Source organism: uncultured Sneathiella sp., assembly GCF_963973085.1.
Taxonomy (GTDB): Bacteria; Pseudomonadota; Alphaproteobacteria; order Sneathiellales; family Sneathiellaceae; genus Sneathiella.
In genome coordinates this window covers 1-40,419 of record NZ_CAXAXA010000011.1, presented here as the reverse complement: position 1 = coordinate 40,419, position 40,419 = coordinate 1, and the positions used below count along the sequence as shown (strand labels likewise).

The 40,419-nt window shown below is 52.6% G+C and carries 36 protein-coding genes and 2 pseudogenes; 28 read left to right on the top strand and 10 right to left on the bottom strand.

The features are described 5' to 3' along the window. The 3 genes from AACZ19_RS18045 to AACZ19_RS18035 form a co-directional block, all read right to left on the bottom strand. Positions 1–204: transposase (locus AACZ19_RS18045; protein WP_339635912.1), on the bottom strand; the 204-nt coding region annotated here is incomplete at its 3' end. A gap of 120 nt (positions 205–324) precedes the next feature. Then, on the bottom strand, positions 325–1,617 hold the full coding sequence (locus tag AACZ19_RS18040) for a TRAP transporter large permease (RefSeq protein WP_339635910.1): 1,293 nt from the start codon (positions 1,615–1,617) through the stop codon (positions 325–327). Between the two features lies 1 nt (position 1,618). Next, complete coding sequence (locus AACZ19_RS18035) at positions 1,619–2,161, bottom strand: TRAP transporter small permease (protein WP_339635909.1); 543 nt, start codon at positions 2,159–2,161, stop codon at positions 1,619–1,621. A gap of 366 nt (positions 2,162–2,527) precedes the next feature. On the opposite strand from AACZ19_RS18035, the gene AACZ19_RS18030 reads away from it, so the two are divergent. The 5 genes from AACZ19_RS18030 (at position 2,528) to AACZ19_RS18010 (ending at position 7,584) form a co-directional block, all read left to right on the top strand. Then, positions 2,528–3,694 (top strand): CoA transferase, encoded by a 1,167-nt coding sequence (locus AACZ19_RS18030; protein ID WP_339635908.1) that lies wholly within the window; start codon positions 2,528–2,530, stop codon positions 3,692–3,694. Beyond that, positions 3,609–4,562 (top strand): SDR family oxidoreductase, encoded by a 954-nt coding sequence (locus AACZ19_RS18025; protein WP_339635907.1) that lies wholly within the window; start codon positions 3,609–3,611, stop codon positions 4,560–4,562. The genes AACZ19_RS18030 and AACZ19_RS18025 overlap by 86 nt, the downstream gene beginning before the upstream one ends. A 69-nt stretch (positions 4,563–4,631) precedes the next feature. Continuing rightward, on the top strand, positions 4,632–5,393 hold the full coding sequence (locus tag AACZ19_RS18020) for an enoyl-CoA hydratase/isomerase family protein (protein ID WP_339635906.1): 762 nt from the start codon (positions 4,632–4,634) through the stop codon (positions 5,391–5,393). Positions 5,394–5,447: 54 nt separating this feature from the next. Beyond that, positions 5,448–6,230 (top strand): enoyl-CoA hydratase-related protein, encoded by a 783-nt coding sequence (locus AACZ19_RS18015; RefSeq protein ID WP_339635904.1) that lies wholly within the window; start codon positions 5,448–5,450, stop codon positions 6,228–6,230. 193 nt (positions 6,231–6,423) lie between these two features. After that, the gene (locus tag AACZ19_RS18010) at positions 6,424–7,584 is read left to right on the top strand and encodes an acyl-CoA dehydrogenase family protein (protein WP_339635903.1); all 1,161 of its coding nucleotides are present in this window, start codon (positions 6,424–6,426) and stop codon (positions 7,582–7,584) included. A 356-nt stretch (positions 7,585–7,940) separates the two neighbouring features. Here the strand turns inward: AACZ19_RS18010 and AACZ19_RS18005 are convergent, their stop codons facing one another. Then, a complete protein-coding gene (locus AACZ19_RS18005) occupies positions 7,941–8,639 on the bottom strand; it encodes a TetR/AcrR family transcriptional regulator (RefSeq protein WP_339635902.1) in 699 nt (232 codons plus the stop codon). Positions 8,640–8,759: 120 nt separating this feature from the next. Further along, positions 8,760–9,539, bottom strand: a complete 780-nt coding sequence (locus AACZ19_RS18000; RefSeq protein ID WP_339635901.1) for an enoyl-CoA hydratase-related protein — start codon at positions 9,537–9,539, stop codon at positions 8,760–8,762. Between the two features lie 258 nt (positions 9,540–9,797). Here AACZ19_RS18000 and AACZ19_RS17995 point away from each other — a divergent pair, with 258 nt between their 5' ends. The 3 genes from AACZ19_RS17995 to dctP (AACZ19_RS17985) all read left to right on the top strand — a co-directional run bounded on the left by AACZ19_RS17995 (position 9,798) and on the right by dctP (AACZ19_RS17985) (position 13,026). After that, entirely contained in the window at positions 9,798–10,580 is a 783-nt protein-coding gene (locus AACZ19_RS17995; protein ID WP_339635900.1) for an SDR family oxidoreductase, read from the top strand. Between the two features lie 33 nt (positions 10,581–10,613). Continuing rightward, the gene (locus AACZ19_RS17990) at positions 10,614–11,717 is read left to right on the top strand and encodes a CaiB/BaiF CoA-transferase family protein (RefSeq protein WP_339635899.1); all 1,104 of its coding nucleotides are present in this window, start codon (positions 10,614–10,616) and stop codon (positions 11,715–11,717) included. A gap of 229 nt (positions 11,718–11,946) precedes the next feature. Next, complete coding sequence (dctP, locus tag AACZ19_RS17985) at positions 11,947–13,026, top strand: TRAP transporter substrate-binding protein DctP (protein ID WP_339635898.1); 1,080 nt, start codon at positions 11,947–11,949, stop codon at positions 13,024–13,026. Between the two features lie 183 nt (positions 13,027–13,209). Here the strand turns inward: dctP (AACZ19_RS17985) and AACZ19_RS17980 are convergent. The 4 genes and pseudogenes from AACZ19_RS17980 to AACZ19_RS17965 form a co-directional block, all read right to left on the bottom strand. Then, positions 13,210–14,232, bottom strand: a pseudogene (locus AACZ19_RS17980) (acyl-CoA dehydrogenase family protein); the annotation flags it as partial. A 17-nt stretch (positions 14,233–14,249) separates the two neighbouring features. After that, positions 14,250–14,696: pseudogene (locus tag AACZ19_RS17975) on the bottom strand (IS5 family transposase); the annotation flags it as partial. Between the two features lie 77 nt (positions 14,697–14,773). Next, the gene (locus AACZ19_RS17970) at positions 14,774–15,193 is read right to left on the bottom strand and encodes an OB-fold domain-containing protein (protein ID WP_339635897.1); all 420 of its coding nucleotides are present in this window, start codon (positions 15,191–15,193) and stop codon (positions 14,774–14,776) included. Further along, positions 15,190–16,383: a thiolase family protein gene (locus AACZ19_RS17965; protein WP_339635896.1), complete on the bottom strand. Its 1,194-nt coding sequence runs from the start codon at positions 16,381–16,383 to the stop codon at positions 15,190–15,192. The genes AACZ19_RS17970 and AACZ19_RS17965 overlap by 4 nt, the downstream gene beginning before the upstream one ends. 257 nt (positions 16,384–16,640) lie before the next feature. Between AACZ19_RS17965 and AACZ19_RS17960 the strand changes: the two genes are divergently transcribed. The 14 genes from AACZ19_RS17960 to AACZ19_RS17895 all read left to right on the top strand — a co-directional run bounded on the left by AACZ19_RS17960 (position 16,641) and on the right by AACZ19_RS17895 (position 32,466). After that, a complete protein-coding gene (locus tag AACZ19_RS17960) occupies positions 16,641–17,309 on the top strand; it encodes a TetR/AcrR family transcriptional regulator (RefSeq protein WP_339635895.1) in 669 nt (222 codons plus the stop codon). A gap of 221 nt (positions 17,310–17,530) precedes the next feature. Further along, positions 17,531–19,693 (top strand): acetate--CoA ligase family protein, encoded by a 2,163-nt coding sequence (locus tag AACZ19_RS17955; RefSeq protein WP_339635894.1) that lies wholly within the window; start codon positions 17,531–17,533, stop codon positions 19,691–19,693. Between the two features lie 10 nt (positions 19,694–19,703). Next, a complete protein-coding gene (locus AACZ19_RS17950; protein ID WP_339635893.1) occupies positions 19,704–20,174 on the top strand; it encodes a MaoC/PaaZ C-terminal domain-containing protein in 471 nt (156 codons plus the stop codon). A gap of 2 nt (positions 20,175–20,176) precedes the next feature. Next, entirely contained in the window at positions 20,177–21,328 is a 1,152-nt protein-coding gene (locus AACZ19_RS17945; RefSeq protein WP_339635892.1) for an acyl-CoA dehydrogenase family protein, read from the top strand. 63 nt (positions 21,329–21,391) lie between these two features. Beyond that, positions 21,392–22,534: a CaiB/BaiF CoA-transferase family protein gene (locus AACZ19_RS17940; protein ID WP_339635891.1), complete on the top strand. Its 1,143-nt coding sequence runs from the start codon at positions 21,392–21,394 to the stop codon at positions 22,532–22,534. 22 nt (positions 22,535–22,556) lie between these two features. After that, positions 22,557–24,026: a hypothetical protein gene (locus AACZ19_RS17935; RefSeq protein ID WP_339635890.1), complete on the top strand. Its 1,470-nt coding sequence runs from the start codon at positions 22,557–22,559 to the stop codon at positions 24,024–24,026. 15 nt (positions 24,027–24,041) lie between these two features. Continuing rightward, the gene (locus AACZ19_RS17930; RefSeq protein ID WP_339635889.1) at positions 24,042–24,812 is read left to right on the top strand and encodes an enoyl-CoA hydratase-related protein; all 771 of its coding nucleotides are present in this window, start codon (positions 24,042–24,044) and stop codon (positions 24,810–24,812) included. 137 nt (positions 24,813–24,949) lie between these two features. Then, on the top strand, positions 24,950–25,816 hold the full coding sequence (locus AACZ19_RS17925; protein ID WP_339635888.1) for a MaoC/PaaZ C-terminal domain-containing protein: 867 nt from the start codon (positions 24,950–24,952) through the stop codon (positions 25,814–25,816). Positions 25,817–25,862: 46 nt separating this feature from the next. Further along, complete coding sequence (locus AACZ19_RS17920) at positions 25,863–27,062, top strand: CoA transferase (protein ID WP_339635887.1); 1,200 nt, start codon at positions 25,863–25,865, stop codon at positions 27,060–27,062. A 54-nt stretch (positions 27,063–27,116) separates the two neighbouring features. Continuing rightward, positions 27,117–27,902, top strand: a complete 786-nt coding sequence (locus AACZ19_RS17915) for an SDR family oxidoreductase (protein WP_339635886.1) — start codon at positions 27,117–27,119, stop codon at positions 27,900–27,902. A gap of 197 nt (positions 27,903–28,099) precedes the next feature. Next, a complete protein-coding gene (gene dctP / locus AACZ19_RS17910; protein WP_339635885.1) occupies positions 28,100–29,176 on the top strand; it encodes a TRAP transporter substrate-binding protein DctP in 1,077 nt (358 codons plus the stop codon). 110 nt (positions 29,177–29,286) lie between these two features. Further along, positions 29,287–29,832, top strand: coding sequence for a TRAP transporter small permease (locus AACZ19_RS17905; RefSeq protein WP_339635884.1), 546 nt, complete (start codon positions 29,287–29,289; stop codon positions 29,830–29,832). Positions 29,833–29,862: 30 nt separating this feature from the next. Further along, positions 29,863–31,164 carry a TRAP transporter large permease gene (locus AACZ19_RS17900; RefSeq protein ID WP_339635883.1) on the top strand — a complete coding sequence of 434 codons (1,302 nt, stop codon included), beginning with the start codon at positions 29,863–29,865 and terminating at the stop codon, positions 31,162–31,164. A 150-nt stretch (positions 31,165–31,314) separates the two neighbouring features. After that, entirely contained in the window at positions 31,315–32,466 is a 1,152-nt protein-coding gene (locus tag AACZ19_RS17895) for an acyl-CoA dehydrogenase family protein (protein WP_339635882.1), read from the top strand. A gap of 23 nt (positions 32,467–32,489) precedes the next feature. On the opposite strand, the gene AACZ19_RS17890 is transcribed toward AACZ19_RS17895, so the two are convergent. Beyond that, entirely contained in the window at positions 32,490–33,149 is a 660-nt protein-coding gene (locus AACZ19_RS17890) for a TetR/AcrR family transcriptional regulator (protein WP_339635881.1), read from the bottom strand. 590 nt (positions 33,150–33,739) lie between these two features. On the opposite strand from AACZ19_RS17890, the gene AACZ19_RS17885 reads away from it, so the two are divergent. From AACZ19_RS17885 to AACZ19_RS17860, 6 genes are read left to right on the top strand one after another with little or no spacing between them, the layout of a single operon-like run. Further along, positions 33,740–34,516 (top strand): SDR family oxidoreductase, encoded by a 777-nt coding sequence (locus AACZ19_RS17885; RefSeq protein WP_339635880.1) that lies wholly within the window; start codon positions 33,740–33,742, stop codon positions 34,514–34,516. Between the two features lie 5 nt (positions 34,517–34,521). Then, complete coding sequence (locus AACZ19_RS17880; protein WP_339635879.1) at positions 34,522–36,153, top strand: AMP-binding protein; 1,632 nt, start codon at positions 34,522–34,524, stop codon at positions 36,151–36,153. Then, positions 36,150–36,899, top strand: coding sequence for an enoyl-CoA hydratase/isomerase family protein (locus tag AACZ19_RS17875; protein ID WP_339635878.1), 750 nt, complete (start codon positions 36,150–36,152; stop codon positions 36,897–36,899). The genes AACZ19_RS17880 and AACZ19_RS17875 overlap by 4 nt, the downstream gene beginning before the upstream one ends. Before the next feature lie 32 nt (positions 36,900–36,931). Then, a complete protein-coding gene (locus tag AACZ19_RS17870) occupies positions 36,932–37,678 on the top strand; it encodes an SDR family NAD(P)-dependent oxidoreductase (RefSeq protein WP_339635877.1) in 747 nt (248 codons plus the stop codon). Positions 37,679–37,681: 3 nt separating this feature from the next. Next, positions 37,682–38,845, top strand: a complete 1,164-nt coding sequence (locus AACZ19_RS17865) for an acyl-CoA dehydrogenase family protein (RefSeq protein ID WP_339635876.1) — start codon at positions 37,682–37,684, stop codon at positions 38,843–38,845. 27 nt (positions 38,846–38,872) lie between these two features. Beyond that, the gene (locus AACZ19_RS17860; RefSeq protein ID WP_339635875.1) at positions 38,873–39,694 is read left to right on the top strand and encodes an enoyl-CoA hydratase-related protein; all 822 of its coding nucleotides are present in this window, start codon (positions 38,873–38,875) and stop codon (positions 39,692–39,694) included. The last annotated feature ends 725 nt before the right edge of the window (positions 39,695–40,419 follow it).

Sequence of the window (40,419 nt, the reverse complement as noted above, 5' to 3'; positions counted from 1 at the left end):
CTCAGCCTCAGACAGACCTTCCGCCTTACCGCCGCTGGAAAACACCCCGGACAATCCTTCCACAGCCTGTTTTTTCCACATACTCACCTGGTTTGGATGCACCCTGTGCTTCGCCGCAATTTCTTGAATTGTCCGATCTCCACGTAACGCCTCAAGCGCAACCTTGGCCTTAAACTGATCCAAAAACTTCCGTCGTTTCGTCATTTTTGCATCCCTTCGTCCCGTTGGGATACACCTTAACAAACTGTCCGAATTTATGGGACCACTTCAGACGTTGTAGATGGCGTCAGCGAAGCAACTCCGTCAATACCAAATGAATGCTGCTTATTTGACCAGATAAAGCGCTATTATGGGGAAAGCGGTTAGCAAGGCAACGACCATCAGCTCGATAAGCACAAATGGCATAACTCCCTTGAAAATTCTCATAAGCGTAATATCCGGCGCAATGGAGTTCATGACAAAAATATTAAGGCCCAACGGCGGCGTAATTAAAGCGATTTCGGCCATTACGACGATATAAATTCCGAACCATATTGGGTCTATTCCATAGTGCAGGATGATCGGATAGATAAAGGGCACTGTCAGGATCAACATAGCGAAAACGTCAAGCGCACATCCCAAAATCAAATATAGTATGGTGATGACAATGATGAATTGATAGGGGCCCAGATTCATGGCCTGAACAAAATCAATCATATTCTGGGTGATGCCGGTTACCGCAATAAATCGGGTGACGATATAACCGGACAGGATGATTGTGAACAGCATTGCGCTGGTGGTGATGGTTTCCGTTAGCGCCTCCCGCATTGCGCCCCATGTCAGTTTTCGTGAAATCAAACCATAAAAAATTACGCCAACAACTGCGATACCGGAGGCTTCCGTCGGTGTGAAGACACCCAAATAAATGCCGCCGATAATAAGTGTGAAGAGGGCAAGGATGGGCAAGGCTTCGATCAGAGAAAGCGCCGTTTCCTTTGCGGCGGGCCTTGGAATTGGCGGAGCTTTTTCAGGGTTGAGTGTTGCAATAATAATGATCAGGGCGCTGAAAAGGACGACGGTCAGCAGACCGGGGACGATGCCCGCAATAAAAAGATCGCCAATAGAGTTTTCCGTTAGAACGCCGTAAAAAATTAGAATGAGGCTCGGTGGTATGAGAATACCTAAAGTGCCGGCTGCAGACAATGCGCCAGCTCCCAGTTCCTGGTCGTAGCCATATCGCTTTAGTTCCGGCATAACGATACGGCCCATCGTCAGGACAGTTGCGGTACTTGATCCAGAAATAGCGCCAAAGCCGGCGCAGCCGAAAACAGAGGCAATTGCGAGCCCACCGGGGAACCGGCCCAGCGTGTTGGCGGTTGCTCTGAATAACCCGGCGGCAATTCCGGTATGATTAGCGATATTTCCCATTAACATGAACATCGGAACAGCAATGAGTACAAAATTCGTACCTTCATGAAAGTAAACAAGGGTGGACTGGCTAAGCGCCTGTTGAACGCCCATGACCATGACGATCCCGCCAATGCCGACAGTACCAAGGGCGAAAGCAATGGGTACGCCGGCAAAAATCAGCACAATCATGATAGCGAGACCGAGATAGCCTATGACAATATGCTCCATTTTACTCTACTCCGGTTTCTTCAATGACATCTGGCCGCTGGCGCTCCGCAGTTTTCGATGCAGGCATCAGTTTCAGAAGTGTTGTAACAACCAATTGGACGCATAATAGTGAAAAGACGATCAGCATGATGAACTGGAACGGCCATATGGGAATGTTGAGTTCTTCCGTTGCGTCCGAAATCATAATTGAAAAGTGATAGTCATCGAATGACTGACGCGCGAGTGCGCCGAACAGGATTATTCCGCAGAACATGGAGAGAACCTCTATGCCGAGTTGCATCCATCTCGGCATCATGTCGAAAAACAGATCCATACGGATATGCTTTTGCGTTAATGTCGTGAAGTTGAGGCCTAATGTGAATACCAGGAGTAGAAGAAACTGGCTTGCTTCGACTGCACCCAGGATAGGTTGATTGACAAAATAGCGCATCGTGACGTCAGCCGCAATCACCAGGGCGAGGGCTGGCAGGGCAACAAATGAGGCGAAAAGATGGATCAAATTTATTAACCATCTCAGCGCGTTGGCGAATTTTTCAACAATCATGTCGTTACCAGGGCGCTATCAAGTGAATAGCCACCGAGAAGCCGGTTCGTCATTGTTCCCTCCCTATGTTCCCTGCCATAATGGCCAATTCCTTTCGCACATTAGTTATTGTTACTGTTTAAAGCGTTGGGAATTTAAATATCCTGTCTTACGTACTGGCTCTCCATTTTTTTGTGCGATGGACCTGACGACTATATGTTAGTTTACACTATTGTCTAGATGGTTGACATTATACATACCATACAGATAGTATCTTATTATGCAAGATGAGAAACATGTTGCCGATGGCATAAAATATAAATAACCGCCATCCGCCATATGTGTTCCGGACATATCGCTATTTATGGCCAAGAATTGGGAGGCCCAATGTTGCCGCTTGAAGGAATACGAGTACTTGACTTTACCCAGATGGTCGCCGGCGCGCTTTCGACCATGTTGCTGGGCGATCTGGGGGCTGATGTCATCAAGATCGAACCGCCAGAGGGAGATGCCATGCGGCGCACGGGCAACACCGCCGTCGAGGGATTGGTGGAGAGCGAGGCTTCTCTCAGCTTAAGTCGCAACAAGCGAAGTATTATCCTCGATTTGAAGAGTGCTGCTGGTAAGCAGGCTGCACTGGATCTGGCCGCCCAGGCGGATATTGTTGTCGAAAATTTCCGCCCGGGTACCATGGATAAACTCGGGTTAGGATATGATGAATTGAGTAAGCGCAATCCGCGCCTTGTTTTCTGCGCTGTTGCGGGATTTCGGCCAGACAGCAGATATGCCAAGAGACCCGCTCTCGATCAGGTTATTCAGGCTCTCTCCGGACTGATGCAACTCAATGGCTCAGAGGAATCGGGTCCGATGCGTACCGGCTTTCCTTTCGTCGATGTTTTCTCACCTACGCTTGCTACCATAGGCATTATGGCGGCGCTGCGTCGTCGTGACCTGACGGGGGAGGGAGGGCGAGTGGACATGTCCATGATGGATGCCGCTATTTTTGGTATGATCCCGCGCGAAGGCTACTATTTTATGACAGGCGAAACGCCTGCCCGTATGGGCAACAAACATTATCAGGTCGTGCCTTGCGAAAGCTATTCCACAGCAGATGACCGGCAAATTCAGATCATAGCGCATCAGGAAAAATTCTGGCACACGCTCACCGATGCGTTGGCTGACCCGGAACTGGCTGCTGATCCCCGTTTTTCAACGAATGCTTTGCGCGTTGAAAACAGAGATGTTGTTGACGAATGGGTCGGGAGGCTCATTCGCTCGCGGCCCATGGTTGAGTGGCTGGAGTGTTTCGAAAAAGCCGGTGTTTTATTTGCGCCTGTGCGAACATTGGACGAAGTATTCAGCGATCCGGAGGTACGTGATCATATGGTGATTGGGGTTGAACATCCCCAGCTCGGTACGATCAATTTGCTCGCTAACCCAATAAATATTTCAGGTTGTGACACACTTTATGAACTCCCTCCACCCATGCTCGGTGAGCATACCCGCGATGTTATCGACAAGGATGGGAAGGTGCTGCCTGGTGCCTGGCGTTAAAACCGATAGTACGAGGTATCATCCAATTTTAAGCTCATTCACTTCAACGAAAACAAATCAGGAAATTAAGGACATGGATATAAAACTCAATAACAAAAGTGTCATCGTCACGGGTGGTGCTTCGAATATTGGACGTAGCATTAGCTTGGCCTTTGCTGCTGAAGGTGCCCATCTGACCATTGCTGATCTGGACGAGGAGCAGGCGGGCAAGGTTGCCACACAAGCACTTGAGCTGGGGGCTGCTTCCGCGCACCCCATAAAAGCCGACGTCGCCAACTGGGATAGCGTGCAGGCAATGGTGGTTGAGGTGGAAAAGCGGCACGGCAAGGTGGATGTTTTGGTAAATAATGTGGGCTGGACGCGGGATGCCGTCTTTACGGAGAAGACGCGAGAGGAATGGCAACGTGAAATCGACCTTAATTTGTGGGGCACGATTAACTGCACACGTGCGGTGCTTGACGGCATGATCAAGGGCGGTGGGGGCTCTGTGGTCAGCATCGGCTCGGATGCTGGTCGTATGGGTGAATTCCGTGAGGCTGTCTACGGCGCATGCAAGGCGGGCGTTATCGCTCTGATGAAATCGTTGGCTCGGGAAAATGGCCGCTTTGGTGTTCGCTTTAACGTTGTGTGCCCCGGAACGACAATGCCGGATTCAGCGGAAGAAGTGAGTGAAAATAGCATCTGGATCAATGAGATGAAGGAATGGAATACGCCGGAAATGCGGGAGCGTATTTCGAAAGCATATCCGCTGCGCCGCATCGGCAGGCCGGACGATATTGCCTCCGCTGTATTATTCATGGCCTCCGATGCTTCTAGTTTTGTTACGGGTCAGACGTTGAGCGTCAGCGGCGGCTATACGATGATGTAGGCATGGTCAAAGTTTCGTGGGTGCCTCGCGGGGGACCCATTCCTCTTTTCGCGGATCGAAGGGTAATTTATGTTTGATTTTTCTGTGAAAGACCGAGTCGCGACGGTCTCAATGCGCAACGAGCCAGTTAACGCGCTGACACTTGCTTTCGTCGAGCAATTGGAGCTGTTGGTGGACGATCTGGAGACGCGCGACGACTGGAACGTCGTAATTATTCGCAGCGATCTCAAGATATTTTCGGCAGGCGGTGATTTAGCGGGAATGTTGTCCTGGATGAGCGCTGCGGACGCCGACAAGCGAGTGGCGGCTTATGCACACCGCGTTCAGCAACTTATGGCGCGGTTTGAAAACCTTCCGGGAGTCACCATTGCTTTTGTTGAGGGAGCCGCGTTGGGCGGTGGATTGGAACTTGCGCTTTCCTGTGACCTGAGGATTGCCACGGCAAAGGCGAAATTTGGTCTGCCGGAGCTCAAAGTGGGATTGCTTCCAGCCGCAGGCGGTACGCAGCGGCTGACGCGACAATGCGGTCGCGGGGTGGCAACACGAATAATGCTGGTGGGGGACATTCTTTCCGCAGCGGAAGCGGTCCACGTTAATTTGGTTGAAATGCTGTGGGAAAATGATCAGGCTGAAGCAGAACTGGCGGTAATTGCAGGACGTATTGCTGCAATGCCACGGGAAGCCCTTGGTATTGTCAAAGGCTGTATTGCAGGGCAGGACGCGGCCGATACTGACGGTTTCGCGCTGGAAATCATCGGGATTGAGAAGCTGGTCGCAGGCGGCGAGGCAAAAAAGCGTATTGCCCGCTTTATGCAACGGCCAGACGCCTGACGGAACGGGTAAAATGATTGGATATTGGTGCAAATTTCAGCGTGAGGACATGTAATGACGGATAAAAGCATTCTGCTTGAAAAAAACAATAAATCGGGTGTTGCCATACTGACATTGAACAGACCCGATCAGTTTAATGCGTTTAACCGGGAAATGGTCAATCTGTGGGCTGATACGCTGATCGATATCACGTCGGATAAAAATATTCGCGCGATGGTCCTGACAGGAGCGGGAAAGGCCTTTTGTGCCGGCGGCGACATGGATGAGCTGGATAGCTTTCTCACAATGAATATGTCTGAGCGTAAGTCATTTCTTTTTGACAATGTCTATCGGGTGATGCGCCAGGTCCATAGTATGGACATCCCGATAATTGCCGCTCTCAATGGCACCGCACGCGGTGCCGGGCTTGATATGGCGCTGATGTGTGATATCCGTATCGCGGATCGTTCTGCGGTTTTTGCGGAATCATATATTGCCATGGGCCTTATGGCTGGCGACGGCGGTTCCTATTTCCTGCCACGTCTTGTCGGGCTTTCCAAGGCATTGGAATTGCTTTGGACGGGCGATGCTATAAGTGGTGAAGAGGCCGCGCAAATCGGCATGATATCGCGTGCAGTCGAGGATGGGCAGGCACTTGCCGAAGCGGTGAAGCTTGCTGAACGTATTGCGAAACAACCCACAGAAGCAGTTCGGATGATGAAACGTGCGGCCGTTCAAAGTTTTTCAACAACGTTGGATTCTCATCTCGACATGATTTCGTCCCATATGGCCATTCTCGAAGATAGCTCGGCATTCAAGGAGCGGGTAGGCGCATTCCAGGCGCGGCGCCGGAAGTAATCCTTGAATTGACAAACTATCTGGATAGAATGTAAAATAGATTTCAAGCTAGTCCATACGGATGTAAATTTGTGCGGTCTGAAACAGGGTTTCTATTTAAAATAGATAGCGTCTGCCTTTCGCCGCCGACCATGTCAGTGTGAGGAAGATCTAGCTGAAATGCCGCGACAGATGGCAAGAAGGGGAGGAAAAAATGTTTGCACTTACAGGCGAGCAAAAGCAACTGCAGGCGCATTTTCGCCGTGTTGCGCTCGAGCGTTTGGCGCCGCGTGCTGATGAAATTGACGCAACTGGCGAATATCCTCAGGATATGTTTGAACTGTTGAAGTCGTTGGAGCTCTTTCTGCTTCCCTTTCCGGAAGAATATGGCGGTACCAACAGCATGCTTTCTTCATGCATCGCGGTGGAGGAATTTTCCCGTATCTGCTTTAACACGGCCTATATCCTTGTTGTTCAATGGGTGCCGATTGGCGCAATCATTGAGGGAGGTACTCAGGCGCAACGCGATAAATACCTGCCGCCACTTGCCAGGGGTGACGCGCGCGCGGCCATCTCGGTAACCGAACCACAAAGCGGTTCGGACGTCGCCGGTGTTGTCTGCCGGGCGAAGAACGTACCGGGAGGTTATCGACTAACGGGCACCAAGGCCTGGTGTACAAATGCCAGTAAATCAGATTTCATTTTGGTTGCTGCCCGCATCTCTCGCGACGACAAAGAACGCGGCGGCCTGAACCTCTTCATTGTCCCGACTGGCGCTGAAGGACTGGAAATCGGTCCCAAAGAGAAAAAAGCCGGCGGACGTGGAGTGCCGTCCCATCCGCTTTATCTCAACGATGTGTTTGTGCCGGAAGAAGACCGGCTGGGCGAGGAAGGCCGGGGTTTCAAGATCGTCATGCAGACCTTTAACGCCTCCCGGCCAATTGTCGGCGCGCGTGGCGTGGGGCTTGCGCAAGGTGCGCTGGACAAGGCTGTTAATTTCATCAAGACACGCGAAGGATTTGGCCAGCCAATTATCGACTTTCAGGGAATGCGCTGGATGCTCGCCGATATGGCGACCTCGATCGAAGCGGCCCGCAACCTTGTTTATCGGGCTGCGAGCGAGGTTGACGCCGGGACGACAGGCAACGAACTGGCATCGCTTGCTGCCATGTCAAAATTGTTCGCAACTGACGTCGCGATGAAAGTCGCCACAGATGCAGTGCAGGTCTACGGATCGTCCGGCATTTCAGATGATTTTCCGATCGGGCGCTATATGAGAGACGCGAAGATGCTGCAGATCGTGGAAGGCACGAATCAAATCCAGCGCAACATCATTGGCCGTTTGCTGGTGGACGCTGCAAGACAGGAAAAATAGACCGAATTAGCTGCTCCACCTCTATTATAATTTGTGTTAGCCGGATATGGATCACGACTTTTCCAAACCTTGCGCTCCCCCTTTTTGTGTCGTCAATGTTTTTGATTTCCGGCCCTGATCTCTTTGTCGAAGTATGCAAATGCGGTGCGCGCGCGATGGCTAATCGTAATGCGGCGATGCCTTCCAGCTCAATCCGTAGTGCGCGGATGCTGTTGGAGTTGGACAGCAGTTACGTTTCCTCCTGCCTTGAACGCGAGCGGGAAGCCCTTTTTACAAGTCGTCGCGCAGCCGGACTTTCTTGCCCGACTTGAAGAGAGGGTAAGAAACAAACAGGGCGGCTAGCCAATGATAAAAATTTATTGTTGCGTGTTGAAAAGACCATTGACAATGAGGCTTCGTGCCGCCCGGATCAAGTCATCGCCGGACAGCTTCATTTCCTGACGTGACCATTCAATAAAAATACCGTCATGTAGAGCAATTACAATAGATGCGAGTTCGCGGGTTGGAACGATAAGCTTGATTTCACCATTTTTTTGTCCTGCCGCAATGGTTGCCTCCAGATGAGTATAGAGTAGCTGATAGATCTCCCTAATATGCTTGGATATTTTGTTTTTTTGGCCAGCGAATTCCATCGACATTGTAATAAGCAACAGCATCTCGTCGCGGTTTGTCAAACCGAGACCGGCGTGAACATGCATAAAATGGACAAGCGCTGCCTTGACGGAGTCGCAATCTGTGCCGAGGGCTTCGATAATCAGGTCGACAATTCGTTCCTTGGTACGATCAAGCAGGGAATGAAGCAATGCCTCCTTGGTGCCGAAATGGAAGTAGACTGCCCCTTTTGTAAGCTTGGCGCCAGCGGCAATGTTTTCCAGGGTTGTTGCTTTGTATCCATTGGCTATAAACAACTTGCAAGCGCAGACCATGAGATTTTCGAAACTCTCCTGGCTTTGTTGCTTCTTTGTTTTGCGCTTTTTTATCGCGACGGGTTTGTCCGCCTGGGAACTTTGTTTCCCGGTCGTGTCGTTCCCGTTCCGCGCTATTGTTTTCGTCATTCCGGCCTCAGTAATCTTCATTGACAAACATTCTCGTCACTGAATTTCTCGCAACCCTTCCCACTGAAGCTTTGCAACTTAAGGCATAACGGAAAACAGGCGTTTGGGCAAATCAAACGTCTAGAATTTCTGCCGGAAATTCGGTTTCCGCTTTTCATTAAATGCGTTCACACCTTCTTTCGATTCAGCGGACTGGTAGAACAATGCCAGTGCCTGCATGCCAAGGTTGCCGACACCCCGGATATTCTCAGTCGCGGCATTAAAAGAGCGCTTTGCAATCGCAATCGCTGTCGGGCTTTTCTGCAGGATCTCCTTGCACCATTGGTCAATTTCCTCGTCCAGTTCATCATGGGGTACCACAGCGTTGCATAACCCCATTTCGAGCGCTTGTTCTGCAGAATATTGTCGACATAAATACCAGATTTCCCGTGCTTTCTTTTCACCAATCGCGTGCGCGAGATAAGCCGTCCCCCAGCCCGGATCAACGGAACCGACTTTCGGTCCGGCTTGCCCGAATTTTGCCTTGTCAGAGGCTATGGCGAGATCGCAAAGAGTAACCAGGACATTTCCTCCACCAATGGAATAACCCTGAACACGGGCGATGACCGGTTTTGGAATATCGCGCAAAACCGTATGTAATTCTTCAATCGGCAGACCGATAGTGCCGCGCCCATCGTAGAACCCGTCATGTTCGGACTGGTCGCCGCCAACACAGAATGCCCGATCACCGTGGGCACCGAGGACGATAACGCCAACCTCGTCGTCCCAGCCAGCATCATTAAGAGCATTTATCAGGTCAACAATGGTTTGGCCGCGGAATGCGTTCATCTTGTCCGGGCGGTTGATGTAAATTCGTGCAACCCCGTCGCGCTTTTCAAAAGTAATATCCTGATAGGTCATTTTTTCTTGTCCTTTTACTTTGGCTTCTTTGCTACCCAGGCGACGCTCTAGATGCCGGAATAGCCCGGGCCGGAGGAACCGCCAAATATGTATGCGCCAAGCTTACGTTATTTGTTTCGGTTGACGCATACTATCCAGATGGTATGCTATTTGCGCGCCCCTGTGTCAATAGAGAACACGCGGTCAATGCTTAAGGAGATCGGTGGATATCCGTCACCTCATTGGGAAGGCCAATAATGGATTTGGGAGAAAAAAATAATGGAATATACGCATATGAAGGGCAAATCCGCGATCGTTACCGGTGGGTCCGGCGGCTTGGGCCTCGCCATCGCCAAGCGCCTAGCAGCTAGTGGTTGTAATCTAGTTGTTTCCGGCAGAACGGAGGCGCGAGGCGCTGAAGCGGTAGAGGAACTCAAAATGCTTGGCGCGAAGTCTGCTTTCGTCCAGGGTGATTCAGGCGACTATGAAAATTGTAAACGTATTGTCGCGAGGGCCCGGGAAGAGCATGGCGGTGTCGACATATTGGTTAGCGCGGGTGCGGAAGGCCCTTTCGGACCAAAGCCGTTCCGGCAAATGTCTCCCGCTCAGCTTGAGGAGAGCTTCGCGTCGCGCTTTTTCCCGCGTATCTTTCCCGTGCATGCCGCTGCTGACGCGTTGGAAGTAAGCAAAGGGTGCGTGGTTCTTATCACCACGGATGCGGCGCGATTTCCAACCACGGGAGAATCCGTTATTGGCGCTGTCGGGGCATCCATAATCCTTATGACGAAAACGTTGGGGAGAGAATTTTCGAAAGCCAATATACGGATAAATTCCGTAGCCATGACCTTGACCTCAGCTACACCTTCATGGGACCGGATATTTAACAATGACGAGTTTGAGTGGAAAGTCTTCTCCAAGGCGCTGGAGAGATTTCCGCAGAAACGTGCACCAACTGCGGACGAAGTTGCGGCGGTAGCAGTTTTTCTTGCCTCTGATGAGGCCGCGCAAATCACCGGACAAACTGTCAGTGTAAATGGCGGGTTATCATTCGGCGGCTGGTAAGACTGTTTTGAACGAGGATAAAGGGAGAATATAATGGGCCCACTTAACGGACTTAAAATACTGGAAATGGAGGCCATCGGGCCCGTGCCTTTCGCGGCGATGCTGCTCGCCGATCTCGGTGCTAGTGTATTGCGCATCGAACGGCCGGGTGGAACGGATGTTGGGCTGCCCCGGGAGCGCCATCTTGATCTGACATTGCGCAATCGGAAAATCGTCACGCTAAATCTTAAAGATACGGACGAATTCGAGAAAATATGGCCGTTGGTGGAAAAGGCCGATGTGTTACTGGAAGGAGGTCGGCCCGGCGTCATGGAGCGGCTTGGTTTGGGCCCGGATGAATGCCTCGCACGCAATCCACGCCTCGTTTATGGCCGAATGACGGGATGGGGGCAGGAGGGGCCACTCGCACAAGCGGCAGGCCACGATATGAATTACATTGCCCTTGCGGGAGCACTACATGGAATTGGTCGAGCGGATCAGCCGCCGACACCTCCGCTTAATCTTGTCGGCGACTACGGCGGTGGTTCAATGTATCTGGTTTTTGGTATACTAAGCGCTCTTTATGAACGCAGCACATCAGAGAAGGGGCAGGTTGTCGATGCCGCCATTGTTGACGGTACGGCGTCATTGATGACGGTGTTCGCCGGCATGTATAAGCAGGGCTTGATGACCTATGAGCGTGGCAAGAATGTTATTGATTCCGGTGCCCATTTTTACGACGTATATCAATGCTTGGACGGCGAATGGATTTCTCTTGGGCCGATCGAACCTAAATTCCAGAAACTCATGCTGGCGGCGCTAGAAATTGAGTATGATGATCTGGATGCGACCTATCACCGGGAGAACTGGGCGGGTTTGAAGGCGCAAATCGCGGCGCGCATCGCCGAGAAAACCCAGGCGGAGTGGAATGAGATCTTGGAAGGCACGGATTGCTGCTACGCACCAGTGCTGTCCCTGGAAGACGCGGCTCGGCATCCACATAACCGGGCTCGCGGTACATTTATTGATGTTGCCGGGGTGATGCAGCCTGCGCCAGCCCCGCGCTTCAGTCGTTCCAGTCCTGATCCGATACGCCCGCCGGTCAAACAAACACCTGAAAAAGATGAAGAGACTATCCGGAATTGGCTGACAGGGTAGTTTGCATTTCATTAGATCGTTGAAGATGCCAATAAACATAGGATTAGCAATCGCTTTAAAATATAAATACTATCTGTATGGTATGTATCTTGTGAAAATCGCCGATTTCATATAGAATGTTAGCCGCGATAGGGAAGAAAAGGGAAAAACCTTCACCCAAAGACGAATAAAAAAAACATTTTCGCAGCCAAGCGGAAGTCAATAGCAGAGAAAAAAGAGAGGAAATCCAATGAAAAAAATGATTGCAGTGTCAGTCGTCACGCTGATAGCATTGCTCGGTGTCGCAAGCGCATCGGCCGAAGAATTCACCCTGCGTGTATCGCAGCATCATTCTTCTAGCTCAGCCTTGGTCAATACGGTCACGAAACCATACGCTGAGTTTATCGAGAAGCAAAGCGGCGGGCGTATTAAGGTGGAAACCTTTCCAGATGGTGTTCTGCATGGTCCGCGGGACGGTTTCAAGGCCATCTTGACGGATATCACCGACGTAGCCCCCGCCTATCCGGTCTATGTACCCAACAGCTTTCATTTGACGCACGGCCTCTATCTACCGGGTGCTTTCTCAAGCATTTATACGGCTATTCGTGTTGCCCAGGAACTTTATCCAAAATATCTGAAGGACGAGTATGAGGCCATGGGCGTGGAGTTGGCATTTATCGGCGGCAGCGCGCCTTACGATCTATTAACTACCAAAAAAGTGGAAAGTCTTGCTGACCTACGGGGTATGAAAATCCGTGGGGCTGGCTCGCTCGTTAATCGTATGGTTGAAGGATTTGGTGCAACCCCAGTGACAATACAGGCACCCGAAATGTACACGGCTTTTCAACAAGGCGTTATCGATGGTGTGATGGTTCCGGCAGAGAGTATTCTCACCTTCCGCGTTCAGGAAATTGCCAAATACTATGTGCCGCTCGATCTTGGCCGTGCCGGCCTTCCTTTCGCCCTCAGCCGTAAATTTTACACTGGGTTGCCCGATGATCTCAAAAAGGTCATAGTGGAAGGCGTGAATTATGGTAGCCTTCTCTATGCAGATTTTGTGGAGAAAGGGACGAAGGCGGCATTGGATGCACTGCGCGAAAATGGTGTTGATTTTGTCAAACTAACAGATGAAGATCGCAAAAAACTTCGTGGAGAAATGCAGCCTGTTTATGATGACTTTGTCAAAAAACATACAGACGCGGGCTATCCAGCCAAGGAGTTTCTAGCGGAAATGCAAAAGCTCTCCGACAAATATGGTGATATGAGTCGCGAAGAATTTATCAAACTAAATAAGGAACATCCGGTTAACGGCCTTCTTCCCGGTATGTAGGCGTTAAAAATGAAAGTGTAAGGAGGAACAAAGGAACAGGGTAAGCAGAACATGCTCATCCTATACGAACCAGGGTGGCAATGTGATCGTTGTCCGGCATGCCTGAAATGCGCCGCTTTAACAGATTGATCCTTGCCCCCCTGAAGCCGGTCCCTCCGTGCATGCGGGATTTTGGTTGCGGATCTAAACATGATCCCACCGGATATAAGGTGCTGACGGGGAACAGTGCTGACGGGGAACACTGCGCTTGGAATAACCCATCACGTTATTAGAAATTATGTTCCGTTGAATTTGGTTGGTGCCCTTAACGATTTGAAGAACTTTCGCGTCCCGAAAGTAACGATTTATTGGTCAATCATTTGAGATACCCGCAGCGCCAAATAATTGGACTGCGTCAGTTGCTACCCTCATAGCAGTACCGCTTGAATGACATTTTGCGATGGAGGCGAGCGTGGCGAGACTATTGCCACTCAATCCATCATCTACCGCTGCAGCAGCGTTGTAAACTAATTGCCGAGAAGCTTCAATCTGTACGGCCATATCTGCAATGATCCACCGAACTCCTTGAAAATCAGCCACAGACTCGCCGAATTCCATTCGCTCCTGGACAAACGAAATTGTATGATCCATTGCACCTTGCGCCAAGCCAACCCCTCGCGCACCAATAATAGGGCGAGATTTATTAAATACCTCCGTGACAATCTTGAAACCAAGGCCTTCCGGTCCGAGGCGGTTTTCTTCTAGTATAAGGGCGTCGTCAAAATAGAGGGGACATGAAGGTATACCGCGTGCTCCCATTTTATCTTCCTTCGGGCCGATTTCAAAGCCAGGCGTATCGCGTTCGACAATGAACATATTGAGGCCATCCTTGTTCTCACCGCCTGAAATTTTTGCGGCAACCAGGACAAAATCAGAAATAGAAGAATTAGTGCGCCATATCTTTGATCCGGTTAGTCGATAGCCTCCTGTGCACCGTTCTGCGCGTGTTTGAATCCGCGCAACGTCAGAGCCACTCTGAGGTTCTGTTGTCGAAAAGGCAGCACGCAAATCGCCTGACGCTAAACCAGGAAGATAGCGTGCTTTCAGACCATCACTTCCACCCGCTAGAATCGCACCAAAGGGCACCCATTGAACAACCAGCAAATAGGCCGTATTATAACATACTCGACATAGCTCTTCGACCGTGAGGCAAGCCGAAAGCATACTTCCGACTGCTCCCCGTCAGCGCCTATGTAATCGTTCATCTGCCCTTCGGATAACAGCAGGATTGAAGGTCCGCCGTTCTTATCACACACAGCATGCAATTTTGAGTTCAAGCCGCCTTTCGTCCAACCGATACGGCGGGGAACATTCCCTTTTTTGAAAGGAAGCGCGCGGTGCGGTGCGCTTTAAGACGCGTGGCATCGATCATCAGACCATCAAGCTTACTGGCTTTGGCCGACAGTTCGGCAAATATTTGATTGAACACGCCCATGCGGCTCCAGCGCATAAAACGATTATATAGTATCTTATGCGGCCCGTATTCCCTGGGTGCATCCCGCCATTGTACACCGCGCTTGAGAGCATGAAGAATCCCACTGATCGTCCACACGCGGAACACCGCGCGAAGGCGGAAAATAAGGCTTTATAGTGTTTACCTGTGATTTCGATAACCAGAATAAATCGCTCACAATGAAATCTCCTTATCATCACAAGTGAATCATAAATTATCTGTTTAGTGAACCCTGTTTATAGGCCCTGAGCCTAATTACTCCGACCTTCGGGCGCCGTAGAGCGGACCATCCGTATAACGGACGACGACGATTTCAACGGTACTGTCGATAGGAATGGGGTCATCCTCCAGAAGCTGCGTTGCGATGCGGATGCCTTCCTTTAGATCGATAATCCCGGCATGGACCGGCGTTTCATTTTTGAATGCCGCCGGTGCCGCATGAATTACCGTTCGAGAATAGAGTGTCCCTTCTCCGGAGAGTTCCTTCCAGCTCACCGATTTTGACCAGCAATGCGGGCAGATCGGCTTTGGCGGAAAGGTAAATCGATTGCAGTCATCGCATATAGTCGTTTGAAACAAGCCTTCTGCCAGCGCATCCCAGAATATTTTTGTGCATTCAGTTGGCCTTGGCGGATAGGCGCGCGGGCGATCAATATCGACAATTTCAATGCTCATCTTACAGCCTCCAGAATTTGCACCATCGCGGCGTTATAGTTACCGAGTTCGCAACTCGTAGCTCCCAACCTCGCATTTGAAACCTGCCTCTTTCCTGCCTGGCCGCGAAGCTGCTCCACTGCTTCATACATATTGTAAAGTGGCGTTACATAGGCTGGATGGCCGCGCGATAACAATCCGCCTGAAGTCGAAATTGGAATGCGGCCGCCAAGGGTTGTCTCTCCTTCAGCCGCCATGCGGGCGCCTTTGCCGCGCGGTGCAAGCTCCATTGCTTCACTCGCCAACACTTCAACAATAGTGCAGGGGGCATAGATCTCGGCAAAATCAAGATCCTTGGCCGTTATGCCGGCATCCTCATAAGCGGTCTTACTCGCTCTCTGCAGGGAATTGAAGGCAATCATATCGTTCGGAATTTCACTGATCTGGTGAACGCCTTCATGATAAAAGCCCCGCCCGCGCATCAGAACATAGGGCCGGCCGGACGCCTTGGCGATATCCTCTGAGCAAAGCAGGATACAAACCGCGCCATCGCCTCGCGGCGGCACTTCGTAGAGCCCGAGCGGTTCAACAATTTCGCGCTGCGCCATGACCTCGTCCAGCGTGATCAGCTTTTGATATTGTGCGATAGGGTTAAGTGATGCGTGATAGCGGTTCTTGACGGCGACGCTTGCAAGTTCCCGTCGCGATGAGCCGTGTTCGTGAATGTAGCGGTTGGCGTCCATGGCGTACCAGGCGATCGGCGTGAGACCAAAGGGGGTATGAAAATCGACATCGCCGGTCGCCCGCATGCTGCTGTTCATATGTTCGGCTGAAGGTGTCGCGCTTTCAAAGTTGACGCCGAGGGCGAGGGCGGCGCCCGCGCGACCGCTTTCGATATCGCGGATCGCTTGTTCAAGGGCGATGCCGCCCGTCATGCCGTTGCCGAGCACCTCCATCACCGAAGCCGCGCAGGGCATGCGCAGATAATTGGCCATGAAGGTCGCAAAATATTTCTGCTGTGTATAGGGACGGCACTGGGCTAGGACGAGACTATCAATCTCTTCTTTCGGGAGCCCGCCGTCATTCATTGCGTCAATGACCATTTGTGCCAGGACTTCGTGCTCCAGCGTATGGACCTCTGCCTTGGCCTCGCTTTGAAATTTCCCAACAGGTGTGGCAGCCATGCCGAGAATTGCTACATTTTTCTTCATTTTATCCCTTGCTTTCCCTTGGGTTTTTTCCTGCACAGAAACTGGATAATCAATTTAAAATGAATGATGGTTCAGTTTATTGCTGGAGTCAATAGATGTTCAATGCTATGCTGACGCATGCAGCATTAAGGAATGATCAGATGGCCGTTAGTGCCTGGTTCAATTCTATGGAATTTTGAATTGAACGGTCCGGCAGCTCTGTCCCGGATGACTGTGCGGTCAATTATCACAGGCAAATTTGGATCGGGTAAGCATTAATGAAAAACATCCAAACGGCCCAAGAGAGGACAAATTCGACAGGCAGCAATTCAGCAGTACGGCGGCGGCAATTTGTCAACGCCGCCACGGACCTCTTTTCCAACAAGGGATTTCACGAAACAACCGTCAAGGAAATCGCTGAGAAAGCGGGGGCCAGTCCCGGCCTGGTTTACAACTATGTGCGGGATAAGGAAGAGCTCTTGCTGCTGGCGATCATGGGAGTTCTCGAGAGTTATAAAAAGGAAGTTCCAAAGGCCGTAAATGGCCAAAGTGACCCTATTATACGGTTTTCTGCAGCGCTCACGGCCTATATAGAGGTAGTCGCAAACAAGCCGAAGGCGACACTGTTGGCTTATCGTTACACCGCGATACTTCCGCCGTCAATGCGTGACCAGATCAAGCAACTGGAGATCGAGACGAACAGGATCATTTCTGAATGCATAAGCGATTGCATCGCTGCCGGTTACTTTCGAGAGATAAATGTTGAGCTTATTTCCTACCGCGCCGTGCTCTTGGCTCATGGATGGGCTCTCAAAAGCTGGCGTCTTGGGAAACTTCATAGTGTTGAGGAATATATTGAAGGGAATCTCGATTTGTTCCTGACGGCCTTATTTACGGATAAAGGACGTGAGCATTATCGCGACCTTGGTTTCGTGAAAAGCAAGTAATGGGAAGCTCCGACTAGACAGGCGGAGGGACGGAGCCGTTGTCGCTTTATTGAGTGCTTGTCGTATGTGTTGATTGCGCGAAAGAGCGTTCGATTCTTATGGATATTTTATCAGTTCCGACAACAATAGCTGCTTGACATATTTTTTGAAATGAATGATTGTTCATTTAATTTCGATGTGATGCTTGAGCATAAGAAATAATAACAAGGGATAATGCGCCAATGCATAAGGCTGTTGAACGGTCAGTTTACGGATATGAAGATTTACGCCGGCTGATCGCCCCGGAGACTGTTGCCGTCGTTGGCGCGTCCTCCACGCCAGGATCCTTTGGCGAGCGGACACTGTCCAACATGCGCGGATTTTCCGGGCAGGTTTTCGGCGTTAATCCGAAATATAAGGAAGCCGCTGGATTTAGCTGCTACCCGTCGATCACAGAGCTTCCGGTTTCTCCCGATTGCGTGATTGTCGCGCTGGCGGCTCCGTTTGTTGAGGATGTCATTCGCGAATGCGCCGTTTGCAATGTCGGCGGCGTCATCGTCTTTGCCTCCGGTTTTGCGGAAACGGGAACGCCGGAGAATATGGCGGCGCAGCAGCGCATCGTTGACCTCGCACGGGAAACGGGCGTGCGAATTGTCGGACCGAACTGTGTTGGTCTGGTGAACACGACGCTTGGAGCGGGCCTAAATTTCATGCCCGGCTTTTACAAAACCAAGCTCATCGACGGGCCTGTATCCGTTATATCCCAAAGCGGCGGACTTGGTTACACGCTGTTTCAGGGGATGGAGCGCGGCGTCGGTATTAGCAAATATCTTGCCTCCGGTAATTCCTGCGATGTCGATGTCTGCGACTATATTTCCTTTCTCGCGGAAGATCCCGGAACCAACGTCATTGTTTGCCTTCTCGAAGGCGTGAAAGACGGCGCTCGCTTTGTCGAGGCCGCGCAGAAAGCCTATGATCACGGTAAGCCGTTGCTGGTCTATAAGATGGGCGTCGGGGAACTCAGCCGGAAGACGGCAATGTCCCACACCGGAACAATGGTTGGTTCCCGAGAGGCATTCGATGCCGCGATTGCCAAAACCGGGGCCGTTGCCATCAATCGTCTCGATGGGCTTTTGGAGGCCGCGAATTTCTTCGCCCGCGCCGGTGTGCCGCGGTCCGGAAAAGGTGTCGGTGTTATGGCGACCTCCGGCGGCGCCGCCGTGGTGACGGCGGACAAGGCGGAAGAACATGGCGTTGTGCTGCCGCCGCTGGCAAAAGTAACCGCCGACAAATTGAGCAAGATCGTGCCCGGCTTCGGCTCGGTCGCCAATCCGTCTGATCTCACAGCCGAAGTCCTCAAAACGAAGGAAAGTTTTATCGGTTGCTTCGACGCTTTCGCGGAGGACCCGTCTTTCGATGCGATCATCGTGCCCCTGGTCTTTGCGAGCCCGGAAAGCTCCGGCGCCCGTACACCGATCATGTGCGAAATGGCCAAGCGGACAGGCCTGCCGATCGTCGGCATCTGGATGAATGACTGGCTGGAAGGGCCCGGCAGTGAAGTGCTGGATGCCGATACAAGGGCCTGCATTTTCCGCTCCTCCGACCGTTGTTTTGAGACCATTGCTCTCTGGCAGGAATGGCATCGCGGCCGTAAGGCGCCGAAGAACAAGAGTACGCGTCGGCTTAGTTCAAAAACGGCGGCTGAAAGTGCGAGAAAAATTATTGAGGCGATGAAGCCTGGCGAAAAAAGCCTCGATGAAACGAAGGCAAAGCAATTGCTTGCTGAATACGGGATTGCTCCGCTGAAAGAAGCTTTCGCGGCAACGGCGGAAGATGCGGTGAGTGAAGCGCGGAAGATAGGCTTTCCCGTGGCGGTGAAAATAGTTTCACCGGACATTCTCCATAAAACGGAAGTTGGTGGCGTCCGGCTCGGTTTGACCGATGAAGCTGCGTTACGGGCCGCGATTGAAGACATGATGAGCTCGATTTCCGCGTCATTGCCGAAAGCGAAGATCGACGGGGTTGTTGTCCAGGAAATGGCGCCAAACGGCGTTGAACTGGTGGTCGGTGCGACGATTGACGAGCAGTTCGGGCCGTTGATTGCAGTCGGCCTCGGCGGTACGATGGTTGAACTTCTGCAGGATACGGCAGTCCGTCTCGCGCCACTCACGCCGGCGGACGTTGGCGAAATGCTGGAAGGCTTGAAGTGTTATCCGTTATTGACGGGCTTCCGCGGCAGCAAGCCGGTTAATCTGGACGCGGTCACTGACCTGATTGTCCGTTTCTCGGAATTTGTGTCAGACTTGCCGGATTATATAACTGAAGTAGATGTTAATCCGGTCATTGCGACCGTCGACAGGGCGGTTTGCGTCGATGCACTCATCGCCGTTAATCCGAAAAGGTAGGAGGGAACCCATGGGAAAAGCTATTGAGGAATTCAAAATTGGCGACGTGGCAATGAGCCCCGGCCGCACCGTCACCGAAACCGATGTCGTCATGTTCTCGGGCCTGTCCGGCGATACGAACCCCGCCCATACAGATGCGGTGCATTCGGCGAAAAGCCCTTTTGGCCAGCGTATCGCCCATGGTGCACTGGTCTTGTCGTTGGCGACCGGTCTCAGCGCCCGTATCGGCGATCTTGACGGGACGGCAATTGCGGCCCTAGGCATCGATGAATGGCGGTTTATTGGACCCGTCCTTTTCGGCGACACGATTTACTTGCGCAGCACGGTTATCGAAGCGCGGCCCACTTCCAAACCCGACCGCGGCGTTCTGCGGCGGAAAATGGAAATACTCAATCAGGACGGCGTTGTCGTCCAAAGCGGCATCCACAATACGATGGTCATGACAGCGGCAGCCAAAGCCGCCAGCCAAGCAGGGAAATAAAAATGGAAACGACAAATCTTTTTGGCTTGTCCGAAGAACAGATAATGATCCGCGAGAACGTTCTTGATCTTCTTGAGCGGGTTATGCCGCGGGAGAAAATCAAGCAACTCGATAAAGCGGGTGAGTTTCCTTTCGAAGCCTATCAGGCGCTCGCTGACGCCGGTTGGATGGGCCTCGCTTATCCGGAAGAGTTTGGCGGAGCGGGCGGCAGTAACAAGGATCTTGCCGTCCTGATCGAGGCGATGGCCTATCATTATGGCGGCATCGCAACCGCCTACAATACGACCATCGTCTATGCGGGCATGCACATCTGTCGCCATGCTTCCAAGGAAGTTCGTGAAGAACTCATGCCTAAGATTATCAATGGCACGGCAAAGCTTGCCCTTGGCTTGACCGAACCCGGCGCCGGTTCCGATGCTGCCTCGATCCAGACCAAAGCGGTGCGAGACGGGGACGAATATGTCATCAACGGGCAAAAGCTCTATACGACCTGCGCGCATGTTGCAGATTATCTGATCATCGTCACGAAGACACGGCCGGGCTCCGGCCATAAGGGCATGACGATTTTCTTGGTTGATGCGAAGCAGCCTGGTGTCACCATTCGTCCGCTCGACATGCTGGGCCGCCATACGACCCATGCAAACGAAGTCTTCCTTGATAATGTCCGTACACCCGCGAGCTGGATGATCGGCGAGGAGAACGAAGGCTGGAAGAACCTGATGGATTGCCTGAATGTGGAGCGGATGTGCATCGCTGCCGTTGGGGCGGGGAACACTTTCAAGATCCTTGACTACACCCTCGATTACGCGAAAGGACGCGAACAGTTCGGCCGCGCAATCGGCAAATTCCAGGTCATCCAGCACAAGCTCGCGGATATGCGGATCAAGGCGGAGACAAACCGGCTGTTCCTCTATCGGGTCGCCGATCTTCTGGACAATGGTCAGAATGCGGTGATGGAAACCTCGATGGCGAAGGTTGTTGCGACCGAAAATAATTTCGAGGTTGCCAATATGGGAATGCAGATTTTCGGAGGCGCCGGCTATACCACCGCCTATGATATCGAAATGATGCTCAGGGATGCGCGTATCGGCCCCATCGGTGCGGGCACCAGCGAAATTCAGCGCAACATCATTGCCAAACTGATGGAGTTGTAGACCCTGCCATACTGCTCCTGGAATGTCAGTGAAGGTATAATAAGAAAACAAAAGGAATAAATCATGGGACCGCTCACAGGGGTGAAAATCGTTGAATTCGGGGGCGTTGGTCCCGGACCCTTTTGCGCCATGCTTTTATCTGATATGGGCGCGGAGGTACTTCGTGTTGATCGCACGTCGCCGAGCGGGCTTGGGGTTGAGAAGGAAATCCGGTTTGATACCACGCGCCGCGGGCGCCGGTCCGTTGCGGTAGATATGAAAAGCGAAGGCGGCCGGGAAGTTGTCCGCAACCTTATCGATCAGGCCGACGGCCTGATCGAAGGGTTCCGTCCCGGTGTGATGGAGCGGCTTGGCTTCGGTCCGGATGACTGCCTCGCTTATAACCCGAAGCTTGTTTATGGGCGGATGACAGGCTGGGGTCAGGATGGCCCGCTTGCCAATCATGTCGGCCATGACATCAATTACCTGGCAATCAGCGGCGCCTTGAGCATGATCGGGCGGCAAGGACAGCCGCCTTCCATACCGCTTAATCTGGTTGCTGATCTTGGCGGTGGCGGGATGTATCTCGCGCTTGGCGTTGTTGCGGCGTTGTTTGAGGCGAAAAGCAGCGGCAAGGGGCAGGTGGTCGATACAGCCATTCTCGACGGCACAGCCTCTCTTCTGACCACTTTCTATGGTTATTCGAGCGGCGGGCTTTGGAATGAAGAGCGTGAGCACAACCTGATTGACGGCGGTGCGCCCTGGTACAACGTTTACGAGACGAGCGATGGGAAATTCATTTCCGTTGGCGCGGTGGAGGCGAAATTCTACCGCGAACTTCTGAAAGCCATGGGGTTGGAGGGCGCCGAATTACCGGCTCAGTTCGACCGCGCCGGATGGCCAGAGGCAAAGAAGATTTTTGCTAATGTCTTCGCCACCAAAACCCGGGATGAATGGGTTGCGGCAATGGCGGGCTATGACGCCTGTTTTGCGCCGGTACTGAGCCTGAAGGAAGCAAGTCAGCATCCGCAATATGTGAAGCGCAGTGGCTTCACGGCCATGGATGGCGTTACTCATCCGGCGCCGGCACCGCGGTTCAGCCGTACGCCGTCGCAAATTCAGGGTCCTCCCCATGCCGACGGGGCGGACACCGATGCGGCCCTGTCTGATTGGGGCTTTTCAGTAGAACAACTGGCCGCCCTTCATAAATCCGGTTCGATCGCGTAACGGCAAGGGGAGCAGTCTTACCATGGCCACCCCTTCCAATGCTGGTGGCCCGATGCGGCTTTTGCCGGAGCGCTGGGATAGCCATATCACCTCCGTGAAGGGAGTGTTGCTTATCACGATGGCAATCGCTTCCGGTTGTCAGGGCATCTTTGGGATGACATGGTTGAAGATGCCCGTACTTGCCGGCATGATCCTCTACAGTATTATGATTACCCTTTCCGGCACCCGGGTCGTCCGGATATTCCTGCTGCTCGGGCTGATCTGCATTCCGCTTACCTTTACCTATGTTGACGATGCCTGGCAGGTCATAAATGAAGGAACGGTTCGTGCCCAGCTGTTCCTATCCTTTTTTACAGCAATCATGGTGCTGCGCGAGCCGGCCTTCCGCTCGCCGCTCTTGCAGGAAGCCGGAAAGATCATTGTACGACAGACACAAATGCGCCGGGTTCTGTTGCTGCTGCTCGGAAGCCATTTGTTCGGCCTAATGATGAATATGGGATCCGTCGTTCTGCTCGGCTCCATCGCATCGACGCATAACAAGAAGGAGGGAGCTGACGAGCCTGATTTCGCACAGCGTCAGTCAGCGCTGGCGATCATTCAGGGCTTTGTCTCAACCTTGATGTGGTCGCCCTTGTCGCTCGCGCCAATCGTCGTCGTCTCGCTGATGCCGGGGCTCACATCGTCAACGATTATCTCGCTGGGATTAATCGGGGCTCTGTTGTTATTTATTCTCAGTTTTGTCGTCAGCCAGCTCGAGATCTGGCTGCGGCGGCGGCAGGAAATTGCCGTGGTACCAGAGGTGAGCCGACCTGAAGCAAACTCCTTCCTTAAAATTCTGGTACGCGTTCTCCTGCTTGTCGTGACAATATTTTCCGCCATTACATTTTTGTCGATGCTGGCCTCCGTCGGGATCGCTGTGGCGGTTACACTCGCGATCCCGTTTATCGCCTTTATCTGGTTGCTGGTTCAGACCGGCGGAGACCTGGGTGCGTGCCTACGTGGTCCGGTCACGAACATGATCTTTCGCACCCTGCCACTGCAATCCTCCGAGGTCGGGATTTTGATGGTTGCCGGTTTCATGGGACCGGTTCTCGTCTCGCTTATGCCGTCGGCAGAGATTGTCACTTTTTTGCATAGCCATCATGTCTGGCCCGGACTGATCGTGCTGGCGAGCTTTTTCGCGATTGTCGTCGGAGGAGTAGTGGCAGTTAATCCGCTGATTTCTGTCACGATTGTCCTCGGCGTGATCGCCGATCCGATCGCCCTCGGCATTCATCCGGTTTTTCTCGCTATGTCAATTCTCACGGCCTGGGCCGTCGCATCGGAACTTTCCCCCTTTACCGGAGTTTCCCTGGTCACAGCGGGCATGTTTGGTGTCAAATCGACCACTCTTACCCTGGTCTGGAACCGCCTTTTCGGCATCATTACGCTGACCATCTGCACCATCATCATACTTATCGTTGGCGAACTGACGGCATTGCCAATACCATAAAAAAGGAGTTTCAGGATGCAGGATCTATCGATTGACCAACCCGCCGAAGGCATTGTCCGGCTCCGTATAAACCGGCCTGAGGCGCGTAATTCCTTGTCTGTGGACCTTCGCAAACAGATCGTCACCGAGCTCGCCCGTCTTGACGCGGATAAGGCAGTACGCGCGGTCATTCTGGCGGGAGGGGAGAAAGTTTTCGCGGCCGGTGCCGATATATCCGAGCTTAAGGGAATGACGCCCATAGGCATGATGCAGCGGGCGACCAACCTGATGTGGGTGGCCATCGCCGGATTCCGAAAACCCCTGATCGCGGCAGTGCGCGGCGCGGCCTTCGGCGGTGGATTTGAACTCGCGATGAGCACCGATATCATTGTCGCCGGCAGCAAGAGCCGCTTTGCGCTTCCGGAAGTAACTCTTGGCTTGATACCCGGAGGCGGGGGAACGCAACGGCTGATCCGGCTTGCCGGCAAGCATGTCGCCATGGATATTCTGATGTCGGGCCGTGTCCTGAGAGCTTCCGAAGCGCTCAATTTCGGCATTGTCAGCCGCTGCGTTGAAGATGAAGAAGTTGAAGAGGCGGCCGTCGACCTTGCGGCAGCAATCGCATCCAAAGCTCCGCTTGCCGTTCAACTTGCGAAGGAAGCTGCGTTGCTTGGGGCGGACGCGCCGCTTGCTAGCGGGCTCGCGCTTGAAACCCGCGCGATCCAGGTCCTCTTCGACAGTAATGATGTGGACGAGGGAATCTCCGCTTTTTTTGAAAAACGGCCACCGAAATTTAAGGGGAACTGAGCACTGTCAACCCTGCTAAAAGCGCGTTCCGCTTCTGTTTCACCTTTGGCGGACAGTGTGCTTGACAACGTGAATATTTTAATGAATGAATAATCAGTCATTATATAAAATTAAACAGATGCCAAACAGGAATCGAAATGGCTTTTCCTCATGACCTGGTAGAAAACTGGGAATTCGCACTGGCTGCTCAGACGATACGGGCCGAGGATTGCCTCTTCTACGCGCTCTCCGTTGGTATGGGACGCGACCCCCTGGACCGGGGAGAACTTCCCTTTGTCTATGGGCCGGAAATCAGGGTTCTACCGACGATGGCGGCGGTAGTCTGCACGCCTGGCTTTTGGGTTGAGGACGCGCGTATGGGGATCGACCTGACACGCATTTTTCACGGTGAACAAAGCATAACCTTACATAAGCCGATACCGGTGGGCGAGGAGCTTGTTGGTCATACGCGGGTTTCCGATATGATTGACAAGGGGCTCGGCGCAGGCGCCGTTATCGAGGTCGAGTGTCTGGTTAAAGATTCCACTGGTCACCCGGTATGGACTGTGAACCGGTCTGCATTTCTCGCAGGAGAAGGTGGATTTGGGGGGCGGAACAGATCGGTCCCGGCACCGGCGGTGATTCCGGACCGCGCGCCAGATCAGTTTGTCGATCTGCCGACAACCGGGCAGCAGGCATTGCTCTATCGTTTGAATGGGGATTTCAATCCCCTGCATGCTGATCCCGATGTCGCGGAACAGGCAGGATTCTCGCAGCCGATCCTGCACGGTCTTTGCACCTACGGTATCGCGGGGCACGCGCTATTGAAATCGGTCTGCGAGTACGACGTTGCCCGGTTTGGGCGATTGAGCGTTCGTTTCACCAAACCGACTTTCCCCGGCGATACCATTCGCGTCGAGATCTGGCGAAATGGCGAGGAAGGGGCGTTTTTTCGCTGCCGCGCCCTTGAACGCGGTGTAGTGGTTATAGCCAGCGGACGCTTCGATTTTGCGGATGGCTATTGAAACCCTGCCGAGCGGATGAGGGAATTGAATTCAGAGGAACATATTAATGAATAAAAAAGATCAGAAAACCGGGCAAACAGATGCGCTTCATGGCGTGCGCGTCCTTGATTTCACCTCGATGATGGCAGGCCCTTATTGCACAAGACTGCTTGCCGATCTCGGGGCGGAAGTGATCAAGATCGAACCTCTGAAAGGAGACTACATGCGCTACCAGCCGCCGCTCAACGGTGGAAGCAGCCGGTATTTTGGCCATCTTAACGCGGGCAAGAAGAGCATCGCGCTTGATCTTAAAAGCGAAGTGGGTTTGGACGTCGTCTGTGCTTTGGTTGCTTCCGCCGATGTTGTTGTCGAAAATTTCCGCCCCGGCGTCATGGCGCGATTGGGGCTCGACTATGAGAGCCTGGACAAGATCAACCCGCGGATCATCTATTGCGCGATTTCCGGATATGGACAGGATGGCCCAAAATCGAAAAAACCCGCCTATGCGCCGATGATACATGCCGCAAGTGGCTATGATATGACGCTTCTGCAGTATCAGGAGAAACAGGAAAAACCGGCTGTCACCGGCGTCTTCGTTGCCGATATCCTGGGCGGGCTTTACAGCACCTCGGCAATCCAGACGGCATTATTTCAGCGCGAGCGAAGCGGTATCGGCCAGCAAATCGATACAACCCTTATGGAATGCATGCTCAATCTCCTGATCTATGAGATCCAGTTCGAGCAGCAACCCTCTCCTGCACGCAGGCCCCGCTACGGTCCGCTGCCGGCCCTCGACGGTTTTATCATTGTCGTGCCCATAAACGCCAATAACTTTAAAAATCTCTGCCATGTGGTCGGGCATCCGGAATGGATGGAGGATCCGCTGTTTTTGACACCAGGCGACAGGGTGCGGAACTGGGATGAACTGATGGCGCGTGTCGGGCTCTGGACGGCGGAGAGGACTGCACTTGAATGTGAGACGATACTGCTTGACGGCGGTGTTCCGGCATCACGCTATCTCGGTGTCGGTGAGGCAATGCAGGATCCGCAAGCCATCCACCGCGGAAGTTTTGTCGATGTCGAGGATACGGCCGGAAAATTCCGTGTCGTCAATCCGCCGTACAAGATGAGCGGGACCGCTTCCCACGTCCGCGAATTTGTGCCGCGCCTCGGGCAGCACACGGAGGAGGTGCTACGGACCGTTGCGGGGTTTGATGCCAGAAAAATTTCGGCATTGAAAGATCAGGATGATCTTATTTTCGGATAGGAAATAAGTGCCGGAAACCGCCAGAAAAAAATTCAGATTGAGGAAGGAAACAGGATGAAGGTCAGACAACTAAGTGAATGCACAGCGATGCTGACAGGCTCAACGTCAAGTATCGGCTTCGAAATCGGTGCGCAGCTTGCGGAGGCCGGTGTACCGCGCATCATGCTGAACGGGCGGGATGCGAAACGCGGCGCTGACGCGGTGGCGCGATTGCAAAAACGTGCGCCTAAGGCTGACGTCCGGTTCGTCGCGGCGGATTCGACGAAATACGAAGGTGCCAAGCAGATTGTCGATGCGACAATCGCTGCCTTTGGGGAGCTGGATATTGTCGTCACGAGCATACCTGGGCCCAGCAATCACATGCCAATGCCATTTTACAAGAACAGCCCCGAAGCGCTTGACGCGCTTGTCAGCGCTCATTTCATGAGCGTGATCTATACCTGTCATGCGGCGTTATCGCATTTGGTTGAGCGCGAAGGCGGGGTCATCATTAATCTTTCTTCCGATGCCGCGAAAATAGCGACGCCGGGTGAAGCCGTCATCGGCGGAAGCAAGGCAGGAACATTAATGTTTACACGCACCATGGCGCTGGAACAGTCCCGGCACGGCATTCGCGTCAATGCCATCACGCCGTCCATTGTTGCCGGCACGGATGCCTATGACCGATTGATGGGCAATGAATTCACCAAACGGCTTTTCAAGAAGGCGGAAGAGAAGGCCAAGCTCGGGGTTGTAACGCCGGCCGATATCGCGCCTTTGGCAGTCTTTCTCGCAGGACCGGGCGCCGCTAAAATCACGGGGCAGGGCATTAGTGTAAATGGTGGGATTTCCGCAGCCTAAGTTTCAAAAAGAATAACCGAACTTTGGCGTCCCCGGTATCGGACGACGGCAAATTTCGACTTTGCCGGGAAAAAGCCGGGGATCAAGATAGCAAAAAAATGTTTGTAGTAGGTTTGATAATATAGTAAAGTGAATGAATAATCAGTCAGTTTTAATAATTATACGATAATAAACTACTCTTCAAGGGAGATATCGAGATGAAACTTAGGAAAATTGCGCTTTTGACGGCCTGCAGCATGGTCACCGCCATGACGCTGAATTGGGGTTCAGGTGGAACGGTTGCGACGACGGCTCAGGCCGCGGAAGTTGACGGCCCGAAAGTTAAATGGCTGCTTTCGACCTGGGGCAAGCGCCGCGGGATCATGGAAGGAATGGAATCTTTCTCAGAGCAGATCTCCAAGGCAACGGATGGAAATTTTGAAATCTCGCTGCAATATGGGGGTGTCCTCTCCGATCCCAAGGAAAATCTGGATGGGCTCAAGATCCGTGCTTTCGAAGCAGCAATGTTCTGCCCGATTTATCATCCTTCAAAGACCCCGGCGATTACTGCGCTTGACCTCGCCTTCCTCCCTGTAACCGATCTGGAATCGCGCGTGAAGGTTCATGAAGCCTATCTTCACAATCCTGTCGTACTTGATGAGCTTGCCCGCTGGAATGCCTATCCTCTCATGACGGGTCTGATGCCCAATTATGAGGTTATGGGCAAAGGAAAGGCGCCGGAGAGCCTGGCGGACTGGAAGGGTCTTCGCGTGAATGCGTCGGGTGGTATCGGCGATTTGATGAAAACCATTGGCGTCGTAACAACGACGGTTCCCGCGCCGGAAATGTATCAGTCTCTGGAACGGGGAGTGATGGATGGCGTTGCCTTCCCTTACACTTATGCGTTCGCTGCCTACAAATTGCATGAATTGTCGACCTGGAGAACTGAGGAATCCTCTTTGGGCTCTCTGACATGTGTTGTCGCCGCGAGTAAACAGGCTTATGAGGCTCTCCCGCAGCAATATAAAGATCTGATCGATCGCGTGAAGCCGATCGCCTACCAACGTCAGATCGACACCTATGTCGAAATTGACAAGAAGAATGAAAAGCTCTTCGAAGAGCGCGGTCTCAAAAAAGTACATTTCTCGGACGCGGATGTTGCGAAAATCAAGGAAATGGCAGTGCAGCCGAGCTGGGATGCCTGGGTAGCGGCCCGCAACGCGGAGGGGCTGGACGGACAGGCGTTGCTTGATAGCGTGCTTACCCTTGCTGAAGAAGCGAAAAAAAGCAAATAGCGTCTAAGAAATAAATAGGAGACGCGAATCCTGGAATTAATGTGATCGGCAAAAATTTAAAATGGCGGTCACATTTTTTTCAGTCGAAAGGCACTAGGGAGAGAAATACTATGGGACGTTTTATTGAACTCGCACACGGCTTTTTGAGACGGGTCGAAATTCTCTTTGCTTTGGCCGGCGGAGCGGTAGTTCTGGGGATTATGGCCCTCGGATGTGCGGAAATTGTAGGCCGTACTGCTTTCAGGTCGCCGATCCATGGCAGCCTAGATATGGTCGAGCAGCTCATGGTCGTCGTTGCCGCCTTCGGCATTGCCTATTGCCAGGCGAACTGGGGCAACGTCCGTATGACGCTGGTCGTCTCACGTCTGAAGGGGAGGGCCCGCTGGGCATTTGAGGCTTTCTCGCTTCTGATTGCCAGCTTTGTTGTTGCCGTACTTGTCAAGGGAAGCTGGGGGAACTTTATGCGGGGATGGGAAATCGGCGGGAATACGCCAAATATCTATATCCCGCTATGGATCGGTATGTTGGCCGTTTGCGTCGCGCTTTGCCTCCTTCTTCTTCGTCTGTTGTTGCAGTTCGTTGAGGCTCTTCGACTTGTAACAAACCCTGACGCGCGGTCATTCACAACCCAGCAAATCGAGCTGGCGCAAGAATAGCAACCGACTTTCTAAAGCTAGGAAAAAATAATGGACCCCTTAACACTTGGTATTGTCGGGATTATCCTTCTGGTTACGTTTATTTTCATGGGCGTTCCTGTTGCTTATGCGACGGCATTCATCGGTATCAGCGGGCTGCTTCTGATGCGCGGATCATTGACGGCTTTTGGTCTTGCCGGAATTATTCCTTATGCGAACTCGGCATCATATTCATTTAGCGTTTTACCTCTTTTTATTGCGATCGGATTTCTTGCGCTCTATGCCGGAATAACGAACGGGGCTTTTGAAGCGGCCCGAATATGGGTTGGCCGTGCGCCTGGAGGCCTTGCGACAGCAACGATATTTGCCAGCGCGAGCTTTGCTGCTGTCTCCGGAGCTAGCACAGCCAGCACATCCGTTTTTACCCGTCTCGCCATTCCGGAAATGGAAGAGCGAGGGTACAGCCGGACGCTTGCCGCCGGCGTGGTTGCGGTCGGCGGAACGCTGGCCGCCTTGATACCGCCGAGCGCCATTCTGGTGATTTATGGAATCATTGTTGAGGAATCGATTGGACGACTATTGCTTGCCGGACTGGTTCCAGGCCTGATTTCCATCGTTGTTTATATTGCCGTTATCACGATCGTGGTGAAGCTTAATCCGTCGCTTGCGCCGCGGCTGGAACGCACATCAATGATGCAAAAATTAAAGTCCCTTACCCAGGTTTGGGGAGTTCTTGCGGTTGTCGGCGTGATCCTCGGCGGGATTTATCTGGGCTGGATGACGCCTACGGAATCAGCCGCGGTCGGCACGGCGATTATTCTGGGCATGGCGATGTTCAAGAGAATGAGCCTTGGCAACTTGAAAGAAGGTCTGCTCGATACGATCAAGACCACAGCGATGATATTCATGGTCATTTGGGGCGTAATGATCTTTGTCCGCTTTCTTGCATTTACAGGCTTGCCGGCCGAAATCACAGCGGTTGTAACGGGTCTCGACGTGCCGCCTCTTGCCATATTGTTTGGTGTCATTGTCATGTATCTCCTGATGGGAATGATCCTGGACGGGCTGGGCATGATGATGCTCACGCTCCCCGTTATCTATCCAGCGATCATCGGACTTGGATATGATCCGATCTGGTTTGGTGTCCTGCTTGTAAAACTGATAGAAGTCGGGATGATTACTCCGCCGGTCGGGTTGAACTGCTACGTGGTTCATGGCGTTCGCCCAGATATTCCACTGGAAGAAGTCTTTCGCGGTGTCACTCCCTTCTTGATCGGGGAAGCCGTTATCATAGGAATATTGGTGGCGTTTCCAGAGGTTGTTCTTTATCTCCCTAATCATATGATGAATTAAGTCCTCCCTGTCACCGGCACCCTTCGTTCGTTACTGTTTTACAAACAAGGGGTGCCGGTAAAAGGGCTTTTTTGTTGGATGGAGCTCTCGAAACTGTAAGAAACATACCGCACGGCAATCAAGCTGCGGAAGGACAACAAGGAGTGAGACATGATAGATCGCGATGTTCTGAAAGCGATGGTCGATGAGACCCGGCGCTTCGCCCGTGAAGACCTTGTCCCGGCCGAGGAGCATGTCGAGGAAACCGATGAAATCCCGCCCAAAATAATTGCAAAAATTAAAGAGCTTGGTTTCTTTGGCATGACTATCCCGGAGCAGTATGGCGGTCTCGGCCTGTCAATGTATGAAGAAGCGAGTGTGGTAATAGAAATCGGATACGCTGCACCTGCGTTCCGCTCCTATTTCGGTACAAGCAATGGGGTTGGCACTCTCGGCATCATCATCGATGGCACCGAAGAACAACGCGAGCGCTACCTGCCGCATATTGCAAAAGGCGATCTGATTGCCTCCTTCTGTCTGACGGAGCCCGGCGCTGGTTCGGACGCGGCATCGCTTACCACACGAGCAACCCGCGACGGTGATCATTACGTTCTCAATGGTACGAAGCGGTTCATTACCAATTCTCCGCATGCAGGGCTATTTACCGTATTCGCCCGTACTGGTCCGAAAGAAAGCCGGTCCGCAGGCATTTCGGCTTTTCTGATCGAGCGCGATACGCTGGGCATTACGATTGGTCCGAAAAACCGTAAGATGGGATTTCGGGGATCTCACACTGCAGACGTCATTTTTGAGGATTGCCGGGTTCCGGCTGCTGCCCTACTTGGAGGAAGTGAAGGGTTGGGGTTTAAGACGGCGATGCGCTCACTTGACCATGCGAGGCTGCATATGTCGGCTCTCGCAACCGGTTTAAGCCTTCGCCTGATCGATGAAGGCGTCGCTTACGCTAATGAACGCCAACAGTTTGGTAAGCCGATAGCCAATTTCCAGTTGATCCAAGCGATGCTTGCGGATTGTGAAGCCGAAGCCCTGGCATCCCGGGCGATGGTTGAAAAAGTGTCGAAGATGAAAGATGAGCGGCTGCCGGTTATAAAGGAAACAGCCTGCTGTAAATACTTTACGACAGAAGCTCTCGGCCGAATTGCCGACCGTGTCATGCAAATCCATGGTGGATACGGCTATATCAAGGAATATCCGATCGAGAGGCTTTACCGGGATGTGCGCCTTCTTCGGATCTACGAGGGGACCAGCCAGATCCAGCAATTGATCATTGCTGGAGAAATGATCAAGCAAGCCGCTTCCTGAACCTGTTTCAGGGACGCTATTGTCTAATAATATTTAGACCAGAACTCAGCGCCTTTTGGGGTCAGGAGTGGGCGAACCAGGATCTTCAAGCCTTCCTGAATATACTCGTCAATTGTAAATTTATCTCTATAGACCCAGCTTTTTAGTGCCCAGCTATGGGCGAACATGAGGCATTGATAGACCATGATATCGCGGTTGACCTCAATCATATATCCTTCATTGAAACAGACGTCGAGAGCTTCACGAATATGCCGGTTGGTCCGGGTCTCGTCCGCCATCACCAGCTTTTGCATTTCAGGCTTCAGAGATTTTGAACTGCGATAGGCGAGTACCGTGGTGGCCCTGTGGGCGTCAACGGAAGAACAAAAGGCGGCGATTGTCGCGCATAGTCGATCAACCGGATGGTGAATGCCGCGAAGGCGCGGGGGAATGTCATTTTCATATGAATCGAGGACGACCCGCAAAGAGTAGAGCAGCAACTCTTCTTTGCTATTAAAATACTGATAGATGAACCCCTGCGAAAACCCCGCTTCCCGCGCGATATCCTGAATGGTCGTTTTATAAAAACCTTGGCGTGAAAAGAGCTTGATGGCCGTCTTGACAATTTGTCCGCGGCGTTCTTCTACAAGTTCGGTATTCGTAACTTTCGCCTGCAATCCATCTGAAAGTTTTGATTCCTTCATCTCTTTTATCCCCACTGTAGTCTCCGGTACCACTAATAGTAATATAGCGAGTGACAACTTGTTTGCTGAATAGAATCAAATTACTCAGAAATGCCCCTAAATCTGCTTCTGAATAAAACCGACTGTTCATTCTAAAACAGTATCGCATTTTTGAGTCATTCAGACAACACTGAGTCCATCAATGGCATGCTCTCCAAAGGGCCTCACCATAGCAAGACGATGAGTTGAAAATTACCATAACTAGCTGTTAATATATATAAAAAATATAACCATCGACACAAAATCTTTGAAATCGCCTCTGTTGCAGTATTCAGGCGCCGCGTTGTGAAAAAATGGATTGACAAAATTTGTTGAATGACTAATCATTCATTTAAAGAAAACAACAAAATCCAGCCAGCTATAATTGAGTAGACAAGGTTGGTGTCAGATCATTTTCCGGCCATCCCAGACCAATGGATTTGAACCCGGAAGAGAAAGGTTTAGAGGTAAAAAATTATGTTGGTTCAGGTTCTCCGCGGCTTAAGATATAGCCTGATGCCGTTTGGTCAGTTACACGACCGTTTGGCGGCTGGACGGGCGGGAGAATAACAATGCGAACTCTTGTAACAGGTGCAAGCAAGGGAATTGGCCGGGCCGTCGCGCTTCGGCTGGCGGTCCCGGGCGCGAAGCTGGGTCTCGGAGCCTCGACACGTAGTGACGAACTAATGGATATAGTTGCTGAAGTAAAATCCAGAGGAGCGGAAGCTCTGCCTGTGATTGGCGATCTTTCCGACCCAGATGTGCCGAAGAAAATCGCCGTTGAAACAATTGATGCATTCCGCGGGTTGGACAACGTTATCAGCAATGCCGGAATTTCAATTCCGTCACCTGCAAATGAAATTCGTGTGGAAAACTGGGACCGGGTTTTTGCGGTCAATGTCCGCGCGCCGATGCTGCTTGCGCAATCTGTCTACGAATCGCTGAAGGCGTCCCAGGGCGCATTCGTTCTCATTGCCTCAATGTCCGGGGTGCAGCCTTATCCGGGAATGGGGCCCTACAGCGCCTCGAAAGCGGCATCGATCATGTTTGCAAGACAGCTTGCGCTGGAATGGATCGCCGACGGTATCCGTGTCAATTCAGTCTCACCGGGGCTGTTCCGGACGGCGCTAACGGAAAAGGTCTATTCCGACGAAGCCACAAAAAAACAGCGCGAAGCCATGGTGCCCGCGGGTCGTATCGGTGATCCCGCGGATGATCTGGCCGGTGTCATCGAGTTCCTTATCCAGTCTCGGTCGACCTATCTTTGCGGGCAGAATATCGTCGTAGACGGCGGCCTTATTGATTCGATCCAGGCGAAAATTGCCGGTCGGCCAGCGACAAAGGGCTGACGGGTATGGAGTTTCCTCCCCCAAATCCGGCAGTTGCGGAACGTTATTATACCGAAGCCTATTGGCGTTTGAACACAACCTCCCAGTTGTTCGACAATATGGCGTACAGTTATTCGGAACGTATCGCGCTGTCGGATGCGGGCGGGAATTCCTTCACTTATCGTGAGTTGCGCGCGCATGTCGAGAGCGTGGCAAGCTTTTTCACAAAATCGGGCATCGGCGAGAACGATATCGTCACGATTTGCGCGCCGAACTGGTGGCAGGCCGTTGTCTGCATTCTGGCGACACTCCGGGTTGGCGCGGCAATAAACCCGGTTCCCATGACCTACGGCTGGAAAGACATCAAATTCGTCGTCGATACCTGCCAGAGCAAAGCCCTTATTCTTGCCGGAAAATTCCGGAGTACCGCTCACACGGTGCATCTGGAGGATATACTGGGTCCAGACTATAATGATAGAATTGTCATCCAGATAGGCGAGGGTGAACGGCAGGTCGGAAAGAACTTCAACGACTTGCTTAACGCTGGAGACTGCCCGGTTCCGCTTCCGACCAAGCCCGATAATGTCGCTGCCATTCTCTTTACGTCGGGGACAGAATCCAAACCAAAAGGCGTCGTTCACAGTCATAACACCATTTTGTTCGGTGAGCGCTGTTTCGTCGAAACTCTGGGCCTGGATAACACAGATATTTGCTTCATGGCGTCGCCGATCACCCATGCCAGCGGATTTCTCCATGGCGTGATCCTGACGCTGACCACTGGAGGGCAGCTCTCCATTCTCGATGTTTTTACGGCCGCCGCGGCGGTGGACCAGATGACAAGGGACAAGGCAACATGGACCATGGGCGCGACGCCCTTTCTGGTCGAAACCGCCAATATGCTTAAAGTCCGGCAGGCAAAGCTGCCGTCTTTGCGCTATTATCTTTGCGGTGGCGCGCCGCTGCCTGAAGCGGTTGTCCGGCAGGCGATGGAAACCGGTATGAGGGTCTTGAGTGTTTACGGATCCACGGAAAGCCCGCCACATACTGTGGTCTGGCCTTCCGATCCAACGGAAAATGCCTGGACGACCGATGGCCGTGCAGCAGGCGCGGGTGTCGAGATTAAAATCGTCGATGAAAGCGGCCATGAATGCCCTCCCGGCGAGGTTGGCGAGGAATGGTCGCGCGGTCCAAACACCTTTCTGGGCTATTTGAACGCGCCGGAGGTTACGGCGAAATCACTGGATGCTGACGGCTGGTATCATTCGGGCGACCTTGCCTATCAGCGCCCTGACGGCTCGATCCGGATCTCCGGGCGCATTAAGGACACGATTGTCCGCGGCGGCCAGAATATCGCCGCGCGAGAAGTCGAAGAACTCCTGATCAAGATACCAGGTTGCATCGAATGCGCCCTTGTCGGTATCCCGCATGACCGTCTTGGTGAGACCGGCGGTGCGGTTCTCGTGATGAAGCCCGGCCATTCGGTCGGCGTTCAGGAGGTCTATGACCTGCTTGTTGCCCAAGGTGTCGCGAAATTCAAAATTCCGGAGCGCGTCGAATGCTGGGATGAACTACCGAAAACCCCAAGCGGCAAAATCCAGAAGTTCAAAATACAAAAAATGCTGGCCGAGAGTAAACAAGACGGGGAGCAGGCTCAGTGATAGAGATTTTTGATAACGGAGGCATGTGTGAGATTGTCATGAGCAATCCGCCCGTCAATGCCATTAATGAAGGGTTCATATCTGATTTTCATGCGGCCCTTGATACGGTCCAGGAAATTTCCCCGACGGTGGTCCTGATCCGGAGCACCCAGAAGGTATTTTGCGCGGGCGCGGATTTGAGGGGCATCCAGCAGCTTTTCCAGTCCACCACCGGCGTCGACGATATGATCACTTATGTCCGGTTGATGCATAAGCTTTTTGATCGCCTTGAACAATTTCCGGCGGTGACCATGGCGGCGATCAATGGTGCGGCGCTCGGTGGCGGATTGGAACTGGCTCTTAGCTGTGACCTGCGCATCGCTGCACATGAAGCGAAACTTGGATTGCCAGAAGCGCAGGTCGGGATGATTCCCGGCGCTGGCGGGACTCAGCGGTTGACGCGCTTATGCGGACCGGGGACCGCCAGCCGGATCATTCTCGGCTGTGAAACAGTAGATGGCGCTGAGGCGGGGCGCATCGGACTTGTCGAAAAGCACTGTCCGCTCGCGGACCTCGAAACGGCCAGCCGGGAATGGGCGTCCAGGATTGCCAGTCTGGCAAGGCCGGCACTACTTGCTTCCAAGGAATGTATATTGGCCTATTCCGATAATACCATCAATGGCTATGAGCTTGAGCTCGAGAAACCAAGAACGACGATGCGCTCCCAGGAGGCAAAGGACCGGATTTCCGCGTTCTTCATTAGGTAGAAACTTCACTCTAAATAGCAAAAGAGAAAAACATGGATATTACAGGAAAAATCGCTCTGATCACCGGTGGGGCATCTGGTATCGGGGCCGCAACCTGCGAGGCCTTTGCGAAAGCCGGAGGGCATGTCATCGTCGCGGACATCAATGTTGAGGGCGGCGAGAAAATCGCGAAATCAATTGTCGAAAGTGGCGGTAAGGCACAATTTCTCAAACTCGACGTGACGAATGAAGCCTCGATTGAAAAGGCCGCATCCAGTATCGAAAAAGAGCATGGCAAGCTCGATATCTTTGTCAGCGCGGCCGGCTGGGACATCATCGAGCCTTTCATGAAAAACACGCCGGAATACTGGGAGAAGATCATGGCTCTCAATTTCATGGGGCCGGTCAGGCTGACCCGTGCGGTTATCCCATTACTTGTCGAGGCAGGCGGCGGCAAGATCGTTATGGTGAGCAGCGATGCCGGACGTGTCGGAAGCTACGGGGAGACGGTTTATGCGGGCGCCAAGGGCGGCATCATCGCCTTTACGAAATCGCTTGCCCGCGAAATGACCCGGAGCAATATCAATGTCAATTGCATATGCCCCGGTCCAACCGACACTCCTCTGTTTGCGTCGCAGCCGGACAAGCTAAAAACAGCTCTGACCAATGCTATTCCTCTAAAACGCGTCGGCAAGCCAAGTGAAGTCGCCGATGGCGTCCTGTTCTTTGCTTCCCCACGTTCCTCCTTCTGCACTGGCCAGGTTTTGAGCGTCAGCGGCGGCCTGACGATGGTGGATTAAGCCATGCTCGATGAAATCTATTTTGATGAAACCACAAGCGAAATTCGGGAGATGGTGCGACGTCTGGCGGCCGATCATATAACGCCCTTAGCGGAAGAATGCGACGCAGAAGACCGTTTCCCCTCCGAATTACTGCCCATTTTGAGCGAAGCCGGGTTGTTGACCTTGCCGATGCCGGAAGAATACGGCGGGATCAATGCCAGTGCGCAAGTGTTGTCTGTCGTACTGGAAGAAATGGGCTATGCCTACGCGACGATGGGGCCGGTACTGCTGTCCACCTACTCGCCGCTGAAAATTGTCGCAGAAGCTGGAAAGCCGCATCAGAAAGAGGCCTTCTTCAACTCGATGACTTCAAAACCGTCGATTGCCGCCTTCTGCCTGTCGGAGCCTCATTGCGGGTCCGACGCCCGCGCCATGAAGACCATGGCGGTGAAAAAAGGCGATCAATGGCAGATCAATGGCACCAAACGCTGGATCACGAACGGCGGTGTCGCCGACTGGTATCTGCTGTTCTCACGGACAGGCAAAGGCAAAAATGATTTTGCTGTTTTCGTTGTCCATAAGGATACGAAAGGCCTCAGTTTCGGCAAGCAGGAAAAGAAGATGGGTCTTAAGGGCGGCCCGATTTGCGACGTCATATTTGAAGATGTCCTGATTCCCGACGAATGCCTGATCGGTGAGGTTGGTGACGGCTGGAAAATTCTCGACGGCGTCGCCAACGCGATGCGCTGCTGGGGCGCGGCCGCTATCACGCTCGGGATCGGTCGGGCGGCCTATGACATTGCTGCCGCCTATGCGAATGAACGCCAGGCCTTCGGGCAATCCATCGCCCGCTTCCAGGGGATCGGCTTTATGCTCGCTGATATGGCGACATCACTTCGGGCGTCTCAGCTCCTGGTTCGCGATACGAACTGGCGGGTCGATAGAGAACTCCCGACTGTAAGCTATCAGACACTCTCGCAGGTCGGCATGGCCAAGATCCAGGCAACCGATACCGCGATGAAGGTCACAACAGACGCCGTACAGATCCTCGGTGGCTACGGCTATATGCGCGAATATCACGTCGAACGCATGATGCGCGACGCCAAGGCCTTCCAGATTCTGGACGGTTCAAACCAGATCCAGCGGCATATTCTCAGCCGCGAGATCGTGAAATCCTTTTCCTGATAAGCCTAATACAAAGAAAGAAGAACAATGGATTATACAGACGTCAAATATGAAGTGAGCGAGGGTATCGCCACCATCACCATCGATCGCGAGGATCGCTTTAACTGCTTTCGCGGACGGACCATCGAAGAATTGCTGCATGCCTTCAAGCGGGCCTGGGCGGACAAGGGCGCGGCGGTTGTCATCCTGACGGCGGCGGGACAGAAGTCCTTTTGCGTCGGCGGTGATCAGAAGGAGATGAAAGAAAAGGGTACCTATGGCGCCAGCGAAAACGGCCTTTGGGAAATTGACGATCTGCATAATGTCATCCGCGATATTCCAAAGCCGGTTATCGCAGCGGTTAACGGTTACTGTATCGGCGGTGGCCATGTACTGCACGTAATCTGCGATATCACCATCGCGGCTGAGCATGCCAAATTTGGTCAGGCCGGACCGAAAGTCGGCTCATTTGATGCGGGTTGGGGAACGGCGTATCTCGCCCGAACCGTCGGTGAGAAACGCGCCCGGGAAATCTGGTTCTTCTGCCAGCAATATACGGCGCAACAGGCATTGAACTGGGGCCTGGTCAACAAGGTGGTGCCCGCAGACAAACTGCAGGAAGAAGCCCGCGCCATGGCCCAGCATGCGGTGGCCTTGAGCCCCGGTGCGCTCCGGTTCCTGAAGCACTCCTTTAACGCGGATTCGGCGGCCATCTTTGGGCAGGCGAAAATGGCAGGCGATGGTCTTGCCATGTTCGTGAAGTCCGAAGAGGCCCGCGAAGGCAACACCGCCTTTAACGAAAAACGCGCACCGGATTTCTCAGCGTACCGCGTTGGCAGCGCAATGACGGGCATTGTTAAAAGAAAATGATTGGGCCTCGGAAAGGGATGAGATATTGAATCTAATGCAGCGAGTTGGAGCTAATTGTGAAAGTCAATCCCACGACGGGGATTTTAGGTTTGGGACTTTGGGGATGGTGTTTTTGATGTAAATGATTATGACTTGTCTCCAGTATTTTTCACCTCCAGTTCATGTACCTGTCCCACATTAGTTCCGATCTCGTTCGAGCGAGTTTGCAATGAAGGAGATAAGCAATGGCAATGGGATACTGAGAAGAGTTTCGCCGTGATGCAGTACGCATCGCTTCAGCAAGTTGCTTAACCAGACCGCAGGTTTCTTTGGGTCTGGGCGTTGGGGCCTCGACCGTAACCAAGTGGGTTCGGCAGTGCCAACATGGGGTCTGATCCGGCTGAGCGCTAAATGACACCTTAAGGTGGATCGACTTAGGAGAAAGACGATCCAAAATGACGAAAAGAGAGAACCACTCGGCAGCGGTTAGTGCGTACGCGTTGCAAGTGGAAAGGTGACGTTATCTACAAGCATTTCAACGATGGCAGTCATCACGTTGAAAATGTTTTTTGGGTCCATCCACTAGCCGTCGCACCTGTGGCTGCCATCCGCGATCACGACGCGTTTTCTTCCCGATTTGGCTGAGGATGGAGTTAGAAACGTTGATGACTCAGAAAATAAAATAGCTCATGAGAGGTGGTCGCGGAAAATCGGACCAGTTGCTAAGATGAATCGCCCTTAAGAAG

Excerpts from the sequence above, each read along its gene's own strand:
- AACZ19_RS18040 (WP_339635910.1), bottom strand. The coding sequence starts at position 1,617 with ATGGAGCATATTGTCATAGGCTATCTCGGTCTCGCTATCATGATTGTG.
- AACZ19_RS18035 (WP_339635909.1), bottom strand. The coding sequence starts at position 2,161 with ATGATTGTTGAAAAATTCGCCAACGCGCTGAGATGGTTAATAAATTTG.
- AACZ19_RS18030 (WP_339635908.1), top strand. The coding sequence starts at position 2,528 with ATGTTGCCGCTTGAAGGAATACGAGTACTTGACTTTACCCAGATGGTC.
- AACZ19_RS18025 (WP_339635907.1), top strand. The coding sequence starts at position 3,609 with ATGAACTCCCTCCACCCATGCTCGGTGAGCATACCCGCGATGTTATCG.
- AACZ19_RS18020 (WP_339635906.1), top strand. The coding sequence starts at position 4,632 with ATGTTTGATTTTTCTGTGAAAGACCGAGTCGCGACGGTCTCAATGCGC.
- AACZ19_RS18015 (WP_339635904.1), top strand. The coding sequence starts at position 5,448 with ATGACGGATAAAAGCATTCTGCTTGAAAAAAACAATAAATCGGGTGTT.
- AACZ19_RS18010 (WP_339635903.1), top strand. The coding sequence starts at position 6,424 with ATGTTTGCACTTACAGGCGAGCAAAAGCAACTGCAGGCGCATTTTCGC.
- AACZ19_RS18005 (WP_339635902.1), bottom strand. The coding sequence starts at position 8,639 with ATGACGAAAACAATAGCGCGGAACGGGAACGACACGACCGGGAAACAA.
- AACZ19_RS18000 (WP_339635901.1), bottom strand. The coding sequence starts at position 9,539 with ATGACCTATCAGGATATTACTTTTGAAAAGCGCGACGGGGTTGCACGA.
- AACZ19_RS17995 (WP_339635900.1), top strand. The coding sequence starts at position 9,798 with ATGGAATATACGCATATGAAGGGCAAATCCGCGATCGTTACCGGTGGG.
- AACZ19_RS17990 (WP_339635899.1), top strand. The coding sequence starts at position 10,614 with ATGGGCCCACTTAACGGACTTAAAATACTGGAAATGGAGGCCATCGGG.
- dctP (WP_339635898.1), top strand. The coding sequence starts at position 11,947 with ATGAAAAAAATGATTGCAGTGTCAGTCGTCACGCTGATAGCATTGCTC.
- AACZ19_RS17970 (WP_339635897.1), bottom strand. The coding sequence starts at position 15,193 with ATGAGCATTGAAATTGTCGATATTGATCGCCCGCGCGCCTATCCGCCA.
- AACZ19_RS17965 (WP_339635896.1), bottom strand. The coding sequence starts at position 16,383 with ATGAAGAAAAATGTAGCAATTCTCGGCATGGCTGCCACACCTGTTGGG.
- AACZ19_RS17960 (WP_339635895.1), top strand. The coding sequence starts at position 16,641 with ATGAAAAACATCCAAACGGCCCAAGAGAGGACAAATTCGACAGGCAGC.
- AACZ19_RS17955 (WP_339635894.1), top strand. The coding sequence starts at position 17,531 with ATGCATAAGGCTGTTGAACGGTCAGTTTACGGATATGAAGATTTACGC.
- AACZ19_RS17950 (WP_339635893.1), top strand. The coding sequence starts at position 19,704 with ATGGGAAAAGCTATTGAGGAATTCAAAATTGGCGACGTGGCAATGAGC.
- AACZ19_RS17945 (WP_339635892.1), top strand. The coding sequence starts at position 20,177 with ATGGAAACGACAAATCTTTTTGGCTTGTCCGAAGAACAGATAATGATC.
- AACZ19_RS17940 (WP_339635891.1), top strand. The coding sequence starts at position 21,392 with ATGGGACCGCTCACAGGGGTGAAAATCGTTGAATTCGGGGGCGTTGGT.
- AACZ19_RS17935 (WP_339635890.1), top strand. The coding sequence starts at position 22,557 with ATGGCCACCCCTTCCAATGCTGGTGGCCCGATGCGGCTTTTGCCGGAG.
- AACZ19_RS17930 (WP_339635889.1), top strand. The coding sequence starts at position 24,042 with ATGCAGGATCTATCGATTGACCAACCCGCCGAAGGCATTGTCCGGCTC.
- AACZ19_RS17925 (WP_339635888.1), top strand. The coding sequence starts at position 24,950 with ATGGCTTTTCCTCATGACCTGGTAGAAAACTGGGAATTCGCACTGGCT.
- AACZ19_RS17920 (WP_339635887.1), top strand. The coding sequence starts at position 25,863 with ATGAATAAAAAAGATCAGAAAACCGGGCAAACAGATGCGCTTCATGGC.
- AACZ19_RS17915 (WP_339635886.1), top strand. The coding sequence starts at position 27,117 with ATGAAGGTCAGACAACTAAGTGAATGCACAGCGATGCTGACAGGCTCA.
- dctP (WP_339635885.1), top strand. The coding sequence starts at position 28,100 with ATGAAACTTAGGAAAATTGCGCTTTTGACGGCCTGCAGCATGGTCACC.
- AACZ19_RS17905 (WP_339635884.1), top strand. The coding sequence starts at position 29,287 with ATGGGACGTTTTATTGAACTCGCACACGGCTTTTTGAGACGGGTCGAA.
- AACZ19_RS17900 (WP_339635883.1), top strand. The coding sequence starts at position 29,863 with ATGGACCCCTTAACACTTGGTATTGTCGGGATTATCCTTCTGGTTACG.
- AACZ19_RS17895 (WP_339635882.1), top strand. The coding sequence starts at position 31,315 with ATGATAGATCGCGATGTTCTGAAAGCGATGGTCGATGAGACCCGGCGC.
- AACZ19_RS17890 (WP_339635881.1), bottom strand. The coding sequence starts at position 33,149 with ATGAAGGAATCAAAACTTTCAGATGGATTGCAGGCGAAAGTTACGAAT.
- AACZ19_RS17885 (WP_339635880.1), top strand. The coding sequence starts at position 33,740 with ATGCGAACTCTTGTAACAGGTGCAAGCAAGGGAATTGGCCGGGCCGTC.
- AACZ19_RS17880 (WP_339635879.1), top strand. The coding sequence starts at position 34,522 with ATGGAGTTTCCTCCCCCAAATCCGGCAGTTGCGGAACGTTATTATACC.
- AACZ19_RS17870 (WP_339635877.1), top strand. The coding sequence starts at position 36,932 with ATGGATATTACAGGAAAAATCGCTCTGATCACCGGTGGGGCATCTGGT.
- AACZ19_RS17865 (WP_339635876.1), top strand. The coding sequence starts at position 37,682 with ATGCTCGATGAAATCTATTTTGATGAAACCACAAGCGAAATTCGGGAG.
- AACZ19_RS17860 (WP_339635875.1), top strand. The coding sequence starts at position 38,873 with ATGGATTATACAGACGTCAAATATGAAGTGAGCGAGGGTATCGCCACC.